This window comes from Vibrio sp. 10N.261.54.A5, assembly GCF_041471145.1.
Taxonomy (GTDB): domain Bacteria; phylum Pseudomonadota; class Gammaproteobacteria; order Enterobacterales; family Vibrionaceae; genus Vibrio; species Vibrio crassostreae_C.
The window spans coordinates 1-57,671 of sequence record NZ_JBFRNU010000033.1 but is presented as its reverse complement, the minus strand read 5'-3'; the positions used below and the strand labels follow the sequence as shown (position 1 = coordinate 57,671).

The 57,671-nt window shown below is 43.5% G+C and carries 59 protein-coding genes and 1 pseudogene (1 of these 60 running past the window's edge); 14 read left to right on the top strand and 46 right to left on the bottom strand.

The features are described from left to right. From AB4329_RS10580 to ccoN, 6 genes are all read right to left on the bottom strand, one after another. Positions 1–823 carry the start of a heavy metal translocating P-type ATPase metal-binding domain-containing protein gene (locus AB4329_RS10580; protein ID WP_029235846.1) on the bottom strand. The gene continues 1,550 nt to the left of window position 1, outside the view, so the window shows 823 of its 2,373 coding nt (coding positions 1–823); its start codon is at positions 821–823; the stop codon falls past the left edge of the window. 5 nt (positions 824–828) lie between these two features. Then, entirely contained in the window at positions 829–1,308 is a 480-nt protein-coding gene (locus AB4329_RS10575; RefSeq protein WP_017059641.1) for a FixH family protein, read from the bottom strand. 108 nt (positions 1,309–1,416) lie between these two features. After that, the gene (ccoP, locus tag AB4329_RS10570; protein WP_017063857.1) at positions 1,417–2,391 is read right to left on the bottom strand and encodes a cytochrome-c oxidase, cbb3-type subunit III; all 975 of its coding nucleotides are present in this window, start codon (positions 2,389–2,391) and stop codon (positions 1,417–1,419) included. Then, positions 2,391–2,564 (bottom strand): CcoQ/FixQ family Cbb3-type cytochrome c oxidase assembly chaperone, encoded by a 174-nt coding sequence (locus tag AB4329_RS10565; RefSeq protein WP_004733679.1) that lies wholly within the window; start codon positions 2,562–2,564, stop codon positions 2,391–2,393. The genes ccoP and AB4329_RS10565 overlap by 1 nt, the downstream gene beginning before the upstream one ends. A gap of 9 nt (positions 2,565–2,573) precedes the next feature. Next, complete coding sequence (ccoO, locus tag AB4329_RS10560; protein WP_017059643.1) at positions 2,574–3,194, bottom strand: cytochrome-c oxidase, cbb3-type subunit II; 621 nt, start codon at positions 3,192–3,194, stop codon at positions 2,574–2,576. 11 nt (positions 3,195–3,205) lie between these two features. After that, a complete protein-coding gene (ccoN, locus tag AB4329_RS10555) occupies positions 3,206–4,639 on the bottom strand; it encodes a cytochrome-c oxidase, cbb3-type subunit I (RefSeq protein ID WP_009846707.1) in 1,434 nt (477 codons plus the stop codon). A gap of 252 nt (positions 4,640–4,891) precedes the next feature. Between ccoN and AB4329_RS10550 the strand changes: the two genes are divergently transcribed. The 5 genes from AB4329_RS10550 (at position 4,892) to AB4329_RS10530 (ending at position 10,307) form a co-directional block, all read left to right on the top strand. Further along, entirely contained in the window at positions 4,892–5,257 is a 366-nt protein-coding gene (locus tag AB4329_RS10550) for a hypothetical protein (protein WP_017059645.1), read from the top strand. 114 nt (positions 5,258–5,371) lie between these two features. Then, a complete protein-coding gene (locus AB4329_RS10545; RefSeq protein WP_017063855.1) occupies positions 5,372–6,556 on the top strand; it encodes an FIST signal transduction protein in 1,185 nt (394 codons plus the stop codon). Then, on the top strand, positions 6,556–8,277 hold the full coding sequence (locus AB4329_RS10540; RefSeq protein WP_229647983.1) for an ATP-binding protein: 1,722 nt from the start codon (positions 6,556–6,558) through the stop codon (positions 8,275–8,277). Before AB4329_RS10545 ends, AB4329_RS10540 begins: the two co-directional genes overlap by 1 nt. Before the next feature lie 433 nt (positions 8,278–8,710). Continuing rightward, positions 8,711–9,139 (top strand): phage protein, encoded by a 429-nt coding sequence (locus tag AB4329_RS10535; protein WP_372138267.1) that lies wholly within the window; start codon positions 8,711–8,713, stop codon positions 9,137–9,139. 91 nt (positions 9,140–9,230) lie between these two features. Then, positions 9,231–10,307 carry a hypothetical protein gene (locus AB4329_RS10530; protein WP_372138266.1) on the top strand — a complete coding sequence of 359 codons (1,077 nt, stop codon included), beginning with the start codon at positions 9,231–9,233 and terminating at the stop codon, positions 10,305–10,307. Positions 10,308–10,529: 222 nt separating this feature from the next. Here the strand turns inward: AB4329_RS10530 and AB4329_RS10525 are convergent, their stop codons facing one another. The 22 genes from AB4329_RS10525 to AB4329_RS10420 form a co-directional block, all read right to left on the bottom strand. After that, entirely contained in the window at positions 10,530–10,715 is a 186-nt protein-coding gene (locus AB4329_RS10525) for a hypothetical protein (protein ID WP_016789813.1), read from the bottom strand. Continuing rightward, entirely contained in the window at positions 10,696–10,923 is a 228-nt protein-coding gene (locus AB4329_RS10520; protein ID WP_372138295.1) for a hypothetical protein, read from the bottom strand. Before AB4329_RS10520 ends, AB4329_RS10525 begins: the two co-directional genes overlap by 20 nt. 13 nt (positions 10,924–10,936) lie before the next feature. Continuing rightward, positions 10,937–11,392, bottom strand: coding sequence for a structural protein (locus tag AB4329_RS10515; RefSeq protein ID WP_372138265.1), 456 nt, complete (start codon positions 11,390–11,392; stop codon positions 10,937–10,939). A 2-nt stretch (positions 11,393–11,394) separates the two neighbouring features. Beyond that, a complete protein-coding gene (locus AB4329_RS10510) occupies positions 11,395–12,207 on the bottom strand; it encodes a hypothetical protein (protein WP_372138263.1) in 813 nt (270 codons plus the stop codon). Positions 12,208–12,214: 7 nt separating this feature from the next. After that, positions 12,215–12,898 (bottom strand): hypothetical protein, encoded by a 684-nt coding sequence (locus tag AB4329_RS10505; RefSeq protein ID WP_372138262.1) that lies wholly within the window; start codon positions 12,896–12,898, stop codon positions 12,215–12,217. Beyond that, positions 12,898–13,380: a chemotaxis protein gene (locus AB4329_RS10500; protein ID WP_372138260.1), complete on the bottom strand. Its 483-nt coding sequence runs from the start codon at positions 13,378–13,380 to the stop codon at positions 12,898–12,900. Before AB4329_RS10500 ends, AB4329_RS10505 begins: the two co-directional genes overlap by 1 nt. Positions 13,381–13,382: 2 nt before the next feature. Beyond that, a complete protein-coding gene (locus AB4329_RS10495) occupies positions 13,383–13,754 on the bottom strand; it encodes a DNAase (protein WP_372003135.1) in 372 nt (123 codons plus the stop codon). Next, positions 13,751–13,957 carry a hypothetical protein gene (locus tag AB4329_RS10490; RefSeq protein ID WP_016789806.1) on the bottom strand — a complete coding sequence of 69 codons (207 nt, stop codon included), beginning with the start codon at positions 13,955–13,957 and terminating at the stop codon, positions 13,751–13,753. Before AB4329_RS10490 ends, AB4329_RS10495 begins: the two co-directional genes overlap by 4 nt. Next, positions 13,958–14,098 (bottom strand): hypothetical protein, encoded by a 141-nt coding sequence (locus tag AB4329_RS10485; protein WP_186437088.1) that lies wholly within the window; start codon positions 14,096–14,098, stop codon positions 13,958–13,960. A 1-nt stretch (position 14,099) separates the two neighbouring features. Further along, positions 14,100–14,396: a hypothetical protein gene (locus AB4329_RS10480; protein ID WP_372138257.1), complete on the bottom strand. Its 297-nt coding sequence runs from the start codon at positions 14,394–14,396 to the stop codon at positions 14,100–14,102. A 3-nt stretch (positions 14,397–14,399) separates the two neighbouring features. Next, a complete protein-coding gene (locus AB4329_RS10475) occupies positions 14,400–15,233 on the bottom strand; it encodes a major capsid protein P2 (protein WP_256800115.1) in 834 nt (277 codons plus the stop codon). A 1-nt stretch (position 15,234) separates the two neighbouring features. After that, positions 15,235–15,372 carry a hypothetical protein gene (locus tag AB4329_RS10470; protein WP_016793451.1) on the bottom strand — a complete coding sequence of 46 codons (138 nt, stop codon included), beginning with the start codon at positions 15,370–15,372 and terminating at the stop codon, positions 15,235–15,237. A 149-nt stretch (positions 15,373–15,521) separates the two neighbouring features. Beyond that, a complete protein-coding gene (locus tag AB4329_RS10465; protein WP_372138255.1) occupies positions 15,522–15,956 on the bottom strand; it encodes a hypothetical protein in 435 nt (144 codons plus the stop codon). Between the two features lie 297 nt (positions 15,957–16,253). Beyond that, positions 16,254–16,973, bottom strand: a complete 720-nt coding sequence (locus AB4329_RS10460) for a hypothetical protein (protein ID WP_372138253.1) — start codon at positions 16,971–16,973, stop codon at positions 16,254–16,256. Beyond that, positions 16,945–17,424: a hypothetical protein gene (locus AB4329_RS10455; protein WP_372138252.1), complete on the bottom strand. Its 480-nt coding sequence runs from the start codon at positions 17,422–17,424 to the stop codon at positions 16,945–16,947. The genes AB4329_RS10460 and AB4329_RS10455 overlap by 29 nt, the downstream gene beginning before the upstream one ends. Beyond that, the gene (locus tag AB4329_RS10450; protein ID WP_372138250.1) at positions 17,417–17,869 is read right to left on the bottom strand and encodes a hypothetical protein; all 453 of its coding nucleotides are present in this window, start codon (positions 17,867–17,869) and stop codon (positions 17,417–17,419) included. The genes AB4329_RS10455 and AB4329_RS10450 overlap by 8 nt, the downstream gene beginning before the upstream one ends. After that, positions 17,859–18,041 (bottom strand): hypothetical protein, encoded by a 183-nt coding sequence (locus AB4329_RS10445; protein WP_372138248.1) that lies wholly within the window; start codon positions 18,039–18,041, stop codon positions 17,859–17,861. The genes AB4329_RS10450 and AB4329_RS10445 overlap by 11 nt, the downstream gene beginning before the upstream one ends. Positions 18,042–18,107: 66 nt before the next feature. After that, positions 18,108–19,823, bottom strand: coding sequence for a hypothetical protein (locus AB4329_RS10440; RefSeq protein ID WP_372138246.1), 1,716 nt, complete (start codon positions 19,821–19,823; stop codon positions 18,108–18,110). Positions 19,824–19,835: 12 nt separating this feature from the next. Further along, the gene (locus tag AB4329_RS10435; RefSeq protein ID WP_102292122.1) at positions 19,836–20,027 is read right to left on the bottom strand and encodes a hypothetical protein; all 192 of its coding nucleotides are present in this window, start codon (positions 20,025–20,027) and stop codon (positions 19,836–19,838) included. Then, positions 20,024–20,383, bottom strand: coding sequence for a hypothetical protein (locus tag AB4329_RS10430; RefSeq protein WP_102292123.1), 360 nt, complete (start codon positions 20,381–20,383; stop codon positions 20,024–20,026). Before AB4329_RS10430 ends, AB4329_RS10435 begins: the two co-directional genes overlap by 4 nt. Then, the gene (locus AB4329_RS10425) at positions 20,380–20,679 is read right to left on the bottom strand and encodes a DUF3850 domain-containing protein (RefSeq protein WP_372138244.1); all 300 of its coding nucleotides are present in this window, start codon (positions 20,677–20,679) and stop codon (positions 20,380–20,382) included. Before AB4329_RS10425 ends, AB4329_RS10430 begins: the two co-directional genes overlap by 4 nt. Continuing rightward, positions 20,676–20,861 carry a hypothetical protein gene (locus tag AB4329_RS10420; protein WP_102292126.1) on the bottom strand — a complete coding sequence of 62 codons (186 nt, stop codon included), beginning with the start codon at positions 20,859–20,861 and terminating at the stop codon, positions 20,676–20,678. The genes AB4329_RS10425 and AB4329_RS10420 overlap by 4 nt, the downstream gene beginning before the upstream one ends. A gap of 143 nt (positions 20,862–21,004) precedes the next feature. On the opposite strand from AB4329_RS10420, the gene AB4329_RS10415 reads away from it, so the two are divergent. From AB4329_RS10415 to AB4329_RS10405, 3 genes and pseudogenes are all read left to right on the top strand, one after another. After that, the gene (locus tag AB4329_RS10415; protein WP_102292125.1) at positions 21,005–21,268 is read left to right on the top strand and encodes a transcriptional regulator; all 264 of its coding nucleotides are present in this window, start codon (positions 21,005–21,007) and stop codon (positions 21,266–21,268) included. A gap of 691 nt (positions 21,269–21,959) precedes the next feature. Continuing rightward, positions 21,960–22,127, top strand: a pseudogene (locus AB4329_RS10410) (outer membrane protein); the annotation flags it as partial. A gap of 338 nt (positions 22,128–22,465) precedes the next feature. After that, the gene (locus AB4329_RS10405; protein WP_017059669.1) at positions 22,466–23,068 is read left to right on the top strand and encodes a DUF2971 domain-containing protein; all 603 of its coding nucleotides are present in this window, start codon (positions 22,466–22,468) and stop codon (positions 23,066–23,068) included. 100 nt (positions 23,069–23,168) lie between these two features. Here AB4329_RS10405 and AB4329_RS10400 read toward each other — a convergent pair whose 3' ends face one another. From AB4329_RS10400 to matP, 4 genes are all read right to left on the bottom strand, one after another. Further along, the gene (locus tag AB4329_RS10400) at positions 23,169–24,389 is read right to left on the bottom strand and encodes a hypothetical protein (RefSeq protein WP_017066879.1); all 1,221 of its coding nucleotides are present in this window, start codon (positions 24,387–24,389) and stop codon (positions 23,169–23,171) included. Between the two features lie 144 nt (positions 24,390–24,533). Next, positions 24,534–24,845: a hypothetical protein gene (locus AB4329_RS10395; RefSeq protein WP_017059671.1), complete on the bottom strand. Its 312-nt coding sequence runs from the start codon at positions 24,843–24,845 to the stop codon at positions 24,534–24,536. Between the two features lie 105 nt (positions 24,846–24,950). After that, the gene (locus AB4329_RS10390) at positions 24,951–25,259 is read right to left on the bottom strand and encodes a DUF3634 family protein (RefSeq protein WP_017059672.1); all 309 of its coding nucleotides are present in this window, start codon (positions 25,257–25,259) and stop codon (positions 24,951–24,953) included. A gap of 23 nt (positions 25,260–25,282) precedes the next feature. Further along, positions 25,283–25,738, bottom strand: a complete 456-nt coding sequence (gene matP, locus AB4329_RS10385) for a macrodomain Ter protein MatP (RefSeq protein WP_010440786.1) — start codon at positions 25,736–25,738, stop codon at positions 25,283–25,285. 189 nt (positions 25,739–25,927) lie between these two features. Between matP and AB4329_RS10380 the strand changes: the two genes are divergently transcribed. Continuing rightward, a complete protein-coding gene (locus AB4329_RS10380) occupies positions 25,928–27,580 on the top strand; it encodes an AAA family ATPase (RefSeq protein ID WP_372138242.1) in 1,653 nt (550 codons plus the stop codon). A 70-nt stretch (positions 27,581–27,650) separates the two neighbouring features. Further along, on the top strand, positions 27,651–28,166 hold the full coding sequence (gene fabA / locus AB4329_RS10375; RefSeq protein WP_017059675.1) for a bifunctional 3-hydroxydecanoyl-ACP dehydratase/trans-2-decenoyl-ACP isomerase: 516 nt from the start codon (positions 27,651–27,653) through the stop codon (positions 28,164–28,166). 252 nt (positions 28,167–28,418) lie between these two features. Here the strand turns inward: fabA and rmf are convergent, their stop codons facing one another. The 14 genes from rmf to AB4329_RS10305 form a co-directional block, all read right to left on the bottom strand. Next, positions 28,419–28,592 (bottom strand): ribosome modulation factor, encoded by a 174-nt coding sequence (gene rmf, locus AB4329_RS10370; RefSeq protein WP_017059676.1) that lies wholly within the window; start codon positions 28,590–28,592, stop codon positions 28,419–28,421. A 161-nt stretch (positions 28,593–28,753) separates the two neighbouring features. Beyond that, the gene (locus AB4329_RS10365; protein WP_372138241.1) at positions 28,754–30,493 is read right to left on the bottom strand and encodes a DUF3466 family protein; all 1,740 of its coding nucleotides are present in this window, start codon (positions 30,491–30,493) and stop codon (positions 28,754–28,756) included. Between the two features lie 9 nt (positions 30,494–30,502). Next, complete coding sequence (locus AB4329_RS10360) at positions 30,503–32,419, bottom strand: ABC transporter ATP-binding protein (RefSeq protein ID WP_372138240.1); 1,917 nt, start codon at positions 32,417–32,419, stop codon at positions 30,503–30,505. Continuing rightward, entirely contained in the window at positions 32,397–32,657 is a 261-nt protein-coding gene (locus AB4329_RS10355) for a glutaredoxin family protein (RefSeq protein WP_019823251.1), read from the bottom strand. Before AB4329_RS10355 ends, AB4329_RS10360 begins: the two co-directional genes overlap by 23 nt. 25 nt (positions 32,658–32,682) lie before the next feature. Continuing rightward, positions 32,683–34,803 carry a bifunctional 23S rRNA (guanine(2069)-N(7))-methyltransferase RlmK/23S rRNA (guanine(2445)-N(2))-methyltransferase RlmL gene (gene rlmKL, locus AB4329_RS10350; RefSeq protein ID WP_372138239.1) on the bottom strand — a complete coding sequence of 707 codons (2,121 nt, stop codon included), beginning with the start codon at positions 34,801–34,803 and terminating at the stop codon, positions 32,683–32,685. 508 nt (positions 34,804–35,311) lie between these two features. Further along, positions 35,312–35,860 carry a cell division protein ZapC gene (locus AB4329_RS10345; RefSeq protein ID WP_055318434.1) on the bottom strand — a complete coding sequence of 183 codons (549 nt, stop codon included), beginning with the start codon at positions 35,858–35,860 and terminating at the stop codon, positions 35,312–35,314. Positions 35,861–36,066: 206 nt separating this feature from the next. Next, a complete protein-coding gene (pyrD, locus tag AB4329_RS10340) occupies positions 36,067–37,077 on the bottom strand; it encodes a quinone-dependent dihydroorotate dehydrogenase (protein WP_017063847.1) in 1,011 nt (336 codons plus the stop codon). Positions 37,078–37,407: 330 nt separating this feature from the next. Next, the gene (locus AB4329_RS10335) at positions 37,408–42,249 is read right to left on the bottom strand and encodes an NAD-glutamate dehydrogenase (RefSeq protein ID WP_017063846.1); all 4,842 of its coding nucleotides are present in this window, start codon (positions 42,247–42,249) and stop codon (positions 37,408–37,410) included. Between the two features lie 228 nt (positions 42,250–42,477). Continuing rightward, the gene (locus AB4329_RS10330) at positions 42,478–42,696 is read right to left on the bottom strand and encodes a DUF2835 domain-containing protein (RefSeq protein WP_004733645.1); all 219 of its coding nucleotides are present in this window, start codon (positions 42,694–42,696) and stop codon (positions 42,478–42,480) included. A gap of 219 nt (positions 42,697–42,915) precedes the next feature. Continuing rightward, positions 42,916–45,522: an aminopeptidase N gene (gene pepN, locus AB4329_RS10325; protein WP_017071899.1), complete on the bottom strand. Its 2,607-nt coding sequence runs from the start codon at positions 45,520–45,522 to the stop codon at positions 42,916–42,918. A gap of 218 nt (positions 45,523–45,740) precedes the next feature. Then, positions 45,741–46,424, bottom strand: coding sequence for a hypothetical protein (locus AB4329_RS10320; RefSeq protein WP_017059686.1), 684 nt, complete (start codon positions 46,422–46,424; stop codon positions 45,741–45,743). 275 nt (positions 46,425–46,699) lie between these two features. Beyond that, positions 46,700–48,694 (bottom strand): carboxy terminal-processing peptidase, encoded by a 1,995-nt coding sequence (gene prc / locus AB4329_RS10315; RefSeq protein ID WP_017066965.1) that lies wholly within the window; start codon positions 48,692–48,694, stop codon positions 46,700–46,702. A gap of 17 nt (positions 48,695–48,711) precedes the next feature. Further along, on the bottom strand, positions 48,712–49,335 hold the full coding sequence (gene proQ / locus AB4329_RS10310) for an RNA chaperone ProQ (RefSeq protein WP_017057223.1): 624 nt from the start codon (positions 49,333–49,335) through the stop codon (positions 48,712–48,714). 97 nt (positions 49,336–49,432) lie between these two features. Continuing rightward, positions 49,433–49,924 (bottom strand): GAF domain-containing protein, encoded by a 492-nt coding sequence (locus AB4329_RS10305; protein ID WP_372138237.1) that lies wholly within the window; start codon positions 49,922–49,924, stop codon positions 49,433–49,435. A gap of 89 nt (positions 49,925–50,013) precedes the next feature. Here AB4329_RS10305 and AB4329_RS10300 point away from each other — a divergent pair, with 89 nt between their 5' ends. The 4 genes from AB4329_RS10300 (at position 50,014) to rsmF (ending at position 57,363) form a co-directional block, all read left to right on the top strand. Continuing rightward, entirely contained in the window at positions 50,014–51,810 is a 1,797-nt protein-coding gene (locus AB4329_RS10300) for an ABC transporter ATP-binding protein (protein WP_017059690.1), read from the top strand. 54 nt (positions 51,811–51,864) lie between these two features. After that, positions 51,865–53,148 (top strand): paraquat-inducible protein A, encoded by a 1,284-nt coding sequence (locus AB4329_RS10295; protein ID WP_136982185.1) that lies wholly within the window; start codon positions 51,865–51,867, stop codon positions 53,146–53,148. Next, positions 53,135–55,792, top strand: coding sequence for an MlaD family protein (locus AB4329_RS10290; protein ID WP_372138236.1), 2,658 nt, complete (start codon positions 53,135–53,137; stop codon positions 55,790–55,792). The genes AB4329_RS10295 and AB4329_RS10290 overlap by 14 nt, the downstream gene beginning before the upstream one ends. 149 nt (positions 55,793–55,941) lie before the next feature. Then, positions 55,942–57,363, top strand: a complete 1,422-nt coding sequence (rsmF, locus tag AB4329_RS10285; protein WP_372138234.1) for a 16S rRNA (cytosine(1407)-C(5))-methyltransferase RsmF — start codon at positions 55,942–55,944, stop codon at positions 57,361–57,363. Positions 57,364–57,671 lie beyond the last annotated feature (308 nt).

The following is a 57,671-nucleotide window of genomic DNA, read 5'->3' as shown; positions in this document are numbered from 1 at the left end:
ATTCGAAGAATACTTCACCTTTCTCTGTCACCGTTGCGACCAAACTTGCAACGTAGGCAAACAAAAGAGCGATCGACACAGGTACATCCATACCCAATGTTCGACCTTTGAGGCTACGCCACGCGTTGATATAGAAAGGCAATGCAGAGTAGAGCAGAACCGGTGTTGCAAAGATTAAGCTCACCCAACGGAAGTAGCTTTTGAATTCGGGCTCAAGGTTACCGAAGACTTCAAGATACAACGCCACAGCCAGCATCATGACCTGCATGGTTGCTAAACCAGCAATACCAAGACGATAGAGATAATTCTTCATCGATCGATGATAGGCGGCTTCTTGTTGATCAGCCTCAAAAGGTGCGGCTTTGTAGCCTAAGGTATGTATTGCAGACAACAGCTCGCTCAGTTTCGTCTGAGTGTTGTCCCAACTGAGCAGGGCGCGGTTAGTCGTGGTATTAACACGAATACTAACAACCCCTAACTTTGAAGAGACTTGCTTTTCAATAAGCCAAGCACAAGCAGCACAAGAGACACCTTCTAGTGACAATGTCACTTCAGAGGTGTTTTCAGAGTTACGGACGAACTCCAATTGAACATCTTCGTTGTCGTAATGACTGAGTGCCAGAAGCTGCTCTGGCACGAGATCCGCTTTTTCAGCTGGAGCGGTACGATATTGGTAGTAAGAGACCAGACCGCTATCAACGATTGTCTGGGCTACGGTTTCGCAACCCGGACAACACATAGGTCGCACCGATCCTAAGATTTCTACTTTAAAATCCGTTTCCGCTGGTACATCTTCACCGCAGTGATAACAGGATTCACACATAAGATTTAGTTCGTTAGTTGAGTAGGAGTATCAATAGGGAAGTTCATGCGACCTTGCACTAACCATTCAGAATCATGCGGAGAAAGCTCGATAAACCATGGACCTTGCATTTCATGATCCAGAGTCAACGTGTAGTTGCCTCTCGCATCAGCGGTCAGTAGCTGAGTAAAATCACGGTCAGGCAACGTTCGGTGCACGAACATTGCGCTAATAGCAGGGAAGTGGTCTAGTTTGCCTTTGTCGAGAGTAATGATAACTGAGTTACCTTTCTCGCTAACTGAAGCTGATAAGCCAAGCTCTTTAGCAACATTTACTTTCGAAATGTCGACATTAATACCTTTACCTTTTTTATAGTAATCTTCAGTGACAACGTTAACTGAATGGTTGGTAAGTATCGCGACTCGAACCAATGTTAGCATAGAAACGCCAACGGTTAGGAAGATCAAAAACCACGGCCAAAACTGCTTATACCAAGGTTGTTCCATATTATTATTCTCAATATATACAATGAAATAAAACTAATTTTTACAAACACTTAAGGTTATAACTGTAAAAGAAAGACAGCCCCTTAAGAAGGGGCTGTTATTATTATGTTACTCTTTATCTGAGTTGCTGAGGCTCCAGACGTAGGCAGAGACGAGCTGAACCTTATCCTCACCGAGGATGTCCTTCCAAGCCGGCATTACACCAGAACGTCCGTACATGACTGTTTCCGTCACATCAGCGCGAGAATCGCCGAATAGCCAGTCGCGGTCAGTCAGGTCAGGGGCGCCAACAGCAGGGTTACCCTTACCATCAGTACCGTGACACGCTGCACACACTACAAAGCGAGCTTTACCAGCCTCTGCTTCACGTGCGTTTACGCTACGACCAGAAAGGCTAAGCGTGTAGCTAACTACTTCTTTTACGCCTTCTTCGCCAAGAGCGTCTTTCCAACCTGGCATTTGACCGACACGACCATGCATGATGGTAGTAACGATAGCTTGTGGTTCACCACCATATAACCATGCGTCATCAGTTAGGTTCGGGAAACCTTTCTGACCACGTGCATCAGAGCCGTGACACTGAGAACAGTTTTGTAGGAACAAACGTTGGCCCACTTTGATTGCATCAGCATCTGATGCAATGTCAGGGACGGAACGTAGACCATTTTCGTCGTGAGCTAGCTTTCTGAATGCTTCACCAAAGTAGGTGTCTGCATCATCAAGCTCTTTCGCGTATGCGTCTAACTGTTTGTTGGCTTGCGCAGCAGCGATTGCAGAGCGAGACTCTTCTACGCTACGAACTGTTTGGTTTGAACTCGTCCAACCTAGTAGACCTTTAAAGTTGCCAAGGCCTGGGTATAGAGCTAGATAAACAGCTGCAAACACAATTGTGCTAACGAAAAGGTATGTCCACCATTTAGGTAGCGGGTTATTAAGCTCACGAATACCATCGTATTCATGGCCCATATCCTGACCTTCTTCTACACCTGTTTTATCGTTGGAACACCAACGAAGTAAGGCTGCACAGCCAATCAATGTACCGATTGTGATTACTGTTACCCAAATACTCCAGAATGTACTCATTACTTCGTCACTCCTTGATTTTTATCTTTCGCAGGTGCTTCATCAGCGAACACTAGGTTTGCATCTTCGTCGAAGCGCGACTTACGATTTTTACCGAAAGCCCACCAAACGATGCCGATGAAACAAGCAAAAACAGTAACAGTCCAAACACTTTGAAATGTAATAATGTCCATAATTATTCCTTATTTCATTGCGTGGCCAAGCGATTGAAGGTAAGCGATGATTGCATCCATCTCTGTTTTTCCTTCAACATCTTGTTTAGCGTTAGCAATTTGTTCGTCTGTGTAAGGAACACCAAATTGATTACGGAAGATTTCAAGCTTCTGTTTAGTCAATTTGCCATCAAGTACATTCTCAGCAAGCCATGGGAAACCAGGCATGTTTGATTCAGGAACAAGTTCGCGAGGGTCGATAAGGTGAACGCGGTGCCACTCATCAGAGTAACGATCACCAACACGCGCTAAATCAGGACCAGTACGCTTAGAACCCCATAGGAATGGGTGTTCCCAAACGCTTTCGCCAGCTACAGAGTAGTGACCGTAACGTTCAGTTTCAGAGCGGAAAGGACGAATCATTTGGCTGTGACATACGTTACAACCTTCGCGAATGTAGATATCACGACCTTCCATTTCCAGAGCAGAGTAAACACGTAGATTTTCTACAGGTTCAGTAGTCTGCTTTTGGAAAATAAGTGGGGTAATTTCTACTAAAGCACCAAAACTGATAGCAATAACGATAAGAATCGCTAGTAGGCCAACATTCTTCTCTACCAACTCATGGCGATTATTTGAATTTGAGCTCATTCTAAATCTCCTTAAGCCGGTTGAGGGATAGCTTTAAGGCTATCTTTAGGTGCAGAAACAGTTTTGTACGTGTTGTATGCCATTAAGAACATACCAGATAGGAAGATGAAACCACCTAAGAAACGTACAAAGTAGAACGGGTAAGACGCTTCTACAGATTCAACGAAGCTGTAAGTTAATGTACCGTCAGAGTTAACTGCACGCCACATCAGACCTTGCATCACGCCAGAGATCCACATTGCTACAATGTAGAAAACCGTACCAATCGTTGCTAACCAGAAGTGAACATTGATTAGGGATACAGAGTACATACGCTCTTGACCAAATAGTTTAGGAACTAAGTGGTAAACCGAACCGATAGAAACCATTGCAACCCAACCTAACGCACCAGAGTGAACGTGACCGATAGTCCAGTCCGTGTAGTGAGATAGTGCGTTAACCGTTTTGATTGCCATCATTGGGCCTTCGAAAGTCGACATGCCGTAGAATGATAGAGAAACGATTAGGAAACGTAGGATTGGGTCGTAGCGAAGCTTATGCCACGCACCAGATAGAGTCATAATACCGTTGATCATGCCACCCCAAGATGGAGCAAACAGAACCAAAGACATAACCATACCTAGAGATTGAGTCCAGTCAGGAAGTGCAGTGTAGTGTAGGTGGTGAGGACCAGCCCAGATATACAGAGACACGAGAGCCCAGAAGTGAACAATCGACAAACGGTAAGAGTAAACAGGGCGACCAGCTTGTTTAGGAACGAAGTAGTACATCATGCCTAGGAAACCAGCTGTCAATAGGAAGCCTACCGCATTGTGTCCGTACCACCATTGCACCATTGCATCGATCGCTCCGGAATAAATCGAGTACGATTTAAACGCAGAGACAGGAACAGCTAGGCTGTTAACGATGTGCAACACGGCAACCGTGATAATGAAGGCTCCGAAGAACCAGTTTGCTACGTAAATGTGCGATGTCTTACGTTTAATCATGGTTCCGAAGAACACGACCGCATAAGCTACCCACACAAGAGTAATAGCAATATCGATTGGCCATTCAAGTTCTGCGTATTCTTTACCAGAGGTTAAACCTAACGGTAAAGTAATTGCAGCGGACAGGATAATCGCTTGCCAACCCCAAAAGGTAAAGGCTACGAGAGGGCCACCAAAGAGACGCGTCTGACAGGTACGTTGTACAACATAATATGATGTTGCAAACAGCGCACTTGTACCGAACGCAAAAATAACCGCATTAGTATGCAGGGGACGTAAACGACTGTACGTCAACCACGGCGTATCAAAGTTTAGCTGTGGCCAAACTAATTGAGCGGCAATCAAAACACCAACGCCCATACCGACAATACCCCACAAAATTGTAACTAGGGTAAATTGACGGACGACCGTATAGTTGTAGTTTTGTTCAAGCTGCTTTTCTTGGCTCATTTGCATGCTTCCAATTTCTTATTTACTACACTTTACTTCCAACACGACTCACGTCGTAATGCCACCCAAATTAGAAAAGGAAATTCAGCCTATTCAGGGCTTTATTTCCACTTGCTGATTTTAAAAAAAAGTGGCATTTTCAACGCGACACTATACTTGAATTAACAAATCAATGACAGAGTAGTAACCTTACGCTTGGTCTGGAATTGGATTTTTATTTAAAAACTTTGAACTTTGTAACAAGGAGTAAAGATTATAATGGCGGCACAAAAGCTAACAAAAGGCAGGCTTGTTCAAATTATCGTCATGTTGGTTATTTTAATAGCTGCATTTACTTGGAGAACAGTAACATACGATAATAACGAAACAGTAAACTGTATAGTTTCAAAACCTTGTAAATTTGGTATTGATAATCATAATGTTTCAGTTTCAAGCAATAACCTAGGGTATTCGATCGAAACATCTAAAACTGGCAAATTTATCATTAGCTATAATGAAAGCGGAATTCTGGAAGAAAAAGGACCATCAAATTGGCTGTTACAAACTAGTGATAAGACCTCCTCAATAACGGTTACATTTCCACAACAGGTGAGCACGTTTTCTGTAAACCTTTCTAAGGAGTAACAGAGAGAAACTGGGGCACACCTCGGTTCTTTTGATAGAAACATGTACCAAATCAGTGAAACACAATGCATTAAAGTGTTATAAAGAGAGCATTAATAAAGTTACCCAGAATCTATGAAATTTCTATCAAAAGTCTCTTACTCCCTAGACGATAAAATCGCAGTAGATGAGTTGCTCAGCGGGGTGGAAAACCCTGACGATATTGCTTGTCTTATTTGCTACTGCACAGAAGAGTATTCGACACTCGCTGTGCAGAGATATTTCGTAGATGCTCTCCCGAACACTCCCATACATGGCTGTACTACTTGTCACGGCATTATGACCGAAACTGGTTTTCATTCTGGTCCAGTCATTGGCGTCCTCATTATTCATGACTCGGGGATCAACGCCTATGGTACGGGAATCGAACATTTCAGCGACTCCATAGACCGCAGTACCTTCAGCGCGATAGACAAAGCACTCAAGAACGCCAACCGAGAAGGTGAAATTCCTGATCTTATCTTGCTGCATTCCACACCGGGTAACGAAGAAAAGGTGATGGCGGCTATCGATAAGAAATTTGGTACTGAAGTGCCAATTATTGGTGGCAGTGCTGCAGACAACCAGGTTTCCGGAAATTGGAGTATCTTCACCGAAGAGTCGCTGTCTATAAATGGTGTGTCTTTAACGGTAGTGTTTGCGTCTCAGTCCATCTATTCCTCTTTCAGCGCGGGTCATACGCCTACGCGGTATTCAGGCACCGTGACCAAAGTAAGAAACCGAATTTTGTTGGAGATAGACCACAGGCCAGCCGTCACCGTTTACAACGAATGGACTAATTTCCACTTAGATGGCAGTGATGATGGCTACATATTCGAAAAGTCGTCAGTCTACCCATTAGGCAGGAAAGTCGGCTCTTCTTACGATTACCCATATTTCAAATTGTCTCATTCGATCAGAGAGACGGAGTGTAATGGGATTGAGCTGTTCACAGACATCAGTGAAGGCGACACCATCTACCTGATGCAAGGGTCTAAGCAGCAGTTGATTAGCCGCGCCGCGAATATCATTCACTCCTCATACTACAACGACATGGATCTTGAAGAGAAACTAGGGGCGATCAATATCTTTTGTGCAGGCCCAATGTTGAACCTTAAACAAGATATGGATGAGGTTTGTGACCAAATAAATCAAGCACTTAACGGGCTCCCATACATATGTCCATTTACGTTTGGTGAACAAGGCAGGCTCTCTGGTGGCGAGAATGCACACGGGAATTTAATGGTATCGTCTGCAACGTTTTATAGGTTGAAAAAGTAATGGGTTCTGAAGGTCAAGAAGCGCTGCAAGAAGCACGTATTGAACTGCAAAAACTAAAAGCCCGTGAGCGAAAGCTGGCTGAAGAGAACAGGGTGATCTTATCAACCATCTCTGCGATCAGTAAGGCAAGTAACATATCTGAGATATTCTCCAGTCTCGAGTTCGTGCTCAAAAAATACATTAAGTTTGATGACTTTATCGTGGTATCAAGGGTAGGGAACGAAGGCAGTTTCAAAACCCTGCTAAGCAATAACAAAGTCTTCGAACAGATGAATTGGAGTGATTGTGGCAAGTTATCTCGAGTGATCAATGGAGAATGCGCCATCCTTTTTGAACCCAAGTCTCTGGGTGAATTCAATTCCTTACATCCCATTATCCTCGATCAAATCAACTCTGTTCTAATTACTGGTATCGATAGCGGACTAACACAATCCGTCATCATCTTTATCCACTCGAATACCAAGCACTTTAGTATTGAAACTAAGGCCACACTAAACCGTTTTCGACCGTTGATAGAGCGTGCTGTTTTCGATATTGAGAACAAAGAAAAGCTTGAAGCAACCGTTCGAGAACGTACCGCAGAGCTTGTCACAGCAAGAAAAGACGCAGAAAGAGCCAACAAGGCCAAGTCTGAATTCCTCGCGATGATGAGTCATGAATTAAGAACACCGCTAAATGCCATAATTGGCCTAATAGACGCCCTAAAATCAACATCATTGAACGAAGAACAACAGTCTATACTGCTTAATATGAGCACATCATCTGAGCTATTGCTGGCAATTATCAGTGACGTATTGGATTTTTCTAAGATTGAATCTGGGTGTTTCTCGTTGGCTCCTCAATGGAGCAACGTAAGAGACACTGTAACTTTTGTATTATCTGAACAAAAGAAGACAGCAGACGATAAAGGTTTGCCACTAACAGTAACTAGCGATATCCCTGAAGGTGAACTTCATTACATCGACCCAAGTCGCTTGGCACAGATCCTATTTAATTTGATCGGTAACGCGATTAAGTTCACTGAGCGTGGGCATGTCCATGTTTCTATAAAGTACCAGCAGAGCTCTTTCTATATAACGGTGGAAGACACAGGGATTGGCATTAGCTCGCAACAACTTTCGTCGCTGTTCAGTCCATTTGTGCAAGCTGATAGCACAATCACACGTAGATTTGGTGGCACAGGTTTAGGCTTGGCCATCACTAAAAGACTGGTTGAACTGATGCGCGGGCGCATATCGGTAAAGAGTGAGCCTGGAAAAGGCTCCAAATTCGAAGTACAGTTGCCAGTGCTTACTAGAGTTACGAATAATCTGGCTAACAAAGAAGACGAATCTTCACGAGAGTTAAGAAGCCGTTATTCCGTGTTAGTTGTCGAAGACAATCCAACGAATCAAATGGTGATAAAGTTAATCCTTACAAGACAAGGCCACGAGGTTTTCATCGCAAGTAATGGTGAAGAAGCGATTGGCTTTATTGAAAGAGGCAACGAATCAATAGACATTATCTTAATGGATGTGTCGATGCCGGTCATGGATGGATTAACCACAACCAAATACATGAGAGACGCAAACATCAAAACACCAATCGTTGCGCTAACAGCACACACATCAGTAGAAGACAAATGTTCGTGCTTAGATGTCGGCATGAATGATTTCGTGACCAAGCCAGTAAGAACTAAAGAGATCACAGAAGCAATTGATCGATTAATGCTTGAAGTCTAATAAACGTATTCTTAATCGAAGATTAGGAAATATGTTTATTAGGTATTTTATGGTAAATAGCCTTACTGTTAAATAGAACATCGATTTGGTAGATAAACAAGAGGCAGGGCATCGCACAAAGATACCTGCCTTATAAATACCAAACACCATTTAACATAATATACATAATACGCACTGAGGTATTGATTTTTAACATACTGAAATGGTTAGTAAAAACTTGGGGTTTGTTTTTGTAAGTCTTTGATAACTCTCACGCACTATTCCACTTGATGTCTATTCAAGTCATTTGAGTTAGCTATGGTTGTCAGCGTTAAACTTTCGACGGTTATCGTTTTGCACCCCAAAAATGGACTGCTGCAAAATGTCGCGTTCGGTTTTACTTTTTGTAGCCGAAAATTATTTTTTGTTCGCTAACCACTTTGTGAGGCGCTTCATGTTTCATCATTCGTTCAAGGAATTGTTCTGGCGTGAATTCAGTTCGATTCGTGAAGGCTCTGAGTACTTTCATGTCAATGTAGCTACCGTTCGCCGCTGGCTAGATGGCACCGTTGCGATAAATCCAATGGCTGAAAAGCTACTGTTGATTAAAGCGCTTGGCTACTTACCTAATGATATTCGTTGGCGTGGTTTTAGAATTGATGAAGCTCGTGGTGTCTTCATCACACCCGAAAGCCGAGAATTTAGCCCAAAGGAATTGGACAGCTTCGTATATTGGCGTGATGAGCACCGTCAGCTTGTTGAATTACATGGCCGCATTGATAACCCAATCATGCAACCCGCGAAAGATAACCTACTGCCATTTCGTGGCGGGCGCCGAATGAAATCTGCCCCGTGGATACCGAGCAAGCATAAACTAAGCTAAATTCCTTATTTTATTCATAAACTTTGAAAGATAACCATTTTTTTCAATTACTTATTCTGATAATGTCCTTTGAAAATTATAAGGAGTAACAATGAATATTTCAGAACTAAGGTCGCTATCAAAATGGTTCATAGAAACTAACCACTTTATTAATCTCGATGAAGCACTTAAAATTTCTATCAACTACTTAGATAGTGCTGCCAACTCGAAAAGAAAAGCTACTAAACAAGAAAGAATTAGAGCAGCAGTGGATCACTTATTAAACACTTTAAAAAAGGTAAATTTCAAACCACTGTCTGATACCCAAATGCAATACTTAGAGAGCGTTGGGCTTTCTCTATTGTTATCCAAATCTCAAGACTCCCTATCTCAAGTTTTGCATCTAAACGGCGACCCTAATATTAGTGCAGGAATACTAAAACAGTCATATCAGATATTTCTTACAGCTAAGGCGAATTTTACAACTCTTCTTGATATTTTACCTGTCAACGATATTGAGGAACAAGGTTCTGATTTACCGACTAAAGATGGCAAAATTTTGACTCGTCTTCATTTTGACAACGGTGCTTCAATTTCTAATGTTGTTGAGTTTCAGCAATGGGCAAGTAAATGGCACACGATAGGTAGAGGCTTCTCTATGGCGAATGGCCACTCCCCTGAAGATATGGAGGTTGTTGGTGCTGGTAATGGTTCAATATTGGTCGACTTACTTGCCAATATCGAAACTATTAATATGATTGGTGAAGCAATAAACCACCTTTTAGATGCAGGGGCGACCGTAATCGAAACTAAAGTTGCTTATGAAGGACTTAAAAAATTAAGAGGCACTATCAACAATCAAGAATCTCAAAAAGCGATAGATGCTGCTATCAAAATTGCAGAAGACGAAGCCAAAAAGAAGGAAGATGAACTTCATGATAAGGTAGCCAAAAAGTTACTTGATAGTGAAGACGAAAGTAGCTCAGTAGCCGAATTAAGAAGAGCAGTTAAAGAACTTGACTTATTTATAGCCTCAGGAGGAGATATACAATGTATTTGTAACCCTGAGACCAAGAACAAAGATGAATTAAACGTAGCCAATAAAATAGAAGAAGTTAATCGTAAGATTGAAGTTAATCGAGAAACCCTATCTCTTGAAGATAAGAAAAATCAAAGTGAAGATAGCTAGCCAAATAGTGCATATGGCTAGTTAACTATAAAAAAGGCGAACTCAATCAATGAGTTCGCCTTTTGGTTTCCAGTGCAGCAAGCAAAGGAGCACTGTTTCGTTAACAAGGATGTGAATAAACACAAGTAACTTATCAGCCTAATTAATACTGTGTGAATTATTAATAGGTAGGGTTTGAATCGGCTCGCATGCCCTAGCCCTTTATCAACATCATTTTACAAGTTAAGTGCTTTCATTTTGTTTGGTTTCGAGCACTAAAACACGGTCAGATACGTTTCTCATGCCCTTGGTGATTTCTTTGATAATGTGGTTCTGGTTTCTCAAGTTCACCACCATCAAGCCCGCTAACGCTAAGAACTGAGGTGAAAAACCCCAGTCACTTAGGGCGCTAAATATCACGCTTTCCATACACATCCCCTGCTCTTTTTTCTGGTTTCCATGAGTCAGGTAAAGCTTCCCATACGCCCAGCACCGCAGGAATGGCCAAACCAACCGCACCGCCGTAATTAACGCCTGTTTCCGTCACTTCGACACTGAACAAATGACCATACCCAGTAACAGCAGCAACCACTGAACCCAACAATGCCAAGCCTTTAAAGGTTGAGTTTTCAAATATCATGTTGCACTCCTTATGCTAGTTTGACACCTTGCATGGCGTCAGCTCGTGAGTAATGGTGACCCACTTCCATAATCGACATGGCATGAAGCACATCAGCTAAAAGCTCATCGTCTTGCAAGTTGATAGATTCATTCACGCCCACGCCGACCTGTTTCGCCACGAACTGCGCATAGTTCTTGGTGTCGTTTTCGACTGGCGGTGCAAAGCGGTTAATCATTTCGCCTAGGTTGTCTAAACCATGCAACCGTTGATAATTCCGCATGACCTTAGCGCCCGCTCGAAAACCGAACTTGTGGTGCTTGAACGTTTCAAATGCCGTATCTCGTGACACCGAACTTTCGCCTTGCCAGTTGTTACCTTTACGAATGTTTAGTGGATTGTTGTTACGAATGCCGCGAATAGTTTTCTTAGTCATGACGAATAAGAACCCTCCAAATAAAATGAAAATGAGTAAGTACAAGCGCATAATTAGCTCCAGTTCTCTGCCACAAATAGCTGAATCGCGCTGTCTTGCGAGCCGTCAGAATGAGCCATGTTTTTAATGGCACTTCCTGATTCTTCATCCATTGGGAAATGGTGCTGCATGTCTCGGGTGTTGTAACGTAAGTCCCACGCCTTGATGTTCACGCGCATCATGGAATATTGCGTATCCCAGTAATCCAAGTGGTCGTCTTCGAGTGGTCGCTCTGGGTTTCTGATGTAGCGATACAGAAACTCATGCTCCGCGCCGTCTGTTGGTAGAACACTACCGGACGGCAGTTCAACACCATCAAGATAGATAATCTCTCGCCCTGTTTGATACCAAATGGTATTAGGCGTGGATTCGTTGTAGTTGCCGACTTGAGAGCCATACACCGCACCATCACGCAAAATCGTGATGTTTGGTGACATGATTAACAGCTCATCGGTGGCGCAATAGAATTCATCGGCGTTCGGCGCTTGGAAAGAAAACGAGATCTCATCATTTCGATAAATTCGCCCTTTGGTTTTGAGTTGAAAGTAACTGGTTGCCCATAAGTAACGCGCCACCATGGGTAATGGTTCGTTATCCAGCTGTCGCCATTCTGCGCCGTTAAAACCATAGAAGTGCTTATCTGTGGTATTAAAATAAACGACAACATCATCGTCAGCGGACACTGTAGGATGCTCGGGCAACTTTGGAATTAACGGCACTGTCGCCACGGTTTCCACAGTTTCTTTCAAATTCTCAATAAGGCTTGCCAGATATTCGATTTTGTTACGTTCATTGCCTTGCGGCATGTTTTCAATAATTGGATTCATGGTTGTCTCACACTTCAATAATGCTGATATGGTCGGTGTCGTCACCTGTAAAGGTCACCGCTTCTCGCGTTGCCAACTCTAGCTTTTCGCCCGCTTCCAATTCATACCCGCCATTGACCACAATCACCCCGACATTACTTTTCGGCGCGGATAGCACCAAGTTGCGGCGGTCATTATTTCTAGGCAATGAATACGGCATGACCTGTTTTTGGCTTGCCAGTAGATTGGAGGCTTGAAAGCCAATCACTTGATTGGAAGCCATACGCATGACAGGCATCGAATCAATAGCCACGCGCTGACCTGCCGCGAGTATCAATTCCGGTATGCTGTCTACATGGATGCGCTGGTCAGGCTGTAAACCAATTAACGGCAAAGCCTCAATCAAGGCTTTGATTTGTTGATTCTCGGCCAGTTGAATCGCTGGCATGGTACTCACCGTGACGGCTTGACCTTCCATAGACGGCGTGAAACTTCCTACACCGTGTTCAAACACCAAGCGACCAACGCCAGATACAAAAATGCGCCCAAATCGAGTGCCTGTGTATTTGTAGAGTGACTTTTGAGTTAGCGAAAAAATTTGACCTGTTGCTTCAATTTCAAACTGAACTTTACCTGTGGCGTGCTCAACGAAAATCCACTCAGAATCCAGCGTGACAGGGATTTTCTGCCCTTGAATCAGTTCAAATTCCATTAGCGCACCGCCTTATAGGTTACAAATCCCAGAACCGCCGCAATGAACATCATCAAATACAAATTCATTTCACTTTGCTCACTTTGGCCGCTGTCCTGATTGAACTTTGCAAGTTCCATAACAGCACCTAGGCTTTCAGAATTCTGCGCGGCTTGATTGCCCGCAAGCCCCGCCATCATCTGCAAGTTTTCGCTATTGGTTGCGCTGTATTCTTCCAATGAAGCGTTGGCAAATTGCATGCTTTGCCCGTTGAGTTTCGCTAAATACTCGGCGTTCGTTTCATGCATGCTTTCAGCGGAAAAAATAATTTCCTCACCAAGTTTTAACGCACCTTGCACCGCGCCGTGGTCGACCGATTCCACGTTAATCGTTGAGTTGTTCACGCCACTGATAGCTGTCCCAAGGTTGTCGCCGCTAATGGCATTTTGACCTGTGACATTGGTGGTATTACTTGAACTGCTTGATTTGGACTTACCGCCCATAACTAAACCCTCATTTCCATGCGAGTGACATCCCCGCGTTCGTGTTCTTTAGTGCTTAGGCGGCGACACAATTTAGCCACCAATGGAAAATAGGTTTCTGCGCTGATAGACGTTAGGCCGGACTCTTTGACGTACTTCGAGAGTTCACGCATAGCAGGTACAACCCCGCGACCTGATACGCCCCATAAGAAGTAAGAATCACCGTCAATCTCGCCCGCCACAGTTACGCGGTAACTATCACCACTTAACTCGTAAACGCTGACGCGCCCTGCTTTCACTTCTCCTTGCAACTTGGCAAAGTCTTGCGGGCAAGCTCTGAACGCGACTTTCAAACGCTTTAATGCGCTGGGATTATCAGAAACCAATTCAATCATTTTTTAAGCACCACATAAGCCAAGACCAGTGCGCCAATACCGCCGATTACCCAAGGATTAACACCGCCTCGATTGCTCGAACCCATGCTAATCCCACCAACAGTTTGCCCCGCGTTGGTGGTATTGGTGGCGGTTGCCGTAGCGGCGCCGCCAGTAATAGGCATTGAGCCGCTGTTCGTCAAAGAACCTAGACCAGGTAGCATCTAAATCACCCCCATTTTGAACAATCCGAACACCACTAAACCTAAAACAATCAGCCATGAAAGGCGCTTTGTACCATCACTGATGACAAAGCCGCCCCATAAGCCCGCCGCACCCGCAAAGACCGGAATTAATAAAGGCACATTAACCCCCTTTCTTTGCGGCTAAGTAAACCACGCCAAGCAGCAGCAAAACGCCACCGCCAACCGCTGCATACATCGCGTAATTAGGTTGCGGAATCACTGGCGTTACTACATCGCCGTTAGGTTGTTGATAGTTGTTTTCTTCAGCGCGGTGTGTGCTTGGGTCTGCCGATGTTGCGCGATTCGTTTCTTGTTGCAGTTTCAAATCAATGACACCACCCGCCAACTCACCCACGGTATCGACAGCACCGCCAATCAGCTCACCGCCCGTTTCCAAAATATCGTTGAACCAATCCATGATTTACGCCCCTTGCGGGTTAATCTCGCCCACTTGTTCAATGGCTTCGATAATCACCGGAACACTACCCGCACTTGATTTTTCAAGTTCAAATTGAAGTTGGTTAGCCGCGTTGGTTGGCAAGCGCCCCTCAACACCGAAACCCGTACGAATGAAGTCCAAAGAGAACCAACCCGTATTTTGCTCAAGACCAGCCACAGCCAAGTCATATGCGTTATCCGCTTTTGACACGTTGATTTCTTCACGCTCGTCACGCATCACGCGAACGCGCTCAATGGTTGAGTCTTTGAAGTGGATACGCTTGATTGAAAGGAACGGTGAACGCTCGGCAAAATCAAACGGTGTACGACCGGACGCTGCCGCATACCAAGTCAGTGAGTAAAGGCGCGGTAAGTAAATACGGCGAGACTGAGCCGCTGTTGTATGAGCGCGAGCTTTGATGCTCGGAGCCGCGACACCTGATTTCGATTTAAGTTGAATGTAGAGCATCCAGATTTCACCCTGCAGCGTGACCAACTCACCCGTACGAACGCCTGCTTTGGTACGTAGCGTTAAATCAGCGAATGGGATGATGTAACGACCTGCTTGTGTGAACTGTTTGCGGTGCTCTTGGAAGTCCACTAAATCTTGACCAGATACGCCAATGATTTCTTTACCGTTCAGTTTGAGCGTGATGCGCTCAATGTCGGCAGGGTCTGTAATGTCTGTAACCAGTTCAATGTTCTGGTAAGTAGGCCCCGTTACGACACGCAGCGTTGCTTGGTTGCCCCAATTAACACCTTCAACTGGGTCGAGTTCACGAGGGCGTGGGTTAAATGGTGTGTTCATCATTTCCATATTAGAACCACCCCGTATTGCCGTTTACTGAGTCTTTCACGCCGCCCAGCGCCGACACGTTATTAATCACAGCTAAAAGCGCAATTGTGATTGCTGCCGTTGCAAACATTGGAACAAGCGTGGTTTTGTTCATTTTCATAGGAAGTTATCCGTTTGTTGTGGGTTAAAAACGGATATCAGTGTTGGCGAGATAAGAGAAATTAAATAGAGGGATGAGCCTAATAGGCTTAGGGTTTAGCCTATTAGGTTGTTAATGATTAATCGTAGATATATTTTGCTCGAAATTAATTAAAGGACGTTCGAGTTATTATTCTCAACCTGCTTCAATGCAGCTTGAAACCCTCTAGCGGAAAATTTGAACTGTCCTATTTCAACTGTTTCTTTCATAACAAACTCATTAAAGACAAATTGTCTCCCTGCGTCATTTTGAGCGATGAACAGTTCTTTTTTTGTATCCTCTCCGCAAACAACTTTCATGCTGACAGGCTGGCCATTTACAGGCATCACCGCGTCCCTGTCGTTATGTGTAGATGGGTTACAGTTCTCTTTTTCTTTTACAAAGAGGATAAGATTCTCACCACCATGAACTGCACCAGCCGCATCATCTTCACTGTAAACGTATGCCCAGTTTTCAGAATCGACACTCCACGTATTAAGGTAAGGTTGAGTTGTTTTTGCTAGTGCCGGAACGCTCAAAAGTGTTGTTAATAATAATAAACGCATTTAAATACTTCTCTAAGCATGATTATTGTCTTGGTTCGCTAATTACTAGCACTCATCCAATAGCATTCGAACAATCAATAAAACACACGAATTATGAGTAAGCAATACCATCCATTTGTATTACTATATTTCATTATTGTAGCAAGCTTTACATCAATAATGCATATTAACCACGACTAGAATAAATACAAATAAATATATATTTTTCAATGACTTAATTGTAATTATTAAAAAAACAGCTCACTATTAACAAAGTCTTACACTATTCAGCCGTCCCTAAAACATCGCTTATTATCGTCATCTACAATCTACCACCCCGCGCTCAACATTTCCGATACCATCACGGAACAACACGTATTGAGCCACCCCGTTATTGGTTTTGGCTGTTTTTAGCGCAACCAGTTCACTAATGTCGCACTCCTTTTGCTTGGCTATATAGGTCGCGTCAGCCATCGAAGATAAACCGCCCACCCACCAAATCGGCGATTGGCTGCTCACGGTTTTCGGTACCTCTTGCGTTCGTTGAAACATCGAGTGAACAATCAATCCAAACTGGCGACCACCACGCCATAGTTCACCCGATTTGCCTTTCAGTTTTCCCGTGGTTTCCACAGTACTGGCGAGTTCTTCAATGGCGACATACAGCGGCGGTTTATTCCCATCACCACAACTCCACACGATAGACGCGAACGTTTCTAGGTTGTCTGCATTGGCTTCTTTGACCAGCGCCAGTTTGAATCCTGTTTTCCTGTTACGTGCTGCCACCAAAGCGCGAGCGAACGCGCCAAACTCGGTGAACATCTTCACTTTTTGCCCTTGAAAGACTTTACCCGCATAGTTTTGGTACGGGTCAAAAAAGGCCACTTGGCTCTTTTTCGGGATAAGTCCAAGCTTACGAACGGCGGTGGTTTTTCCGCTGCCCGTAGTCCCAATGTAAACACAATGCTCTGCGTTTAAGGCGGTGTTGCTGTTTACGGGCATTGGTAATCTAAGCGGCGGCTTCTTTGGTTTCGCCATCGTTTTCAGCCTCCTTTTCCTGTAAAGCTTTCAGTCGCTTCACGGTATTAATACCGGAGTAACCCAAACCAAACGCAGCCACACCAAAGAAGATTTCTTCTTTGTAGGCATCAAACCAACTGAGCCATGTTAAGCCGTATTTCTCAATCAGTGGGCCACTGGCTTCGAGGAACTTAGCTTTCGCTTCGGGGTTAAATTCGAAATCAACACCCGCCGCACCCGAAATGTATTGCTCTGACATGAACAAGCCCATACTCACCATACCAACAGCGGCGGCGCTATCCATGGTTTCGGCTTCCTGCTCAGGTTCGGCGGTTTGCTCAGGCTCACCATGAGCGACCGAATCCATTGAATCTAAATCTGCGAAGCCCGCTTGATAATCGAGTTCGTCGGTGGTCGCGCTTGATGCTTGCTGCTCGGCTTCAAGCGCTGGGCTTTCTGGTTTATCCATTGGCGGGTGTGTCCTTTTTATTGAGTAGGAAGAAAAGCCCAACTAATGCGAGCAATCCATAAATGTAAGGTTTAGCGGCTTGAAGCCTTGTTGTATCTGGCTTTAACGACATTTCCGAAGCCGTAACAATCGGTTTAACCTCTGGTTTGATTTCAGTTACAGGGTGACTTACCAAGGCCTTTTCGGATGCGGCTTCCTGTGGTTTAAGCTCGGCTTTGGTCGGTTTCATCTGGCTTTCAATGTGCGCTTGGAATGTCGTGCCCTTGCCTTGCTGAAAACCGCAACATGGGCAGTTGTAATAAAGTCGGCCTGTATTGCGCTTGTTTTTAGGGGGATTCCCCTCGGTCAAAATTCGGTGCTCACCGACTGCGTGAACCGTGGCGATGGCGCCACAGTCCGGCATATGACAGCGAATAAAGCCCTTTATGGGGTTTTTACTCGCCATGCTGCAATCGCTCACTGAATTGGCGCTCTAAATTCGCCATTCGCTGATTGTTGAGTTTCATCCACACCAAAAACAAACGCAGTGGAGACATGAGTTTGCTTGCGAACGGGTTCTTTGATGCGCTTTCGACTTCCTTTTCTAATTGGTCGGTAATCTGTGTTGCTTTTTCCATGTTGGTTTTCCTTTTCCTAGCCTAATGAGTGTTATTAAATTTCCGTGCAAGCAATCCCCAAAGGGGTTAATCGTGTTTTTTGTTGATGTAGTAGCTTTCAACCAATTCTAAATGATGGCTTTTCAAGGCTTCTAAATCGTCATGTTGTGGCGGTAACTCTTGATGTAATTGCGATTGCCAATTGGCGCGACTACATAAAAAACGCTCGTATTCATCGTTATATTTCATAATGGCCATGGCGCGTAAGTCACCCAGCTCAACATCGTTTGTATTCATTGACCAATCACGCGCACCATGCGCCCACAATAAAAACTCGTCCATTTTTTCTGAGGCTGTTCCACCCTCAAAACAAATTGAAAAGGTGTTATCAGTGCGAGCAAATACACCACGACTCTTGATTTTCTCTTTGTAATCGCGAATTTCGCCATCAAGCATTTTGATGAGTCGTTGAAGCTTGAATTTTTGAGGGGTTTTGTCTTTGGCTATTGCGCTCGCTCGTATGGCTTCATCACGTTTAAATTGTTTGCGGCGCACTTCTTTTTCTAACGGTTTACGCCAACGTTCTAAGCGGTAACCGCACTCTTTAATAATTGCGGCCATGTTGTCAGCATCAAAAGCCGCGAGCACTTCCCATTTAGGTGCGCGTGAACAACGAGCGATGTTGTAGCGATTACCACGAATTAACCCTTGATTGGCATTACCACCTTTGGCCGCGTAACCCACCGCCTTAATAAGATAAGAGCCAGCCGCTTTGGGTAACTTAATGCGCTGCAGATTCGCAAAGCCATGCCCCCAAATACTTTCTAGGCGCTGGGCCCATGTATCAAAAACGCTTCTTTCCACCGACCAATCAAGCAAGATATGCACATGTGGATTCGGCTCACCATCTTCATTCATCGGGCATTCTGCCACCCAAATATAATGAAACGGTGCGTTGCTCCCCTCGATAATCTCGACCTGTTCACATTCATCAATATTGCGCTGTGAATGGTTATCTCGATTACTGCGAAGCGTGGCGGTAAACCCACGTTGAAAGAGTTTTTTCGCCCCGTCGAGAAAGCGTGAAACCTCCGAGCCCAATGTAATCTCACCCGAAAAAATTCGGTCACGTTGGACTTCATCAAACGTTAAGGTCAAAAAGGTTTTAAACCCACCATGACAGGCCGCGACATACGCACCCGATTCAAAGATTTGACGAACGGCTCTTGAGGTAAGTTTGTCGGTATAGCGCTCACCATCATTGGCGCTTGGTGCATCGCTCGGGCGCGGTTGGTAAATCATTTGCATCTTGATTTGTTCAGACCAAGGGCGGTGCATCAAATACGCGCGGGATTTTCCTTTCTGGTTAGCGTTTTGCGCTTGGTTATACATCGCATCATGGTTTTCAGCGCAAGTGCTTTGGGTCTTGTGACGAGGCTGACACTTGCGAGAACGCGTGATTAAGCGGTCAATCTGTTTGCGGCTTTTCCCTTGTCGGACTTTTGCGCCCTTTGACGAGCCTATGTCTTTCAGGGCTTCGCCCTGCGCTTCGCGCCCAAGTTTTGCGGATTTATTCGTCGCCACAAAATGAAATTGTTCGTACTCTTTGAGTTTTCGCTGCTCAGTTTCTAACCAAGAATTATCAATAGCACTAAAAAAACCGCTCTCAATAGCGGCTATATTCTGATTAGTTTTCGTGACGTCTTGAGTGACGCCAGCAATAAAGCCCACATCCTGCGGACTTAAAGTGTTGGGGATTTCTCGCTCTGGTTGAGCATCATAAAGGTGGTTGAATACTGTCATCAGTGACACCCCCTATAAACGTTCAAGAGAGACGTATTTACCAGTGACGGTATCACGCAACGTATTGAATGAAAGGTGGCGATACTCGCAACAAGCTTCACCCAACATTTTGAATTCAGATTCTCTATCGGCAGGAACCCAAAGCGTAACTTTGATTAAACCCGCCTCGCGTCGGCGCTGCTCGTAGCGCTTATTGCGGCTCATACCTCACCGCCTAAAGCATGAGATTCAACGCCCTGTGCGGGCGTATCCTCTTGTTGCTTGCGGATTCTTTTCTTGGTGCGTAACTGTAGTCGCAATGATGGTCTGTGTTTTGCTAATTTTTGGCGTAACTCAAAGCTTTTGCACAATCTAGAAGCTTGAGTTTGCTCAAATGTCAGATACCCACTTCGGTTGAGTATGATTTTATTAATCGCCATATCGATAAGCGCTGCACTTCTTGGATGGTTACGCTCTATTCCATATGCAAAGTTAACGATTGGTAAGTAGTGGTTTGACTTTAATGCGTCCTCAACATATAAAACCGCCAATCTAAACTCTCGTGAATTTGAAATCCTCATACTACACCCCCGCTAAGGTGAGATTTAGCGTCCTGTGCGGACGCGTCCTCTTGTTGCTTGCGGATGTCTTCGAGGCCACCTTGAATCCAATCAAAGGCGAAAACGATATAATTCTCTTTCTGCTCGTAATCAGATATGTACTTAATGCGAACAATTAGATAGCGCTCACCATCAGACATCCTAACCCTGTCACCAAGTCTGTAACCACGGTCATTCTTTCTAATCTCAAAAGTCTTCTTGCCATCAATAATGGAATTAAGATACTCAGACTTTATTTTTACGTTATGAATCATCATGCTACACCCCCGCCAAATCTTGCAGGAATGAAAGGTTTAGCTTTCTTTTTTAAACGCCCCTTAAGTTCGGCGCGTAGCTTTGCCACCATGGCGAGAGAGTTTTGAGTCAGTTTAGGGTCTGGATTTGCACACCCTGCCATATCTGGACAAGGTAAGTGAATTGGGTTAGTGATGTGTTCCATGTCATAGCCTCCGCAAGCTGTATCTTTTTTGAACATGGAAACCATAGCGAAAGTTTTTTAAGCACTCAAACCGCCTGAGCTAATGAAATTAGGGGGTTAAACCTCTATAATTTAACAACTGTCGATTTTTCGAGCACTCACGGATGAATTACACAAATGCACTTTTAGACCGAGTCAAAGCCAAGTATGAACTGAGTTCAGACTACAAATTGGCTAAGAAACTGGGTATTGGTACGGGTCGCCTTGCGAACTGGCGTACTGAGGTGTGTTCTATGGATTGGGAAGTTGCGTTTCAAGTGGCTGATTTACTTGAGATGGATGATCAAAAAGTAGTGTACGGTTTACTCGATGATAAATACAAAAACTCCCGCCTAATCAATGCATTACAAGCGGGCGCCCCTGTCTAAAACTCTCTTTTTCTCGTTTACCCTGTTATACATAATACGCACCAAAAAGGAGATTGAAATCTGAGAGGTTTCAGGGCCTGTTACTCGCGTAATTTTACGTACAGCGCCGCATGAATCTATCTATTTAATTACTGGCTGGCTTTGACTCCGCGTTAATTGGATTAAATCGTGATGGCTTTATCACATGTCTGCTCAAACTTAATTAAGACTTCTAATTACGGATGCCTCTCCAAAGTTAGTCCAGAGTCTCTGCTGGTTGAGTGTTAAAAGCTATTACCCTGATTTTGCTTACCAAAAGAACCTAGATGATTAACGCTTCCACTAACTCTCGGTCTATTGTCCGTACTACCAATAAACTGAAAAGACTTGGTTACTCTTGTTCGCTAGATTTAACGGTCCCAAAAGACCAAGCGAACTCCCGAATCATCTAGTCTTGTTTACCTATGTTGGCTTGTTCTTCACCAAATTGAATCAACTATCAACGTCATCAGTAACATCCGTACTCGTTTTTCAAACCACTAACTTTGAATTTTCTGATGCCCAACGGTCATTGTTACCAAACTGCGTTGCCATCCAAAACGAACTTCTATAAACGACTTGGCTAATCGTAAGTTACAGTGCAACATAAATTCTATTAACCTCTGTCTGGACTATATTAACTTGTCTCATAACTGCGATAATGACACTTCTAGTATCAGACTCTAAGTCTGAAGCAGCCTACCAAGTTGGTGCTGAGCTTGGTGCGATGGTAACAGACAACATCGATATCCATATTGGTTACCGCTATGCAAACGTTGAAATTGAATCCATCGATGTGTCACCTCAAACCGCTTACCTAGGTGCAAGGTACCACTTCTAAACTTGATTCACTCGTAGGCTCAATACTACTAAAGCCGTCCTTTTAAAGCTCGGCTTTAATTTTGATCACCTATTTCCCTACTCGACCTCTACTTTGACAAGACAATTCAACCATAAATAAAGTTACGTTGTATCTTCTGTAAAAAGTTACAACTTGAAAGCTTTGCCCTAACGCAAAATAAACCACTTTAACAGGCTACTATTTCGTGTTTAAATTTTGATCTATCAAACAGTTATACGAATAAATTTGGTTATTAAGCAATCAAATGCTATGCATTCAATCCTTAAAAATAAATTAAAGTGTTAACATCAGGCAATTTTGTAAACTAGGTGTTTGATATGTTGCCTAAACTTTATAAGTTCAGATCGCTCCACGACAGAAACATACAATCTATTTCCGAGTGTTCGTTGTGGTTTGATTACGCTAAAACTTTTAATAACCCTTTTGAATCTAACCACGCATTCAACAAAGAGCTTCAACAAAACTTTAAGATCATGTGTTTCTCTCAGTCGAACGACCACCCAATACTATGGTCGCAGTATGGTGACAACTTTAAAGGCATGTGTATCGAGTATGATCTCAACTGCTATAACGGCGAGGCCAATCTCAACTGTTTTGAAGTCCAGTATGAAGACGAACCGAATATGTTCCGCCCGGCATCGCTAAGAGGTTTACAAACATCAAGACTGGGAGCTGAGATATTCAAAATTAAGCATTCTAATTGGCGTTATGAAAAGGAATACCGCTGGGTATTACCTGATGACGAGATGATCGGAAATAAACTCTACCTTAATAGAGAGTGCCTAAGCTCGGTGATTCTGTCAGAGCACGCTCCTGCCGACAGGAAATTGAAAGTTCTGATGACTTGCCAGCGCCTTGGTATCCCTGTTAAACACGCAATAGCAAAGCAAGAGTCGTTTACCTTCGAAGTGGTCAGTTAAGTAGAGCGTAATCCTACTGTTTAGCGCCAAAACAAGACATTCACATAAAGTTACAGCGCAACAAAAAAGAGAGCGACATTAATGAGACTCTCTCTTTTTATTACATGTTCACCGTAAGCTTTCCCAATCCTTTATCTTGCATCTGCTCAATCGTCGCGATAGACATTTGAACAGTTGAAAACCAATAAGGTCGGTGCTTAACGTTAAATAGTTCACTATTATCTAACGCCTCGAAAACAGAATATTTTCTACCTTGAGCCAAAGCTGCACCATAAACCGTTCGCTCAAGTACTGGAATGTCATTCACTTCCTCTAGAAGTGCCCTCTTGATGAACTGATTTCCAGGGCTCCAATCTATAAATTCAACGAGGTTTTTTAGTAGCTTAAGCTCTAGCTGCTCGACCATTGATTCAAGAAACTGTGTGTTTGGCATCACCTCAGTACAAGCATAATATTCGTCATGCTTGTCACTTGCTTCACGATAACCAAGCATCGTTTTTACCAATGCGTCTTCAAACGTTGAAGAAAAGTGGTTACAAATTAAAAACAAAGGCAGAACTCTCAACACACCAAGTAAAATGCCTACGTTAGGATCTTTAACCGACGTTTCTTGAAGTCGAATTCGAGTCGCATTTGACGTCACGACCAAGTGTTGCCAAACCTTAGGTGTGATGTGTTTAATGTTGCCATCATTCCACTTAATCAGCTGTTGACTCATTAACAATGGGAACAATAAACGACAATTTTCTATTCCTATTTGTCGTGCTGCAACTTTTGGATCGAGAATTACCTTAGATTTCTTTCCATATTTATCTGCAAACTCTTGATTGGAAACAAACTCGATTAAACTTGAGCTCAATGGCCTACTTTTCGCGGATATTTCATGGAGTTTGGAAAAGTTTAAAGATGGCGAATACGCAACACTAGCGAACTGATTGTAATCGGGTAAGTCTGAAAACAACGAACTTATTAAGGTACCTTGAAGCTTCTCAAGCATTAGCGCAGAAGCGGCATTGCTGACATCATCGATAACGTATCGTAAGGTTTGTTGCTTCGCGTCGACTTTTTCACGATGAGCATTGACTCTATCCTGCTCGCAGCGCAATAAAATACGTTGATTGTGAGATATGCGGTCAGATTCATCAAATATGACACTATCACAATACCTATTTTCCAAACTTAGTAACGTGTCTACTGTAGATTGTGCGAGCTTATATTCAGGTGAGATTAACCATCGATTAAAGCGAGCTTCAACATTGATTGAGACCTTCCTTGAGATCTCAACTACTTCAGGGGTATAACTTTTATTTGCTAACAACAACCGTGACTTTCCTTTGCCGTAAATGCTCTTGTATCGGCATATCCTGCCTTTATAACAAAACTAATATTAATAGAAATTAGAGATTGGTTCACGAAATTGTTTCAATAAAATTAAGGATATTTAGTTATAGTGCGTTGAGAGTGGCTAGTGTGTGATATGTAGCCGGATATACTTTTCTGGAAAGCTGTATTTGAACCTTTTCTTCGTCGGTAGGTGTTTTTTCGCCTGCTTGCAAACTTTACTATCTCCAGACGTTCTCACCTTTTTGATTCTTGCATAACCTTTAGAGTGCTTCATCTCAATCATCAGATCGCAATAACCCTCGAAATCAACATTACTCTTGTTGAGCCCTTTCATGACGGTGACTTTTATCTTTTTAGCTACAGGATTAACCAATGCATCGTCGGGAAAAGCGACTGGGGATAAAAAGCATAATAGTAATACTAGATATCTCATACTGCTCTCTCTTTGTTGAGGGTGAGAACAGTATGCGGAGATTTAAGAGAAATGAAGGATTAACTTAGTATGAGGATTGACCAGCTAACGCGTAACTCTCAACAATTACGCTTTCTTTGAGCCTTTAGACTTAAAACCATTATGCGGGAACACGTTACGAATACGTTGCTGTACGTTTTTAGGAACATCTTTAGTGAACTTGAGATTGTAACCAGAACGTTTTGCATACACTTTTAGCTCGCCTTTAAAGGTATTGTTATGACCAATCTCTTGAAGGTTGTGCTTAAAGCTCGGTGGAAGATGCCCTTTAACTTGTTCGATCGCCCCGTCGCTAAATTTAATTTTCAATACCGGTCGATCGACTGCTACTAACCAAAAAACTAATACCGCACCGATTAAGATTACGTACATCATAATGTCACCACTACTGTTGATGGTTATTTATCGTCAGAAAGGAGCTTGCTTAAGTCTTCTTTGAGGCTAGTCACCGTCTTGCTGGCCTGCTCACTACGAGACGCTTCGCTAACCAAATACTCGATGGCATCTGAGAGCGTACAACCTAGCTCGTTCGCACGTTGAGATAGCTTTTCCCATACACGGTAATCAAGGTCGATTGATTTCTTCTTTGTATGAACTTGTTCAGCATTGAAGTGGCGTTTTCGCTTAGCTCTGATCGCTTGTTTAAGCTTGTTATCGAGCTCAGGAGACATGTTGTTAGAGATCCACTCAAGAACACCCGTAGGCTGGTGTTCCAGCTTCAATAAGGCTTGAACAGCAACGTCAGCTTCACTTGAATCAATATGGCAAGTAATCGATTCACCTTCTTTCCACTTTTTGACCAGATAGTTCCATTTCCAACCACATTCCAAGTTTTCAAGTTGCTGATATTTCATGTCTAATCTCGAGAGTTAATCCTAGTGACAGCGTAACCCAGAATGGGTTGTTTCACAATTATTGTCTTGAAAGAATAGACCAAGATCATACTTATATTAGCTTAGTGATTAGTAACTACCACATAGAGCTACAAGCGAGATCGGTTTTTCTATATACTCCCTACCTCATTATCATAATCAGAAACTTAAATGACTCAAGTAGATTGGCGACATGTTACGCCTCAGTACGACGAATATAGCGCTCAATTAGAGCAATTCCCTGACATCTCGCCTTTCCCGTTTTCAGATATTCAACATAGATTCAAAGATGCGCTAACCCGCTTTGTTCGCTTGTCTAACCTTTCGCGCGTTTTACTGGTAAATGCTCCAGACAATTCGATCTATCGTCAAATGATTGTTGAATCTCTAGTCACTGCTTTAGATGATCACACTCTACCGGTTATAAAAACTGAGTCTTTAAATGCTGTCTCTCTGTTTGACCAAGTTCAGTCAAAAGACGGTAAGGTTATTGCGACAAAACCTGGCCTACTGGCTAGAGCAAACAACGGTTATCTGATCGTTTCAGCAAACCTGATCTTGGCAAACCCAGGAAGCTGGTTACTGCTTAAATCTGCGCTGCTTGGTGAAGCTGTAGAACCAATCAGCAGTAATCCAGAGCACTTGAACCAATCCCCGACTTTGCCTTTGACTTACAACATTAAGTTGATTGTTGTTGGAGACAGAGCTCAACTAGGTGACCTTGATTACCTGGACAGCGATATTCAAACCGGCTTTTGCCTATTTAGCGAAATTGAACAAGATATCAAGCTCTCTGAAGAGACTTTGACTCAATATCTTGGTTACCTTAAGTGGCTTCAACAACGCTATGAATTGCCAACCATCACGCAACAAGCGTTGACGGGCATTCTTACTGCCGGAGCAAGAGAAACGGAAGATCAAAGCTATATTCCATTATGCCCTATTTGGCACAATGCATTATTGAACGAAGCTCTGATTGAAGCCGACAATGGTGAGATTGATATTCACCATATCCAACAAGCTCAACAGCACAAATATAACCGCGAATCTTACCTACCAGAACGCGCCCTTGATGATATTCGAGATGGCCAAGTCATTATCGAAACCGAGGGCGAACAAGTTGGTCAAGTTAATGGTCTGACGGTTATCGATGTTCCAGGACACCCGATCTCTTATGGTGAACCTGCACGAATTTCCTGCGTTATTCACTTTGGTGATGGGGATATTGCCGACGTTGAGCGCAAAGCCGAGTTGGGTGGTAATCTTCATGCTAAAGGTATGATGATCATGCAAGCATTTGTGAGCAGCGCACTAAACCTTGAAGATCCGTTGCCATACGCTGCTTCTGTTGTGTTTGAGCAATCGTATTGCGAAGTAGACGGCGATAGTGCTTCTCTTGCTGAGCTTTGTTCTCTGGTGAGTGCTTTGTCTGAATACCCTATCAATCAACAAATTGCGGTTACAGGTGCAGTTGACCAATTTGGACGTGTGCAAGCTGTTGGCGGGCTAAACGAGAAAATCGAAGGCTTCTACCATGTGTGTAAGCACAACGGCTTAACAGGCGAACAAGGTGTGATCCTTCCAAGATCGAACTTAAGGCATCTTGCACTAAAGCCTGACCTTATTGAAAGCATTAAGAATGAAGAATTCCATATTTGGTCTGTGTCTAATGTAGACGAAGCAATTCCTCTCATTATGAACAAACCATTTAGAGACGATGAACAAGAAAGCGTTCTGAGTAAAATCGCGGAACGTATTGAAAACTTTGAAAGACATGAGCACCCTATTGGAATCGTTGGACGCATTAAAAACTGGTTTGTCTAGTACTGATCGGACTTGTTTAGCGTACACCTGTTCACTAATATGCACCTATCAAAAATCGGAGTAATTGATAATGCAAAACAAACGTGATTCTTACACTCGCGAAGAGCTTCTAGCATCAAGCCAAGGCGAACTATGGCCACAAGGCCCTCAACTACCAGCACCGAACATGCTAATGATGGATCGCATCACTAAGATGTCTGAAACTGAAGGTGATTACGGTAAAGGTTTAGTTCTTGCTGAGCTGGATATTACTCCTGACCTATGGTTCTTCGATTGTCACTTCCCAGGTGACCCTGTAATGCCTGGTTGTCTAGGCCTTGACGCAATGTGGCAGCTGGTTGGTTTCTACCTTGGTTGGGTTGGCGGCGAAGGTAAAGGTCGTGCTCTAGGGGTTGGCGAAGTGAAATTCACTGGTCAAATTCTGCCTACAGCGAAAAAAGTAACTTACGAGATCCACATGAAGCGTGTTGTTAACCGTCGTCTAGTTATGGGCCTTGCGGATGGTCGCGTACTTGTTGATGGTAAAGAGATCTACGTTGCTAAAGATTTGAAAGTTGGCCTTTTCCAAGATACGTCAGCATTCTAATCTAATAGTTAGATTTTTAGTAAAGCAGCCCATGGCTGCTTTATTTTCGTTCCAATAAATTTAGTTATAGTGCATTAAAGTATCCCGTATTAAGCTTGAAACAGGATAAATCCACCAGCGATACGCTTATGATAGCGAAACTAGAATGCTACATAGCTCTGGGAGTCTTTGTGTTGTTCTGAAACTAACAAGGCTCCAGCCGTTGTAATCAACAGACAATGGAGCCCTGACCTTGAATTCTTTACGCCCTATCTACTTATAGAGACCTGATTGCTTGTCATCTTTGGCGTCACGCCATCCACCTAACCAATAAGACCGAGAATCCATTTGGCTATATGGGCAAGCTTCTTGCGACCGTCCATTTAAACCAGCCTTGTAGCCTTGAGATTGTGCTCGTTCTAGTCGATCACGCTTTTGTCTCTTCATAGTGCAGTCCTCATACGGGTGTTCCATTTACTAACATACAATGATTACAACTTTACGGAGTTTTTGTGACTCCAACTTTAAGAATCGGTCAAATTTTCACTTTTCTCAAGGCGAAAAAAAGCCCGAGTTCAGAATTGTGAACTCGGGCTCAGGAGATAAAATTATTTAAATTTTCTGCGGAACCCTAATAGACCAAGCACAGTCAAAGTTAACCAACCTAGGCTACCACCTTGGCGCTCAACTTTCTCGGTGTCGGTGCTACGAGTTACTACGCTATCAATGTCAGAGCCAGTGTCATACCTTGCTCCCTTGATTGGGATAAGCTTAACAGCTACAACCTTTTCGACTGCGTTAGATGAGGCACCACCACAGTATGAGTTGTGTGATGTTGTGTCATAAGGCTTATCATTACCGTCGACTGTACATTTGATAGCCGTTGCTGAAATCACGCCAGCATCATTGATATCCGTCGCATCAATGATTCTAAATTGGTTATTGTGACTAGACGCATCACCATCATTTGTTAAGTCATCTAACCACCATGCTTTACCACCAAAAATATCAACACGGCGTTCATCAGTTGAAGACGGGAGATCGTAAGGGTAAATAAAGCCTCTGTGTCTTCTTTCGCTGCCATCGACTTCACGCGTCGTTTCCGCATCGATCTGGCCAACAAGTTCATTGTAATTATTTACCGCTTTAGCTTCACCGCTTGAGCCACTGAAGAAGATACCGCCAGACAAATACGTTGCTGTTGGGTTTTTAGCATCCGTTACAATAAAAGGCTTATTACCGGCACTACCATTTTCAGGAACATAACCGTTACGTTTTGAATATCCAACTGCAAACAAGTTGTCGTTAATATCGGTTGCTACTGAGTTACTGTATCTAGCATCATCGTTAGATGAACCAGACTTAACCTCTGCACCGCTAATTTGTGTAGTTGTCCACGTTGCCGTAGCGAGATCGAGTGAAGTACTCACAAAGACACTTGCATTCATATCTTGTAGATCGCCGTTTCCATCAGCAGTATTATAGCCTACACCATAAAAAAGAGAGTCCGATTCAACAATTGAACGCATGCTGCCTTGGGCAAAATAATCGCCCTGTTTAGCGTTACCAGATCTAATCCAGTCGATCTCTTTCGTTATTGTGCCATCCCAAATAGCCGCCTTTGAACTAAACGTTGTATCTGACGTATCCGTTTTAGCTCCTTCCGTAGATACACTACCTACATTGTAAACTTTGTCGTTACTTGCTTTGATAGCGTGCCATGCACGAGTTTCCGAAGTGCCTGTTGGCCCATTTGGTGTAGTTGTGAACATCGCGTTATTACGAATACCACCTTCAGATTTAACCCCCAAAGGCTCAACTTCATCGGCATCGTTTATATAAAGCGAGTTAATTACCGTATTGCGGCTATCAAAGGTTTCGCCACCTTCAACAAAGGCTTTCGCATTGACATGAGTAAGGTCGTTTCTTTCCTTATTCCAAGTATCATTCCAACGATTTTGAGCCCAGCTTTCACATGTAGAATATCTTAGCTCTCGATAGCAGTAGTTTTCAAAATCATCAAACTCTTGAATATATTGAAACGGAGCGTCCATCGCGAATGGTACTTCTTCACGATAGCTAACAGCTTCAACAGTATCGCGTGTTTCGCCGGCGAGTTTAAATGAGCTGTCACCACAATTTTCCGCATTTGACGCAAAACACCCTTTCGCAAGTACTACACCACCAGCATCCTTTGCAACACCAGGCTGAATCGCGACACCAAATATCTCTGACGCACCAGTAATTGAAGGCGTTACTTCAACTACCTTGTAAAGCGCAGCGTTGGCATTAGTTGCAGCCAAAACTAGGGCTGCAACAGTTGTTAATTTGAATTTAGTACAAGTCATTATTACTTCTTAACTTTCCTGTTGTAGTGCCTCGAGCTCTTCCCAGCGCTCAAAAGCAACTTCAAGCTCCTGCTCTGCTGCAGATAGCTTATCTAATACTGGTTGTGTCTGCTCTACAGATTTTGAAAAGAAGCTTGGATCGTTGACTTCTTCCTGAAGAGTTTCAATTTGAGTTTCCAATTCTTCCAAACGCATTGGTAGCGCTTCTAGTTCTCGTTGTAGCTTATACGATAACTTCTTAGGTTTAGCCTTAACTGGCGCAGTTTTGGGAGTTTCCTCAACTACTTTCTCAGGCTTTGATGGCTTTTCAACCTGTCGGTACTCTAATGCTTGCTTTCTTTGCTGCTGAGCATCGTGGTAACCACCAACAAATTCTTCAATAACGCCATTACCCTCAAAGATCCAACTTGTCATCACTGTGTTATCAACAAACTGACGATCGTGACTCACTAAAAGCAGCGTACCCTGATAGTTGGCAAGCAAATCTTCTAAAAGTTCCAAAGTTTCGATATCTAGATCGTTGGTTGGCTCATCGAGAATCAACAAGTTGTTCGACTTAAGGAAAATACGCGCCAATAACAGACGGTTTTTCTCACCACCAGATAGTGCTTTAACAGGAGTGCGAGCACGTTTTGGAGAGAATAAGAAATCTTGTAAGTAGCTTAGAGCATGACGCTCACGGCCACCTACGGTCACTTCTTGCTTACCATCCGCGAGGTTATCAATTACAGACTTCTCAGGGTCTAGAATTTCGCGGTATTGGTCAAAGTAAGCGACTTCAAGCTTAGTACCACAATGCAAACGACCTGAATCAGGCTTAAGCTGGTCAAGAAGCAGCTTAAGTACCGTACTCTTACCACAACCGTTAGGACCAATCAGAGCGATACGATCGCCACGCATGATGTTGAAGCTGAAGTCCTTAACAATTTCTTTGCCTTCAAAGCCAAAGTTAATGTTTTCAGCTTCAAATACAATCTTGCCTGAACGCTGGCCATCGTCGATTTGGATAACGGCTTTGCCCTGCACTTCTCGACGGTTTAAACGCTCTTCACGTAGCTTCTTAAGCGCACGCACACGGCCTTCGTTACGAGTACGACGAGCTTTAATGCCTTGACGAATCCAAACTTCCTCTTGAGCAAGCTTCTTATCGAATTCAGCGTTTTGCATTTCTTCTACACGAAGCGCTTCTTCTTTCTCAACAAGATAGTTTTCGTAATCACCCGGGAAAGAGCTCAATTTACCGCGATCAAGATCGACAATACGTGTTGCCATCGATTTAATGAACGCACGGTCATGCGAGATAAAGATGATTGAACCGCGGAAGTCTTTCAGGAAGCCCTCTAACCATTCAATGGTTGCAACATCCAAGTGGTTAGTCGGTTCGTCGAGTAGAAGCACGTCAGGGTCACATACAAGCGCACGAGCAAGTGCCGCTTTACGTTGCCAACCACCAGACAAATCTGTCAGTTTGGTTTCAGCAGTCAGCTTAAGTGCTGCCAATACGTTACTTACACGATCTTCAAAACGCCATGCATTAGCATGATCCAGTTGTTCTTGAACGCGAGTAAGGCGGTTTAGATTCTTTTCACTTGGGTCTATCGCGATGAGATCCAGAAGATCATGATAGATCTTCAGCTGTTCGCCGATTTCAGCAAGGCCACCAGCAACATAGTCATAAACTGTACCTTGTTCATTACGCGGTGGATCTTGTTCTAGACGAGACACAACCACATCTTGCGTGATTTGCATCTTACCGTCGTCCATGATGATGTTTCCAGATAGGATTTTCATCAATGTCGACTTACCAGCGCCATTGCGCCCTACTAAACATACACGTTCGTTTTCTTGCAGCACGAAGTCCGCACGATCTAATAATGGGTGATCGCCAAACGCTAATTGCCCATTATGAATTGTAAGTAATGCCATTCTTCTTTAACCAATCATTAAGTTCTAACAAGCCAAATGGCCAGTTAAGCTCTGAGCTTTGAGAAAGGTCAGAGCTTTCAAATTTGAGCACCGGAATAGTGACCCCGTAACGGGAAAAGAGCTCATCATCAAATGCAATGTCAACAACGTTGACGTGATGGCTAATGTTTAACTGTTCCGTGAGTTGGAATGCCATCTCACATAGATGGCACCCTTCTGTACTGTAGAGAGTCAGCACTATATATCCTTATACGATCTCTTAACTACTTATGTGTAATCAACCAGCAGTTATGAATGTGCTTATTGCGAGAGAAGTCCAATGGAAGTGTCTTCGCTGAGATATTCTGAGCCTTAAGACCTAACTCATCTAGAGCTTCCAAGTCCATTTTGAAGTGACGCTTGTTGTTAGAGAACACAATCGTGCCTTCTTCACGAAGAAGACGTTTAAGGTTTTCCATCAGCTGAATGTGATCACGTTGAACATCGAAAGATTGATCCATACGCTTTGAGTTAGAGAACGTAGGTGGATCGATAAAGATCAGATCATAAGAACCCTGCTCTTTAGCTAGCCATTGTAGACAGTCAGCTTGAACAAACTGATGTTGACGACCAACACGACCGTTAAGCTCCATGTTCTCTTTCGCCCACTCTAGGTAGGTATTAGACATATCAACAGTAGTTGTAGAACGAGCACCACCCACAGCAGCATGAACAGATGCACTTCCTGTATAAGCAAACAAGTTTAGGAAATCCTTACCTGCGGCCATCTCACCGATACGACGACGAGTGATCTTATGATCTAGGAACAAACCGGTATCTAGGTAATCATGAAGATTAACAATCAGCTTAACGCCATACTCGTTCACTTCTAAGTTCGATGAGTCTTGAGCCAATTTCTGGTATTGAGAACGGCCTTTCTGTTTCTGACGAACTTTAAGCACAACGTTGTTTGCTTCTACGCCTGTTACTTGAATAGAAGCACGGATGATATCGGTTAAGCGACGTTTAGCCTTCTCTTCCGGTACATCTTTAGGCGCTGCGTATTCTTGAATCACAAGATGACCTGGGTATACATCAATCGCTACATTGTATTCTGGTAAGTCCGCATCGTAGATACGGTAACAATCTAATTGCTCTTTCTTAGCCCACTTGCCAATTTTACCGATGTTCTTTTTAAGACGGTTTGCGAAGTCAGGAGCAATTAACTGTTCTTGCTCGCCCGTTGGACGTTCTGACATCGGACGATCTGAAATTGAGTAGTTCTTTTGGTGACACGGTAACGCACCGTTATTCAATTTGAACTGTTTGTCTGCACGCATGCGTAAGCAGCTCAGTAGTTCGTCTGAACTAGAGAAGATAGACGCGTTACAACCGCCAAATTCAGCTTTAAGCTGCGCGCCAAATGCTGTGTAAAGAGCAATAAGACCCGGCTCTGTACCTAAACGCTCACCATAAGGTGGGTTAGAAACAATCACACCATCAGTAAACTCGGTAGGACGCTTAAGTTTTGCAGCATCACCTACTTCGAATTCAATCAACTCTTCAACACCAGCACGACGAGCATTGTCACGCGCTGTTTTGATCATGCGTTCGTCATTGTCATAGCCATAGAACTTACATTCTACTTTCTTAACGCCACGACGGCCTTGGACGTTCGCTTCTGCTTTAACTTCAGCCCAAAGCTCAGGCTCGAAATCTTCTAGTGATTCAAAACACCACTTCTGACGTTTAACACCCGGTGCTAGGTTTGCAGCCATCATTGCAGCTTCAATCACTAACGTACCTGAACCACACATAGGATCTAAGAAAGGTTTCGTTGCATCCCAACCACTACGAAGAAGGATTGCAGCAGCTAGTGTTTCACGCAGCGGAGCACGACCTGATTCTGGACGGTAGCCACGTTGGTGAAGACCGCTACCCACCATATCAACACCAAGAATCGCTTTATCACGGTGTAGACGAACGTGAATACGAACATCTGGGTTCTCTTTGCTGATAGAAGGACGAGGCAAAGACTTCTTCTCGAAGCAATCAACAACCGCATCTTTTACTTTCATCGCACCGTATTGGCTATTACGGATTTCGTTGTTCGTACCATTGAAGTCAACAACAAAACGCTTAGAGCTATGGAATTGATTTACCCAGTTAACCGCAGTGGTTGATAGGTACAAATCCATGTCGTCCATACAAGTGAATTCAGAAAGGACACGTACAAATCGAGAAGCCAAACGGCTCCACAAACAACAACGATAAATTTGCTCATTGGTCGCTTTGAATTTAACACCTGCTTGAACAGGTTTTGCGTTTGTAATCCCTAGTTGGGTTAGTTCTTCAACTAATAAATTCTCAAGGCCGTTTGAGGTAACCGCTAGATATTGATTCATAGTGTTCTTTTATTGATAAAAATGAGCTCGATTATACCTGAATTTGTAACTAGAGCATCACACTAAACGCGTCTTTTCATTGAATCTTTCGACTAACTGGCTAGCAAATGCACAGTCTTGAAGCGATCGCTTACCCACATCCCCTTAGAACACAAGACCTATCGAACCAACTCCATTTCTGACCATTTGTTAACCAAAACAGCAATGTGAATTTATATTCACCTTTAAATTGGTATATACCAAAGGAGATTTATGGGTGAAATTTAGCTACAAAAGACCAAAAACAGGGAATAAAGATGGACAAATTACACTTCTAGCGATGAAAACAGGCTGAAATTAAGGCGAAAAAATAGTCGTAAGTTCACTATTTAAATGGTTAAGCAGTGATGTATTTATCAGGATGAGGTTTTTTAGGCACAAAAAAATCGGCTAATGAGCCGATTTTGGGGAAGATTTGACAGGTTGATGCGTTGCGATGTGTTTGAGAAATGATGGACTAGATTGAAGGCTAACCGACCATCGCAATGTGCGTTTGATGAAGAATAGCGTTCGCGTCTACCATTCTATCGTGCATGACCTTAATCGAGTCGCCAAAGCGTAACCCTTTTGAAGGTGTAAGCAGAAACTCTTCTAGGTCGACAAATGCACATAGGCTCGCACACTCTCCCACTTCTAATACAATGAAATACCCTAAGCTATGCTCGTTATTCATTTGTACGATATCCCCTTCTTGAGGGTATTCGTGGCCAGCGCCCTGTGAGTCGAAGAACCAACTCTTAGGCTGTACAGGCTTGTGGAAGCGCTTTGCTGCCACGCAATAAAGCGCGAGTTCAGCTTGGCGAGGCTCAGACAGTTCTAAGCCAGAAATTTGTTCTTTGAAGGTTTGGTATGAAGATGCGTCATCAACGGTGAATTCATTATCTCTAAACGCGCAGTCCACCAGCTTATTTCGGACCAGATTCGTTTTGAAAATCATATCCTCTCCGAGGTTTAGCATTAATGAACATTGCTGCTCATCGTAATACCAACTCCATGTATCGCTAGGTTTAAGCATCATTTCGTCTCACACTGTTGAACCATTCCATTAGGTAAAACGCAAAATTACCTTCAATTACAGTAATTTTACTGAGCAATAGGCAAAAAAAAAGAGGAAATGAATTCCTCTTTCTTATCGCTTTTCTCTACAACTCAGTGAGTTACAGTGTCTCTTTTAGTAAGACGATGCCAGATTGTCGCTTTTCAAAAATAAAAGCAATTTTCAGCTTATAGATTTTTAACGATGTCGCCAACTAGGCCTGGGCCTTTGTAGATGAAACCAGAGTAAACCTGTACAAGCTTCGCGCCCGCCATCATTTTCTCTTTTGCAGCAACATACGAGTCAACACCACCTACTCCAATGATCGGCAGTTTGTCACCCAGCTCTTCGTGAAGTTTACGAACTACTTCAGTACTACGAGATTGAACAGGACGTCCACTTAGGCCACCCGCTTCATCACAATGTTTCATACCTTCAACGATTGAACGATCCAATGTTGTGTTTGTTGCGATCACACCATCGATCTTATTTTTGATCAATGATTCACAAATTTGGCGAATTTCGTCGTCGCTTAGATCCGGAGCAATCTTAAGAGCAAGAGGAACATATTTACCATGCTTCTCTTCCAGTTCAGATTGTTTCGTTTTAAGTTCAGACAATAGATCGTCTAGAGCTTCGCCGTATTGTAGAGAACGAAGTCCTGGAGTGTTTGGTGAAGAGATGTTCACAGCAATGTAACCAGCGTATTGATATACCTTCTCCATACAGATCAAGTAATCTTCAGCGCCCTTTTCAATTGGTGTGTCTTTATTCTTACCAATGTTAATGCCTAAGATGCCATCGTAGTTCGACTTCTTAACATTCTCAACAAGGTTGTCGACGCCTAGGTTGTTAAAACCCATGCGGTTGATGATACCTTCAGCTTCAACAAGACGGAATAAACGAGGTTTGTCGTTACCCGCTTGCGGACGCGGAGTCACTGTTCCTACTTCTACGAAACCAAAACCCATTGCGCCAAATGCATCAATACATTCGCCGTTTTTATCTAGGCCAGCAGCAAGGCCAACTGGGTTTTTAAAAGTAAGACCCATGCACTCTACAGGTCGGTGAGGTAATTGTTGGCGATACAAAAGATCAATAGGTGTGCCTGTGAAGCGCTTGAAATTTTGAATTGCAAGATCATGTGCCTTTTCGGCATCAAGTTGGAAAAAGCCAGTTCTGGCTAGACGGTAAAGCATTGTGCCTCCGATAGAAAAAAGCCCCGTGTAAACGGGGCGCTATTATTTACTTATTTACCCAACTATTCAATCTATTACTGTCTGTAAGGGTAAGATAATCAAGTTTGCTAACGAATGAGGTTCATTATTAAGCAAACGTTATCGTTTCTTCAAGTTATTAAGCCATTTCTAATCTCAACCTTAGTACAGCCATCAGGTCACTTAACAACAAACAACGTTTGCGTCGAAGTTTGTTCTTCAAAAGTCGTTAGGCCTATTGTTTCCACTTTACCGAAACGAAAAAGGCAGACCTTTTGGCCTGCCCTTATACTTTTTCGTCTTATCTAGTAACTAGTCTTTTGACATGCAGTTTAGATTCAACAGCATCAATTCACGCAGTGCTACTGAGAACTTAGCAAACTCATGAACAGAACCTACTTTGAATTCGTTTAGGATGCTTTCCCAACGATGTAGAGAAACAGAGTTACTTTCCATCCAGTCATCAAGCGCTTTAATCACATCGATATCTGAAGCACAACCACAGTTAAGTACTTGACCAGTTAACTGGCGTTGCTGCCAATCCAGATCTTCTCTGAATGCTGCACGCGCCAGTGCTTGCCAGTTGTTGTCTATAGCTTGGCCATTGATTTGCTTCAAGAACCAGTGCAGTGACAAACGGTCGCCTAAGTTGAAGTAAAGCTTAGACGCTTGCTGTACTGTTTTACCTGTTTCACGAGCCACTGTAGATATATCCAGTGCTGAGTACAGGCTAGACAAACGAGCCACTGAATTAGCCAGCTCAGCGTTTACACCTTGGTCAATCCATACTTGAGCCATTGCTTGATGCTCTTCTACTTCTGAAGCCACTAGGTTTTCATCCAGCTTCTCAGTAATTGCGACGACATCACCTTGGTAAAGCTCAATCAATGCATTCACTGACTGTTTACCGGTACGGTTTCTTAGCAACCAGCGTGCTAGACGACGAAGCGTACGACGTACATGGTAAAGCAATTCGTATTGAGCTTCAGAACTTGAGATGTTGTCCAGTTCACGGATGCTCTTCAATACCTTACCCAGGCCGTAGATTTCACGTGATGCCGCGTAAGCATTCGCAATATCAACAATGTTCGCGCCCGTCTCTTCTTGCAAGCGAGTCACGAAGTTACAGCCCATCTCGTTAACCATTTGGTTAGCAAGCGCAGTCGCAATGATCTCTGCACGAAGTGGATGGTTATCCATGTGCTGAGAGTAGTTACGGCGTAACTCTGTTGGGAAGTATTGCATCAGTTGTTGAGCATGGAACTCATCATTCGCAATGTCATCACTCACAAGATCTTCTTTTAGAACCATTTTACCGTAAGCGATCAATACTGATAGCTCTGGTCTTGTTAGTGCTTGGCCCTGCTTCTCACGTTCTAGCAGCGTTTCGTCATCTGGGATGTATTCCAAACCACGGTCTAAGTACCCGGCTTTTTCCATTGTGTGGATAAAGCGGATTTGCTCTTTCACTAAGCCTACACCTTGATGCTCAGTAACAGAGATAGACTCAGCTTGGCAGTAAGCGTCGTCTAGTACGATTTCACCTACTTCATCTTCCATAGATTCAAGAACTTGGTTACGTTGCTTAACGGTAAGATCACCATTAGACACCAAGCCATTCAAGAAGATCTTAATGTTAACTTCGTTATCCGAGCAATCTACACCACCAACGTTATCGACAAAGTCAGTATTAACTCGACCGCCCGTTAGAGCGTATTCAATACGACCCAATTGAGTCATACCCAAGTTACCGCCTTCACCAACAACCTTAGCTTTCAGGTCACGGCCATCGATACGTAGCACGTCATTTGCACGGTCACCCACATCGGTATGAGTCTCACTAGAAGACTTAACGTAAGTACCAATACCGCCGTTCCAAAGTAGATCAACTTTCATAGACAAGATCGCTTTGATCAAGTCGTTTGGTGCCATTGATGCTTTCTTGGTACCCAGCATTTTCTGAATTTCAGGTGTCAAAGAGATAGACTTCGCTCGGCGAGAGAAGATGCCACCACCTTGAGAAATCAGGTCTTTATTGTAATCTTCCCAACTTGAACGAGGCAGATTAAACAGACGGTCACGCTCTACCCAGCTTGATGCTGATTCTGGATTCGGGTCAATGAAGATGTGCATGTGGTTAAACGCAGCTTGCAAGCGAATGTGCTTAGATAGCAGCATACCGTTACCAAATACGTCACCCGCCATATCACCCACACCAATGGCAGTGAAGTCTGTGCTTTGACAGTTAATACCCATTTCGCGGAAGTGACGTTTAACCGATTCCCAGCCACCTTTCGCCGTGATACCCATGGCTTTGTGGTCGTAACCGTTAGAGCCACCCGATGCAAACGCATCACCTAGCCAGAAGTTGTACTCTTCAGCTACTGAGTTCGCTAGATCTGAGAATGTCGCGGTGCCTTTATCGGCTGCAACAACCAAGTATGGGTCATCTTCATCGTGACGAACAACGCTCTTAGGTGGGATAACCTCACCTTCAATGATGTTGTCTGAAACGTCTAGCAATGCACGGATGAAGCGCTTGTAACAACGTTGACCTTCAGCAAAGATCTCGTCTCGGCCAGACATCATGTGTTGACGCTTACAAACGAAACCACCTTTAGCACCAACCGGTACGATAACCGTGTTCTTAACTTGTTGCGCTTTAACTAGGCCTAGAATCTCAGTACGGAAGTCCTCTTGACGGTCTGACCAACGTAAACCACCGCGTGCTACTTTACCGCCACGTAAATGCACACCTTCAATGTCTGGTGCGTAAACGAAGATCTCAAACGCAGGAACCGGCGCAGGGATATCTGGAATCTCGCTTGGTCTCATTTTCAGAGCCAACCAAGGTTTAGACTGCTTATTCTCGTCTACTTGGTAGTAGTTAGTACGAAGCGTTGCAGTGATCATTTCCATGTAGCGACGAATGATACGATCATCATCCAAGCTTTCTACATGATCCAACTGTTCAGTGATCTTCTTAATAAGATCTTGTTGGCCTTTCACGCTGCCCTTCAGTTTAGGATCGAAACGCTTGCCGAATAAGCTCACTAGCCCTTTTGCTAACTCTGGGTAATGAGACAATGTGTCTTCAATGTATTGTTGGCTGAATGGGAAACCCACTTGACGCATGTAACGAGCATAAGCACGTAAAATTGAGATTTCACGGCCAGAAAGACCAGCGCCAAGTACCAAACGGTTGAAACCATCGCTGTCTAACTCACCCGCCCAAATTGCTGCGAACGCTTGTTGGAAAAGATCGCGCGCTTCGCGAAGATCGATAGTCTTATCGCTCTTGTGCAACATCGAGAAATCAAGGATCCAATAGGTCACACCATTAGTTTTACGCACTTCATAAGGTGATTCACCAATAACGCGTAGGCCAAAGTTTTCAAGCATTGGCATAACATCAGAAAGGTGAATTGGCTCATCGCTGTGGTAGAACAACTTCAAACGAACGGCTTTTGAATCTGCCGCTTCTTCTTGAGGACGGTAGAAAAGCATACCCAATTTGTTGTCTTCACTTAGTGCTTCTAAACGTTCAATATCCGCAACTGCAGAACCTGGCATCATGTCTTCTTTGTACGAACGTGGGAATGCACGCATGTACTCTTTCGACAATGGAAGACCTTTGCTTTCACCGAAGTTTGCAATGATAGATTCAGACAGACGGTCATCCCACGTAGACGATACTTCCATTAAATTTTGCTCAATTGTTTTCACGTCCACATCCATGTTGTTGTTATCAACACGAACAATATAGTGCGTTCTTGCTAGCGGGCTTTCAGAGAAGTACGTTGTAAATTCAACCTCTTCTTCACAACCAAAGTACTGTTTCAAGATGCGCTGTGTTTGGCGACGAAGCTCAGTGTTGTAACGATCTTTTGTTACGTAAACCATGCAGCTAAAGAAACGACCAAACGGGTCTTTGCGAACAAACAAACGCAGGAGATCGCGATCTTGCATTTGTACTACGCCCGTACCAACTTCTAATAACTCTTCTTCTCGAGCTTGCAGCAGTTCATCACGTGGGTAGTTTTCAAGAATGTTGTGCAGCGCTTTGTAAGAGTATGAACCTTCACGGTAACCACTCGCATCCAAAATACGTTCTACTTTCTCGCGAACAAGAGGAATCGTTTCAACGGTTTGGTTATAAACGGCAGATGTGTAAAGACCAGTAAAGCGGTGCTCACCAATGACCTTACCGTTCTTATCGAACTTCTTAATACCAATGTAATCGTTGTAAGCTGGGCGGTGAATGCGTGAAGCCGTGTTGCCCTTGGTTACGATAAGCACATAAGGCTTTTTCGCTTCAAGACGTGCCGAATCAGAAAACTCAGATAGCTTAACGTTACGTACACGATCTGAGTTCGCAAACAAACCAAGACCTTGCTCCTTGGTCGGTTGCAGTTCAGTGTCGCCGTTAACTGAAACTAGGTCATATTCCTTATAACCCATGAATGTAAAGTTGTGTTCACCTAACCAACGAAGAAACGCCAACGTTTCATCAAAACGTTGGCCATCTACAGGAATGCTCTCTTTCTGCTTTTCTACTTGATTGGTTACTTCTTCAAGTCGTTCTACCATCTTCAACCAATCGTTCACAACTAAGCTAGTATCGGTAAAGATATCCAGTAGCTCCGTTTTAAGAGCTGTCATTTCAGCTTTACTGCTAAGACGGTCAACCTCAATATGGAAAAGCGATTGGAATGCACCTTCGTTATTGCTTACACCGACAACACTGCCCTTATCTGAGCGAGAGATTTGTGTTGGGTTATGAAGCATAAGGTGAGAAGAAAGGTCTAGGCGAGTAAGTGCCATTTTTACGGAATCAACAAGGAATGGGCTGTCTGGAACGACTATCTCAACGATAGTATGAGTAGACTGCCAACCTTGACGACTTACCGTCGGGTTGAAAACGCGTACAGAGATTTCGTCGGCTTTCTTTTCATTGATGTGATGCCATAAGCTAACTACAGCACCGTATAAATCGGATTCGTTTCTCTGAGTCAGATCGTCGTGAGAAACGTTACTAAACAAGTGTTGAGCAAGTTGAGTTACGAGAGGTCGATGAGCAAGGTCAAGTTTGTCTTGAATCAGCTTGTAAACTTTTTCAAGTAAAACTGGAACCACAGTTTCACGTGCGGTCATAGTCACACTCCACAATTAGAATTATATTTTATTATTAGGGGGATCACTTAATCTGGTGTTTGAAACGTGCCGTTGAGCTCTTTTCTACTAACGAGTTAAGCAAAGGTAATGCATTCATTTATTGTAAAAGCATTATTGAAAAATAGTTAATTGTTTTGGAGGTAGTAAGAGGTGAAATGTTTGATTATGTGATTAAGATTCCTTTTAACTCACTAGGCACGCCAAGGTTTACAGAGCTTCTAACTTAATAAACTTATTTTTTTGGTCAGTTGTCAGCCTAAACTGCCCTCTAACCCCTATTTGTGTAAGAAATGGTCTGAACCGAGTTGCAGGTAACTGTAAGCGTAAACCTGTTGTTGTTATCACTTGAACTTTACTTGCGGCGCCAGAATAGCTGGCCAAAAACTGCTGATATGAGATGTTAAGTTGGAAAATATAGCGATTCATACGATACCTGTATAAATATACAGTGCCAGTGTTTTTTGGCACTTTTAGATGTCTGACGGTGAAACTGAACTTGAAGCTGCTCTAGCTTATCGAAAATTCGATGAACCAGAAACAAAAAATCAGTGGCAGATATTCTCTACCACTGATGACCTTTCGTTGTAGCAAACAGTTTATTAGTAAACCGCTTATTAGCAAACAGTTACCTGAATGCGCGCTGACTTAAGCCTCTAGTGCTTTCGTCACTTTCTCAAACAAGTCTTTTGCTAGGTTGTCCATGTTCTTTAACGTCTCTAGTTCTTTTTTGATAAGAGCTTGACGTTCATCATCGTACTTACGGAACTTAAGTAGCGGGTCAATCAGACGTGAAGCCACTTGTGGGTTGCTGCTGTTTAGCTCACGTAAGATCTCGCCAGCAAATGCATAGCCTTGACCAGACTTGTCGTGGAATTGAACCGGGTTCATGTTTAAGAATGAACCGACCAGGTTACGGGTACGGTTCGGGTTCTTCAAACTGAACGCCTGGTGCGACATCGACGCTTTGATCACTTCAAGTGCGTTTGAACTTGGGTTTGTACCTTGCAATGCAAACCACTTATCCATAACAAGACCATCGTGTTTCCACTTGTCACTGTAATCCACCATCAAGGTTTCACGACATGGTAGTTGTGCACTGTTTGCCGCGCCCATTGCTGCCATCGTATCTGTCATGTTATTCGCTTGTTGATACATCGCAACAACCAAGTCATTACCCTGCCCAGTATGAGCTAAGTAACTTAAGCAAACTTTACGTAGAGTACGCTTACCAATCGAATCGTGATCGATCGTGTATTCTGTTAGTGCGTGGCTGTGATAAACCGCCGCTAACTCGTCTTCAAGTTCTGCAGCTAATGTAACTTTCATCGAGTTAAGAACCGATGCGACCGCATCAATATCAACACGCTCATACCAACCTGATACTTCATTGTGGCTTGGTAGAGAGAGCATTTCTGCAATAAACGCAGGCTCTAGTGAATCACTCAGCAGTACGCCACGGAATGCATCAACAACAGAATCAGAAAGCTCAAACGCTTGACCCTGTTGAACCTTCTCAACGTTACTGCGGATGTACTTCGCTAATAGCATTTGACCCGCATCCCAACGAGAGAACTCATTGCGTGCATTTACCATTAGGAAGATCAGTTCTTCATCTGAATAGTTGTACTCCAGTTTCACTGGCGCAGAAAATTCACGAAGTAATGATGGGATCGGTTGCTCAGAAACGTTTTCAAACACGAACGTTTGCTCTGCTTCTTTCACATCTAATACATTATGAACTGGCTTACCGTTACATTGTAACTCAACAACTTCACCCGCAGCTGTGTACAGCTCGATATCAAGAGGAATATGCAGAGCCTGCTTTTCCGTTTGCTCATGAGTTGGCGCTGTTACTTGGCGAGTTGTTAACGTGTACTGTTTCTTCTCTGCGTCGTACTTACTTTCAACAGACAGCGTCGGCGTACCAGATTGGCTGTACCATAAACGGAACTGAGATAGGTCGATGCCCGACGCATCTTCCATTGCCGCGACGAAGTCTTCACATGTTGCAGCCGTACCATCGTGACGTTCGAAGTAAAGCGTCATGCCTTTTTGGAAACCGTCTTCACCCAACAATGTGTGGATCATTCGGATCACTTCACTGCCCTTTTCGTACACAGTCAATGTGTAGAAGTTATTCATTTCTATCACTTTTTCTGGACGAATTGGGTGAGACATCGGACTTGCGTCTTCAGCGAATTGTGGCCCGCGAATAATACGAACATTGTTGATTCGGTTTACTGCGCGAGAGCCAAGATCAGATGAGAACTCTTGATCGCGGAATACGGTTAAGCCTTCTTTCAAGCTCAGCTGGAACCAATCGCGACAAGTCACTCGGTTACCGGTCCAGTTATGGAAATATTCATGGCCGATTACTGCTTCAATACCTAGGTAATCTGTATCCGTTGCAGTTTGGTCGTTTGCTAGAACGAACTTCGAATTGAATACGTTCAAGCCTTTGTTTTCCATCGCACCCATGTTGAAGAAATCAACGGCTACGATCATGTAGATGTCTAAGTCGTACTCTAAGTTGAAACGTTCTTCGTCCCACTTCATTGAGTTGATCAAAGAAACCATCGCGTGGCTCGCACGGTCTAGATTGCCTTTATCAACAAAGATTTCTAGGTCAACTTTACGACCCGATTGTGTAGTGTATGCGTCACGAAGTACATCAAAGTCACCCGCTACTAAAGCAAACAAGTACGCTGGTTTTGGATGTGGGTCTTGCCACTTCACCCAATGACGACCGTTTTCAGCTTCACCTTCATCTACACGGTTACCATTACTTAATAAGAATGGGTTCTCTGCTTTGTCTGCAATTACCGTTGTAGTGAATTTCGCCAACACATCTGGGCGATCCATGTAGTAAGTGATACGGCGGAAACCTTCAGCTTCACATTGAGTACAGAACGCGCCACCCGACTTGTACAAGCCTTCAAGTGCACTGTTCCCTTCAGGGTTAACTTCGGTAACGATGGTTAGAGTAAATTCTTTTGGAAGGTCATTCAGCGTAAGTTGAGTTTCAGACTGCTCGTACTGAGTCCATTCGTTGCCTTCAACCAAAACAGAAACCAACTTCAAGCCTTCACCATCAAGTACTAATGTCGTGCTGTCTTTCTCCTGCTTAACACTAGAAACAGCCGTAACAATGGATGCTGAGTCGTACAAATCGAAAGTAAGATCGATTTCAGAAATCGTGTGAGATGGTGATTGATAATCTTTACGATACTTGGCTTGAGGTGTATGTGCCATGACGGGTTCCTTTTGATCGTTATACGTAATTATTTTTTAACTGTATATATCTAAAGGTTGAGCGCCAATAAAACAAGGGGAATATTAAAAAAAGGAGGCATTGTAAGAAAATGCCTCCATGTTTTGCTATTTTATCAATCAAATCAGACAGGAACGCCTAAGAAATGAACTGTGCACAATATTATCAACGAGTACGCCGTTACTGCTAAAACTCACGATTATCGAATGCGATTGAGTACCGCAAACATATCTCCCTCTTCACCTTGCAGCGTTAACACATCGCTGTTCAGTGTATATCGAGTGCCGTGTTCACCGTTCTCATAAAGTAACACTAGTTGATCGCCTTCTGTGTAATACACCCCGCGACGAATGACTTCACCACCTTCTTCATCTGATACTCGGAACATGAATATAAAGTCCGGCTGAAGGACTAAATCCATTTTTTGAATGTTACTCGCACGTAGATCGCTTCCAGACAGTTGGGCACTTGACCATATTCCAGCTAGGGCGTTAGGCAAGGCTTTGGTGAACATAACACCGTTAAGATTCAGCATATTATGATTACTACTGTACGCGTAAACCTGAGGCTCAGAAGTATTCAAACCCAAAATAATCGTGTCTTCATTGGCGTTATACAAACCTTCCCAATGATCCACACTGTAGTCTTTCTTTTGGATATCGATAGTGAATGAGTAATTTGAATCGAGAGTAAGTTTGATTGCTCTAAAGTTTTCAGTACCTTGCTCAGGATCTGGATTCATCAAATACCAATCACCAAGCAACAGAGGAAGGTCAAAATGAGATAGATTACTATCACTTTTTGATTGTTGGCTGCTAGAAGCGACCTCGCTCCCAAAAGCCACAAAACTTAAACAAGATAAAAATAGTAGAATCCATTTCATAAGCGTCCCCTCGTTTTCTTTAAGCTTAGGCACGTAATGAATAGAAAGCGAAAAAATATGATCTAAGTCACTAAATTTTAAGTGCGAAGTAACTTAAGTGTCATTATTCAACACAAAACAGAGCTAAATTACCCTGAATATTGAGTGTTATTTGCGCCAACCTAAACGGTTACAATCAGATATTCCTGTCAAATCATAGACACAAAAAAAGCGAGCCTAAGCTCGCTTTTCAAATAGTACGTCTTTAAACAATCACCTTATAACAGGTATTTTGTTTATTTCTTGATCATATCCAGCATGATAGCAACTGATTCATCAAGATAAGCATCCGGGGCTTCGTAGTCTTTTGGAATATCATCCAACGTTTTAAATGCCTCTAACTTAGCGGCTTTTTGACGTTGGTTAATACGCTCTAGACGAAGCGCATCCGCATCATCACTCTCTTGTTGACGAACCTTTTCATTAAGAGAAAGGTCATTGTCGTCTTTATCTGCCTTATATTTTTCAATATCTTGCGCGATAAAGCCAAATTCCATGTCTGTTGCGATACGAGCTTCGTGTTTAGCCGTCAACGCTGCGATCTGCTCATCGTTACGCTGTAACACTGAGTACTTCGCTTTGTCGATGCTGTCCCAAGGAAGAGCGTTGTCTTCAACACTTTCACCAGTATCTGCAGGATCAATTGGCGTTGGGTAAGCAATATCAGGTACTACACCCTTGTTTTGCGTACTACCACCATTGATTCGGTAGAATTTTTGGATTGTGTATTGAACGTAGCCTAACTCTTTATCGAACAAATCATAAATATGATTCAAAGAGCGATGCTGTTGCACCGTACCTTTACCGAAAGAGTTTTCACCTAGGATGATTGCACGGCCATAATCTTGCATCGCTGCTGCAAAGATTTCAGACGCTGAAGCACTGTAGCGATTCACCAATACCGTTAACGGGCCTTGGTAACTGATTTGACCATCAGTATCGCTGTTCACTTTGACACGACCGTAGCTATCACGAACCTGAACAACAGGTCCTTCTTTGATAAACAAACCAGAGAGTTCAGTTGCTTCAGTCAGTGCACCACCACCGTTGTTTCGGAGGTCAACAATAATACCTTCAACACCTTGCTCTTTAAGCTCGGTGATCAGTTTATCGGTATCTTTAGAAAGGCCAACGTAGAAACTTGGTACTTCTAATACACCAATTTTCTTGCCGTCTTTCTCGATCACTTCTGATTTAACAGCGCGGTCTTCTAAACGAATCTTATCGCGAACAATTGTGACAACGTGACTTTTTGCATCTTTACCATCTGGCAAGATCTGTAGCTTAACTTTGGTCCCTTTAGGGCCTTTAATAAGTTGTACTACATCGTCTAAACGCCACCCGATAACATCAACAATTTCTTCGCCATCTTGACCAACACCAACAATGCGGTCTCCATCACTCAATTGTTTGCTGTTTGACGCAGGGCCACCAGCAACTAAAGAGCGAATAACGGTGTAGTCGTCTGTCATCTGAAGCACAGCACCAATACCTTCTAGAGATAGGTTCATCTCAGATTGGAATTGTTCTGCATTTCTTGGAGAAAGGTAACTTGTGTGAGGATCAACTTCACGCGCAAATGCGTTCATGTAGATCTGGAAAGCATCTTCATTATGCGATTGCGTAATACGCTTCATCGCATTGTTGTAACGCTTTTCCAAAACTTCTTGAATCTCTGGCCACTCTTTACCAGTAAGTTTTAGATTCAACGCATCATATTTAACGCGTTTTCTCCAAAGCTCATTCACTTCAGCGATATCTTTTGGCCATTCCGCTTCACTACGATTGAGCTCAATACTTTCATCGGTATCAAACTTAATCTCTGTATCTAGCAAAGACAATGCATATTGAAAACGTTCAAAACGCTTCTGCATAGACAAATTATAAACATCGAATGCAATCTGGTTATTGCCTGCTTTCAGTTGATCATCAATTTGTGTAGATGACGCAGCGAAAGAGTCAATATCAGCTTGAGTGAAGATATTACGATTATAATCCAGCATCTCTAAGTAACGATTAAAGATAGCTTGAGAGAAATCATCGTTGAGATTGAAGTGTTTATAGTGAGAACGAGTAAATCGAGAAGTAACACGTTTACTAGCAGTTTCGTGTTGGACCTCAGGAGCGAGTAGAGGTAAATCGTCCTGATCTAATTTGGCTTCAAGAGCCTGAGCTGAAGCTGCTAGCCAAAAGCTAGCAGCAATCAGTGTCAATTTTGAACGGCATTTCATGCGTAGGAGTATCTCCTTTAAGCGCGCAAGTGCTCCGCTTTAACAACCATTTGTAGGCCGTTTGCTAACTGAACACGCACATCTTCCTTATTGATTTCAACAATGGTCGCAGCCATGTTTCCTTTACCCATGTTCACATTTACTTCTTTGCCAGCGATGAATTCGTCAGCGTTCAAAGCGCGTGTTTCTACAGGCTTTTCTACTTTTGGTGCTTTAGGCGCTTGACGACGAGGCTGTTGAGCTTTCTTCGCCTTAGGTTTCGCTTTGCCTTCTTCACGAGCTTTTTGTGCTTGTTCTTTACGACGAGCCTGAACTTTCGCTTTGCTTTCTGCAAGTGTAGCTTTAGCGTGTTCAACGTGCTCTTCTTCTAGTGTGCCACACGCGTTGCCGTCTAGGTCAACACGTTCTGCGCCAGCTTTTACGCCGTGCAGGTAACGCCATGATGATGTGTACTGTCTTAACGCTGCACGAAGCTGAGTCTTACTTACTTTTTCGTCTTCATTTAGACGTTCAGCAAGATCTTGAAAAATACCAATTTTAAGTGGCTTCGCTTCACCTTCTAGAGTAAAGCATTTAGGGAAACATTCAGCAATATATGCGATAACTTCTTTGCTGTTTTTTAACTTTTCAGTGTTTTCCATGTGGGTTCCTGGTTTTTGCGGTTTTCCGCGAGCATTAAGAAAATATTTTTACGTATTATAGAGAGATGCTTGGGAAAAACCACAGTAAGAGAATAATTTATGCCTTGTTCGCGTGCGAATTAAGCAGCTTTTCCACTTCTGCCATGAAAAATGTCAATCCGTCCTCGTCAATTTGAGAAAAACGACCAACATTTGGGCTATCAATATCAAGAACGCCCGCGATTTTTCCGCCAATCGAGAACGGAATAACGATTTCTGAGTTACTTGCAGCGTCACAAGCGATGTGACCTTCGAACTCATGAACATCATGAATGCGCTGAACTGTATTCGTCGCAACCGCAGTTCCACACACACCACGCCCGACCGGAATTCGCACACAAGCAGGTTGACCTTGGAAAGGGCCCAGTAAAAGTTCGTCTTTTTCCTTAGCTAAATCCTGCTTCATTAAATAGAAACCCGCCCAATTCAAGTCATCCAATTCCATGAATAATAATGAACTGATATTAGCAAGATTAGCAGTTAGATCGGTTTCTGATTCAATTAATGCAACGGCTTGTTTGGTTAAGCGTTGGTAATGTTCTATTTTCATATTAACTTCCAATTAAATTGAGACTTCCATTATCAAGAGAACGCAGTAGAATGCGGCCATCAAACTAAATAGGACTTATTCTCATTACAATGAACAATTCAGAAGACACTATTAGCCGTTCTTGGTTAATAACTCAAGTAAAAAAACACAAGTCCAAATTACTGTTTGCTAACATTATTGCCATATTTGCAACTCTCATTAGTGTCCCTATCCCGTTGCTCATGCCATTAATGGTTGATGAAGTATTACTCGATAAGCCCGCTTCAGGCTTAGAGATGATGAACCACCTACTTCCATCTTCATTACAAACACCGACTGGCTATATAGCACTAACTTTGTTGTTAGTGATTATCATGCGCTCCGTTAGCCAAGCGTTGAACATTCTGCAAGGGCGTCAGTTTACGCTTGTGTCCAAAACAATTACCTATCAAATGCGCAGCAAGATGATAGATAAGCTTGGTCGCATCAGTATTAGACAATACGAAACCAAAGGCAGCGGCGGTATCAACGCCCACCTAATAACAGACATAGAGACAATAGATAAGTTCATTGGCTCGACTCTTTCTAAATTTATCATCAGCTTCCTGACCGTGTTCGGTACAGCGATCGTGCTGTTGTGGCTAGAGTGGCGTTTAGGGTTGTTCATTTTACTGGTCAATCCTGTTGTGATTTATTTCTCCCGTAAACTAGGCAGCAGGGTCAAACACCTTAAGAAATACGAAAACCAATCTTTTGAGCGCTTTCAAAACCGTTTGGTGGAAACCTTAGATGGCATTTACCAACTGCGCGCGGCGAATAAAGAGCGTATCTTTCTCGATGAGCTTAAGGTTCAAGCAAACCAAGTAAGAATCGATGCCGACAAATACGCTTGGCAATCTGAAGCTGCTGGCCGTGTTTCGTTTCTGCTGTTCTTACTAGGTTTCGAGCTTTTCCGTGCCGTCGCTATGCTAATGGTGTTATTCAGTGACTTAACCATTGGTCAGATTTTCGCGGTATTTGGCTACTTGTGGTTCATGTTAGGCCCGGTCCAAGAGCTACTAGGGATTCAATTCTCTTGGTATAGCGCGAAAGCGGCACTACAACGCATCAACGATCTTCTTCAGTTAGAAGAAGAGAAGCGCCCTATCAGTAAAGTGAACCCATTTACTGAAGATCAAGAAGTGACAGTTGACATCGAAGACGTTACATTCTCTTACACATTAGAAAACACTGTTTTAAATAGGCTATCGCTGCACATCCCTGCAGGTAAAAAAGTCGCTTTGGTCGGTGCGAGTGGAGGGGGTAAATCTACGTTAATCCAGTTGCTGATTGGGGTTTACCAAGCAGACTCAGGTTGCATTCGCTATAACGGTGAAACAACCGATGACATCAGCTTTGATGTAATACGCAATCAAATTGCCGTTGTTTTACAACAACCTATACTCTTTAACGATACATTAAGGCATAATCTGACCCTTGGTGCTGAATACGACGAAATGTCGTTGTGGCGTGCGCTTGAAGTCGCTCAAATGCAAGATGTCATCAAGCAACTGAGCAATGGCTTAGATACACAAATTGGTAGGAATGGCGTTCGACTGTCTGGTGGTCAACGACAACGCTTAGCAATAGCTCGTATGGTGCTGAGCAATCCTAAGTTTGTTATTCTTGATGAAGCGACATCTGCACTCGATACAGCAACAGAGTCAGCACTGCATAAAGCGTTGAGCGAGTTTTTGAAAGATCGCACAACTTTGATAGTGGCTCATCGATTATCAGCGGTGAAACAAGCCGATCTAATCTATGTTTTAGAAGATGGACAAGTCACACAGACGGGAACACATGGTGAATTGGTTGAACAACAAGGACTCTATCAAACACTCTACGGCAGTGTGCAATCGCACGCCTGATGTTTGTGGCTCTGAGTCTTTAAGTCGGGTTGCTAACCTAACTTACGTTTCAACTTGGGAGGTCGCGTGACCTCCCCATCCGTAACCAACCCTTTATCAACAAAACACCAATGCGACAGCAGCTCAGTGCGTCTTTGCCAGGGCTGCGAACTTCCCGTAGATAAAATGGACATCCCTTTAGGGAAATCAGCTTACTGCCCAAGATGCGGAACTCAGCTTTATAGAGGCGGTACCCCTAGCCTCTCTGGAAACCTAGCAATCGCAATTACCTGCTTATTGCTGTTTATCCCATCGCACTTTTTTGAATTCATCAGTATTCGCCTGATTGGCGTCATGATACCCGCGACGTTACCATCGGGTGTTTTTACCTTAATGGGCGAAGGCTTTCCTCTACTTGGTTTGCTGATCCTGTTCTGCAGTTCGATCGCTCCGTTGCTCGTGTGCACCTCGGTACTCATCACTCATGCATCACTGCGTCTTAAGATCTTTACACCCTTTCGTTATGCATTAGCCATTATTCAGACTCTCAAACATTGGATGATGTTGGATGTGTTTCTGGTAAGTTTGGCGGTCTCATGTTTCAAACTGCAAGATTACTCAGATATTTTTGTCGGCCCTGGATTGGTTGGCCTCATTCTTCTGCAGCTTTTCAGTGTATTGTTGGTAAGCCGCATCAGCGTGCGTCGCTACTGGGAAGCTTGGACAAAAGAATCTGACTACTCATTTACTGAAAGTAAGAACGTACACTGTCACAACTGCCACCTATCTCAACCGGATGGGCATACTTGCGTGCGTTGTCACCATGACTTATACCACCGCAAGCCCTACTCTATACAGAAGACATGGGCACTGTTGTTTGCCGCATCAGTGGCTATTGTGCCAGCCAACGTCATTCCGATTTCTATCCTTATCACCAACGGACAAAGGCTAGAAGACACAATAATTTCCGGTGTCGCGTCGCTAATAAATAGCGATATGTATGGCATTGCAGCGATCATTTTCATTGCCAGTATCGTCGTTCCCGTCGCGAAAATACTGGGCCTCGCGTACATCTTAATCTGTATCAAGATGAAGCGTACGATTTACCACAGACAACGTATGACCATCTATTTCATCGTGAAATGGGTGGGAAAATGGTCGGTTATGGATCTATTCGTTATTTCGATCATGATGACCTTGGTCGACCGCGGACAAATTTTAAACTTTACACCAGGTTATGGTGCAGTCGCTTTTGGCGTCGTGGTTGTTCTCACGATGCTAGCAGCGGAAAGCTTAGATCCTAGGCTAATTTGGGATAACTACACCTCTAAAGATGAGTCAGTGAATGAACAACGATAACCAATCACAAACGTCATATTCACCAGAAGTAAGGAAAAACAAAGGCATCTCACCTTTGTGGATTCTGCCGATATTAACCGTCGCATTAGCCGGTTGGTTGGTCATGAAATCGATCCACGATGCAGGCCAACGTGTTCAGATATACTTTTCAGATGCCGCAGGTTTAGTCGCAGGTCGAACAACGATTCGTTACCAAGGCTTAGAGGTGGGTATGGTGCGCGACATCACCTTATCCAAAGATCTATCGAGCATCTATGTCGATGCTGACATCTACCCTGAAGCGAAGAAGCTACTCTCAAAAGGCACTCGTTTCTGGCTTGTAAAACCGACAGCAAGTTTGTCGGGTATCTCAGGATTAGACGCACTTGTTTCAGGTAACTATATTGCTATCCACCCGAGCGAAACCAAACAAGACCCAGAAACCGTTTTCCAAGCGTTAGAATCCTCCCCTTCTGACTTACTGGCTTCTGAAGGTTTGAACATTTCACTGACGACCAAAGATCTGGGCGGCGTGTCTGTTGGCTCTCAAATCGTTTACCGTAAAATCCCAATTGGTGAGGTTTACAACTACCAGTTAAACGACAACGCGAAATCCGTTACGATTCAAGCGTCGATTAAAGATGAATACAGCCATATCATTACCGACCAAAGCCGTTTTTGGAATGTCAGTGGCTTAGGTGCCAGTATTGGCTTTTCTGGTGTTGATGTTCGCTTAGAGAGCCTAAGTGCATTGCTTGGCGGTTCAATTGCGGTCGACTCTCCAGGAGAAGGCCAACCGGTTGAGATGAATACTAAGTTCAAACTCTACCCAGATCTGAAAACAGCGGGTCGAGGTATCTCTATCAAGATTGCCGTTCCCGATGATAATAAAATCAGTGCAACAGGTGCTCCGATCATGTATCGCGGCATTGAAATCGGTCAAATCACTGATTTATCGCTAAGTGAAGGGCGTGAAAACGTCGTTGCATCTGCCGCTATCCAACCGGCATTCAGTGACTTTTTAAACAGCGGCAGTAAATTCGTTCTAGAAGAGGCTGAACTGTCGCTTACTGGCATGAAAAACATTGCCAATTTAGTGACAGGTAACTTTTTAACCTTGGTACCGGGTGAAGGTGAAAAGGCGCGTCGATTTACTGCAATCCGCAAAAATGAATTCAGTCAGGAACAAGAGAAATCCGTTGCGATTCGCTTAACGTCGAACAATTCGTTCGGGTTAGATGTCGGTACACAACTTCTCTACAAAGGCATTGCCGTTGGCTCTATCATCCATGTGGGATTAGTTGATGGTGTTGGTACGGGCTCTGATAAACACGAAGTTTTCATGGATGCACTTATCGATAATGAGTACGCGCACCTTATCAAAAGCCACAACCGTTTCTTTGTGACAGGTAGTGCGACTGCAGAGCTAACCGAATCAGGCTTGAGTGTTACGGTCCCACCAGCAAAACAGCTTCTTACCGGCTCGATTAGCTTTGTGAGTGAAGGTAAATCTGAAGCTCGAACGGACTACCAACTTTTCCAAAGTAAGTCGTTAGCAGAAATTGCTAAGTTTAATCAGTCTGGTTCAAAGACACTTTCTTTGTTTGCCAGTGAGTTACCTTCAATTTCTAAAGGCAGCCCACTCCTCTACCGCAACCTACAAGTGGGTAATATTTCTGATTTTCAGCTTGCAGACGGTGGCGTAAGAATCAAAGTCACAATCGAAAATCGTTACACGCACTTACTCAACAAGCACACTGTTTTCTGGAACCGTTCAGGCGTTGAGGTTGATGCGTCGCTATCGGGTATCAGCATTAAAGCGGCACCAGTTAAAACCCTTATCCAAGGCGGTATTGCTTTTGACTCTCTGCCAGGAATCGACAACAAACTCGGCGATGTGTGGAAGCTTTATAAAGATTCGAAATCCGCTCGAAAATTTGGCCGCGCGATTACTATCACCTCTTCTGGCGATCAAGAAGTCAGCAAGGGCATGGCGATCAAATATCAAGGTGTCACTGTTGGTGAGGTTACTTTGGTGATTCCGAACTTCAACAAGGGCGGCATTGAAATTACTGCGCGTATTTTACCTGAGTACGTCGACAAGATTGCCGTAACGAACAGTCACTTCTGGTTGGCAGAACCTGAGATTGGCCTTAATGGCATCAAAAACGTCTCTGCGCTGCTCTCTAAACACATCAACGTAGACCCGGGCAAAGGTGAAAGAAACACGAAATTTGAGCTTAGCAAAGGACCTGTGCAGCCTGAAGGCAAGATATTCCAGCTACAAAGCGAAACGCGAGGCTCGGTATCTGAAGGCACGCCTATCCTATTCCGTGAGCTAGAAATCGGCAGTGTTATTGATGTTCAGTTAGGCGAGTTTGCTGACCGCATCATCTCTACGATTCAAATAGAACCAGACTACGCGTATCTAATCCGTGCAAATACTGTGTTCTGGAACGTGTCGGGTGTCGATGTTTCTATCGGTCTGTCTGGCGCCAACATCAAAGCCGGAACGGTAGACAGCTTGTTAAGAGGTGGGATTACATTCTCAACGCCGCCGACGAATGAACTTCAACCGGTGGCAAGCGAAGATCAGTCTTTCTATCTCTATCCTCAAGCCGAAGAAGAGTGGAAATCATGGAGAACCGCGATTCCTCGCCCATAGAGAGAATCCCCTGACGTTTCAAGAAGATTAATTCTTCATCAAAATGCAGCCATTAGGCTGCATTTTTGTTGTTTGCTGCAAATATGGTTTAGGACGGCCTCATTTTGCTTTAAACTCCCCGCATTAATGCAATAAATCGAGATACTCTTTTGCACGCTAACGTATATATTCCTGAAGAATTCCTAACGCACATCGAAGCAATCATGCCTAGTCATCTAGATATGACTTCTTTTGTCGCGTCATGCCAAAAACCACTTCGTAAAAGTATTCGAATCAACACATTGAAAATCAGTGTTGAAGACTTCCTAGTACGAGCAAAAGAGAAAGGCTGGGAACTGGAACCTGTACCTTGGTGTGAAACGGGCTTTTGGATTACAGCTGATGAAAGTGAAGCGCCACTAGGTAATACGGCAGAACACATGTCTGGTCTTTTCTACATCCAAGAAGCCAGCTCGATGATGCCACCTTCGGCACTTTTCCAAGGTGAAGCTGATTACCAAGCGGTGTTAGACACTGCGGCTGCACCCGGCTCTAAAACAACGCAAATCGCTGCGCTAATGAATAATCGCGGTGTATTGGTTGCCAATGAGTACGCAGCAAGCCGTGTGAAAGTCCTTCACGCTAACATAGAACGTTGTGGTGTTCGTAATGCCGCTCTAAGTAACTTTGACGGTCGAGTTTTCGGTGGTTGGTTACCAGAACAGTTTGATGCTGTGTTGCTAGACGCCCCCTGCTCTGGCGAAGGTACCATTCGTAAAGACGCCGATGCGATGAAGAACTGGACGTATCAATCTGTGGTCGACATTGCCGACACGCAAAAAGATCTGATTGAAAGTGCATTCCATGCTCTTAAACCTAATGGTGTTTTGGTTTACTCAACGTGTACGCTTAGCACCGAAGAGAACCAACAAGTGTGTCATCACCTAAAAGAAACCTTTGGTGATGCGGTTGAGTTTGAATCTCTTGAGTCACTGTTCGACAACGCAAAAGCAACCACGACAGAAGAAGGCTTTCTTCACATCTTCCCACAGGTCTATGACTCTGAAGGTTTCTTTGTTGCACGTATCCGTAAACTAGCGTCTGTTACTCCACCAGAAGTTAAAAAACGTATGGGTAAATTCCCATTTGAAAAAGCATCAAAGAAAACTCAGCAAGAAGTCGCTGAACAACTAATGAGTACTCTCGATATCGAATTGCCAAGCGATACTCAGGTTTGGATTCGCGACAAAGACGTTTGGCTATTCCCAGAAGCGCTAGAGCCGATGATCGGTGAGTTCCGTTTTTCTCGCATGGGAATCAAGATCGCTGAAACCCATAAAAAAGGTTACCGCTGGCAGCACCAAGTAGCGACAACGCTCGCAACAGGTAATGAAGCTAATGTTGTAGAGCTTAGTATTGAAGATGCTCGTGAATGGTTCATGGGCCGCGATGTTCGCCCTGAAAACTTGTCAGGAAAAGGTGAAGTACTAGTGAAGTACAATGGTGCAATCATCGGCCTTGGTAAGTGGGTTGGCAACCGAGTGAAGAACGGTTTACCACGCGAACTCGTGCGCGATAAGAACCTTTTCTAAAAGCGTTCGCACTGAATACACCTTAATAAACAAAAAGCCCAAACAACGTTAATTGTTTGGGCTTTTTCTATTCTATCGGCCATATAAGTCAGTGTGCGAGCGCTTGTAAATCAACAGCTAATTATATAAATATCAATTCAAGTCACTATTTCCAAAAAGAAAAATCGCACTTTAGAGAATCTAAACTAGACTTCAATCTAACAGTCAAAAGATTAAAACGATTAGCGTAGGCTCTTCGGAGCCCTTTCCCCTAAGCCCAAACAGGAAGGTTTGGGCTTTTTTTTGACCGATGTCCCGTCCTGAAATGT

Coding starts and splice junctions, on each gene's coding strand:
- AB4329_RS10575 (WP_017059641.1), bottom strand. CDS start 1,308: ATGGAACAACCTTGGTATAAGCAGTTTTGGCCGTGGTTTTTGATCTTC.
- ccoP (WP_017063857.1), bottom strand. CDS start 2,391: ATGAGTACATTCTGGAGTATTTGGGTAACAGTAATCACAATCGGTACA.
- AB4329_RS10565 (WP_004733679.1), bottom strand. CDS start 2,564: ATGGACATTATTACATTTCAAAGTGTTTGGACTGTTACTGTTTTTGCT.
- ccoO (WP_017059643.1), bottom strand. CDS start 3,194: ATGAGCTCAAATTCAAATAATCGCCATGAGTTGGTAGAGAAGAATGTT.
- ccoN (WP_009846707.1), bottom strand. CDS start 4,639: ATGCAAATGAGCCAAGAAAAGCAGCTTGAACAAAACTACAACTATACG.
- AB4329_RS10550 (WP_017059645.1), top strand. CDS start 4,892: ATGGCGGCACAAAAGCTAACAAAAGGCAGGCTTGTTCAAATTATCGTC.
- AB4329_RS10545 (WP_017063855.1), top strand. CDS start 5,372: ATGAAATTTCTATCAAAAGTCTCTTACTCCCTAGACGATAAAATCGCA.
- AB4329_RS10540 (WP_229647983.1), top strand. CDS start 6,556: ATGGGTTCTGAAGGTCAAGAAGCGCTGCAAGAAGCACGTATTGAACTG.
- AB4329_RS10535 (WP_372138267.1), top strand. CDS start 8,711: ATGTTTCATCATTCGTTCAAGGAATTGTTCTGGCGTGAATTCAGTTCG.
- AB4329_RS10530 (WP_372138266.1), top strand. CDS start 9,231: ATGAATATTTCAGAACTAAGGTCGCTATCAAAATGGTTCATAGAAACT.
- AB4329_RS10525 (WP_016789813.1), bottom strand. CDS start 10,715: ATGGAAAGCGTGATATTTAGCGCCCTAAGTGACTGGGGTTTTTCACCT.
- AB4329_RS10515 (WP_372138265.1), bottom strand. CDS start 11,392: ATGCGCTTGTACTTACTCATTTTCATTTTATTTGGAGGGTTCTTATTC.
- AB4329_RS10510 (WP_372138263.1), bottom strand. CDS start 12,207: ATGAATCCAATTATTGAAAACATGCCGCAAGGCAATGAACGTAACAAA.
- AB4329_RS10505 (WP_372138262.1), bottom strand. CDS start 12,898: ATGGAATTTGAACTGATTCAAGGGCAGAAAATCCCTGTCACGCTGGAT.
- AB4329_RS10500 (WP_372138260.1), bottom strand. CDS start 13,380: ATGGGCGGTAAGTCCAAATCAAGCAGTTCAAGTAATACCACCAATGTC.
- AB4329_RS10495 (WP_372003135.1), bottom strand. CDS start 13,754: ATGATTGAATTGGTTTCTGATAATCCCAGCGCATTAAAGCGTTTGAAA.
- AB4329_RS10490 (WP_016789806.1), bottom strand. CDS start 13,957: ATGCTACCTGGTCTAGGTTCTTTGACGAACAGCGGCTCAATGCCTATT.
- AB4329_RS10480 (WP_372138257.1), bottom strand. CDS start 14,396: ATGGATTGGTTCAACGATATTTTGGAAACGGGCGGTGAGCTGATTGGC.
- AB4329_RS10475 (WP_256800115.1), bottom strand. CDS start 15,233: ATGGAAATGATGAACACACCATTTAACCCACGCCCTCGTGAACTCGAC.
- AB4329_RS10470 (WP_016793451.1), bottom strand. CDS start 15,372: ATGAAAATGAACAAAACCACGCTTGTTCCAATGTTTGCAACGGCAGCA.
- AB4329_RS10465 (WP_372138255.1), bottom strand. CDS start 15,956: ATGCGTTTATTATTATTAACAACACTTTTGAGCGTTCCGGCACTAGCA.
- AB4329_RS10460 (WP_372138253.1), bottom strand. CDS start 16,973: ATGGCGAAACCAAAGAAGCCGCCGCTTAGATTACCAATGCCCGTAAAC.
- AB4329_RS10455 (WP_372138252.1), bottom strand. CDS start 17,424: ATGGATAAACCAGAAAGCCCAGCGCTTGAAGCCGAGCAGCAAGCATCA.
- AB4329_RS10450 (WP_372138250.1), bottom strand. CDS start 17,869: ATGGCGAGTAAAAACCCCATAAAGGGCTTTATTCGCTGTCATATGCCG.
- AB4329_RS10445 (WP_372138248.1), bottom strand. CDS start 18,041: ATGGAAAAAGCAACACAGATTACCGACCAATTAGAAAAGGAAGTCGAA.
- AB4329_RS10440 (WP_372138246.1), bottom strand. CDS start 19,823: ATGACAGTATTCAACCACCTTTATGATGCTCAACCAGAGCGAGAAATC.
- AB4329_RS10435 (WP_102292122.1), bottom strand. CDS start 20,027: ATGAGCCGCAATAAGCGCTACGAGCAGCGCCGACGCGAGGCGGGTTTA.
- AB4329_RS10430 (WP_102292123.1), bottom strand. CDS start 20,383: ATGAGGATTTCAAATTCACGAGAGTTTAGATTGGCGGTTTTATATGTT.
- AB4329_RS10425 (WP_372138244.1), bottom strand. CDS start 20,679: ATGATGATTCATAACGTAAAAATAAAGTCTGAGTATCTTAATTCCATT.
- AB4329_RS10420 (WP_102292126.1), bottom strand. CDS start 20,861: ATGGAACACATCACTAACCCAATTCACTTACCTTGTCCAGATATGGCA.
- AB4329_RS10415 (WP_102292125.1), top strand. CDS start 21,005: ATGAATTACACAAATGCACTTTTAGACCGAGTCAAAGCCAAGTATGAA.
- AB4329_RS10405 (WP_017059669.1), top strand. CDS start 22,466: ATGTTGCCTAAACTTTATAAGTTCAGATCGCTCCACGACAGAAACATA.
- AB4329_RS10395 (WP_017059671.1), bottom strand. CDS start 24,845: ATGAGATATCTAGTATTACTATTATGCTTTTTATCCCCAGTCGCTTTT.
- AB4329_RS10390 (WP_017059672.1), bottom strand. CDS start 25,259: ATGATGTACGTAATCTTAATCGGTGCGGTATTAGTTTTTTGGTTAGTA.
- matP (WP_010440786.1), bottom strand. CDS start 25,738: ATGAAATATCAGCAACTTGAAAACTTGGAATGTGGTTGGAAATGGAAC.
- AB4329_RS10380 (WP_372138242.1), top strand. CDS start 25,928: ATGACTCAAGTAGATTGGCGACATGTTACGCCTCAGTACGACGAATAT.
- fabA (WP_017059675.1), top strand. CDS start 27,651: ATGCAAAACAAACGTGATTCTTACACTCGCGAAGAGCTTCTAGCATCA.
- rmf (WP_017059676.1), bottom strand. CDS start 28,592: ATGAAGAGACAAAAGCGTGATCGACTAGAACGAGCACAATCTCAAGGC.
- AB4329_RS10365 (WP_372138241.1), bottom strand. CDS start 30,493: ATGACTTGTACTAAATTCAAATTAACAACTGTTGCAGCCCTAGTTTTG.
- AB4329_RS10360 (WP_372138240.1), bottom strand. CDS start 32,419: ATGGCATTACTTACAATTCATAATGGGCAATTAGCGTTTGGCGATCAC.
- rlmKL (WP_372138239.1), bottom strand. CDS start 34,803: ATGAATCAATATCTAGCGGTTACCTCAAACGGCCTTGAGAATTTATTA.
- AB4329_RS10345 (WP_055318434.1), bottom strand. CDS start 35,860: ATGATGCTTAAACCTAGCGATACATGGAGTTGGTATTACGATGAGCAG.
- pyrD (WP_017063847.1), bottom strand. CDS start 37,077: ATGCTTTACCGTCTAGCCAGAACTGGCTTTTTCCAACTTGATGCCGAA.
- AB4329_RS10335 (WP_017063846.1), bottom strand. CDS start 42,249: ATGACCGCACGTGAAACTGTGGTTCCAGTTTTACTTGAAAAAGTTTAC.
- AB4329_RS10330 (WP_004733645.1), bottom strand. CDS start 42,696: ATGAATCGCTATATTTTCCAACTTAACATCTCATATCAGCAGTTTTTG.
- pepN (WP_017071899.1), bottom strand. CDS start 45,522: ATGGCACATACACCTCAAGCCAAGTATCGTAAAGATTATCAATCACCA.
- AB4329_RS10320 (WP_017059686.1), bottom strand. CDS start 46,424: ATGAAATGGATTCTACTATTTTTATCTTGTTTAAGTTTTGTGGCTTTT.
- prc (WP_017066965.1), bottom strand. CDS start 48,694: ATGAAATGCCGTTCAAAATTGACACTGATTGCTGCTAGCTTTTGGCTA.
- proQ (WP_017057223.1), bottom strand. CDS start 49,335: ATGGAAAACACTGAAAAGTTAAAAAACAGCAAAGAAGTTATCGCATAT.
- AB4329_RS10305 (WP_372138237.1), bottom strand. CDS start 49,924: ATGAAAATAGAACATTACCAACGCTTAACCAAACAAGCCGTTGCATTA.
- AB4329_RS10300 (WP_017059690.1), top strand. CDS start 50,014: ATGAACAATTCAGAAGACACTATTAGCCGTTCTTGGTTAATAACTCAA.
- AB4329_RS10290 (WP_372138236.1), top strand. CDS start 53,135: ATGAACAACGATAACCAATCACAAACGTCATATTCACCAGAAGTAAGG.